This window comes from Cupriavidus sp. 86D6, assembly GCF_057815095.1.
The window spans coordinates 113137-170807 of the sequence record NZ_JBYPSB010000007.1; the positions used below are offsets into that span (position 1 = coordinate 113137).

The following is a 57671-nucleotide window of genomic DNA, read 5'->3' on the forward strand; positions in this document are numbered from 1 at the left end:
ACAGCAACGTGCGCGACAGCTGGCCCGAAAAGCCAGCATTGACCATCCACTCGAACAGCGATTCACGCAGCGGGTCGCCGGCTGCCACGCCGTTCGTACCTTGCGACAGCCCAGCGAACTGGCGTTCCAGCATCGACCGCATCGACGCCAGCTCACCGCGCAGGTCGCCCAGCATCGCCTGTTCCTGGCCGATGCCGGCGGGCAAGGCCGATGGTGCGGACGGTGCCGGGATCGCGCCCAGCGGCAGGAACGGCTCGGGGCTGGCCGGATGCAGGTCATGCAGCGACTGGAGCATCGGCAGCGGGGACGGCGACGACAGCGAAGGCGGCAGCGCCGGCGCGGACGGCTGGTACATCTGCGCGCCAGCACTCACAGCGCCCAGGTCCGCGTCGCGCATCGCCACGATTTCCACGCCGCCCTCGATGGAGCGGTTGGAGAGCACCACGGCGTCGGGCCCCATGGCCTCGCGCACCTTGCGCATCGCTTCGCGGCCGTTGGCCGCCACAAACTTTGCCACGCTCATTGTTCAGTCCTCACGCTGCGCCGCCGATCATGGCGGTGATGCGAATGTTGCGGTTGTCCGGTACTTCGGCGTGCGACAGCACCTTCAGCTGCGGCAGCGTGCGGCGCAGGAAGCGCGCCATCAGCGGCCGCATCGGGGGCGGCACCAGCAGCACCGGGTCCAGACCCAGCTGTTCCTGGCGTACCACGGCGCCCTGTGCCTGCTGCAGCAGCGCATCGGCCAGACCCGGCTCGATGCCGCCGCCATTGGCCAGCGCCTGCGTCAGCACACGCTCCAGGCCGGCGTCCAGGCCGATCACCTGCATGTCTGCGTTGTTGGGGAACAGCTGCTGCGTGATCGCGCGGCCCAGCGACACGCGCACCAGCGTGGTCAGCTCGGCCGGATCGTTGATCTTCGGGGCGTTGTCGGCCACCACATCCAGGATGGTGCGCATGTCGCGGATGGCCACACCTTCGTCCAGCAGGTTCTGCAGCACCTTCTGCAGGCCGGTCAGCGAGATGGTCTTCGGCACCAGATCCTCGGTCAGCTTCGGGGCTTCCTTGGTGATGCGGTCCAGCAGCGCCTGCACTTCCTGACGTCCCAGCAGTTCCGATGCATGCATCTGGATCAGGTGATTCAGGTGCGTGGCCACCACGGTGCTGGCATCCACCACCGTGTAGCCGTAGGCCTGCGCCTGTTCCTTGAGCGCGGCATCGATCCACACGGCCGGCAGGCCGAAGGCGGGGTCGCGCGTGGCGGCGCCCGGCAGCGTGCCGCTGACCTGGCCCGGGTTGATGGCCATCCACTGACCCGGATTGGCCTCGCCACTGCCGATCTCCACGCCCTTGAGCGTGATGCGGTATGCGTTCGGCTTCAGTTCGAGGTTGTCCCGGATATGCACCACCGGCACCAGGAAGCCGATGTCCTGCGCCATCTTCTTGCGGATGCTCTTGATGCGGCCCAGCAGTTCGCCGTTCTGCGCGCGATCCACCAGCGTGATCAGGCGGTAACCCACTTCCATGCCCAGCGGATCGACCATCGTCACGTCTTCCCACGTGGCTTCGGCCACTTCGGCCTGTACGGCCGGGCTGCGCTCTTCCTGGGCCTTGGTCTCGGTGGCCTTGACCGCGCGGCGCATCTGATAGCGGCCGAACCAGATCAGGCCGCCGGCGAGCAGCAGGAAGGCAAAGTGCGGCATGCCCGGGATCAGGCCCATCGTGCCGATGATGGCGGCGGTGATGAACATCACGCGCGGGTTCGAGAAAAGCTGGCCGGTCAGCTGCTGGCCGACGTCCTGCTCGTTCGACACGCGCGACACGATCACACCGGCAGCCGTGGAGATGACCAGCGCCGGGATCTGCGCCACCAGGCCGTCACCGATCGTCAGCAGCGTGTAGTTGTGAACGGCCGTGCCGAAGTCCAGGTCGTGCTGCACCATGCCCACGACCATGCCGGCCGCCACGTTGATGAACATGATCAGCAGGCCGGCGATGGCATCGCCACGCACGAACTTCGACGCACCGTCCATGGCACCGTAGAAGTCCGATTCCTGCGCCACTTCGGCGCGGCGCTTGCGGGCGCCTTCCTCGTTGATCAGGCCGGCGTTCAGGTCGGCGTCGATGGCCATCTGCTTGCCGGGCATGGCATCGAGCATGAAGCGCGCGCCAACTTCGGCGATACGGCCCGCACCCTTGGTGATCACCATGAAGTTGATCACGACCAGGATCGCGAACACCACGATACCGACCGCGAAGTTGCCCCCCACCAGGAAGTGGCCGAAGGCCTCGATCACCTTGCCGGCGGCATCGGGGCCGGTATGGCCTTCGAGCAGCACCACGCGGGTGGACGCCACGTTCAGCGACAGGCGCAGCAGCGTGGAGAACAGCAGCACGGCCGGGAAGGCGGCAAAGTCCAGCGGGCGCTGGGTATACATGCCCACCAGCAGCACCATGATCGACAGCGCGATGTTGAAGGTGAACAGCAGGTCCAGGATGAACGCCGGCAGCGGCAGGATCATCATGCCGAGGATCATGACGATCAGCAGCGGGCCAGCCAGCGCCTTCATCTGGGCGCCACCCCGCAGTGCGGGCATGTTGAAAAGGTTGGTCAGTGCGTTCATGCGCGGCTTTCCGGTACGGCAAGTTCATCCGGCACGAGCAGTTCGGTCGGCGAATCGGGCTGCGGACCGTAGCTGTAGTGCCAGTTCTTCAATTGATAAACCCAGGCCAGGACCTCGGCCACGGCGGTATACAGGCCCGCAGGGATTTCGTGGCCCAGTTCCACGTGACGGTGCAGCGCCCGCGCCAGCGGCGGGGCGGACAGCACCGGCACGCGATGCTCGTTGGCCAGCTCGCGAATGCGAGCAGCCACTTCGTCGGCGCCCTTTGCCACGACGCGCGGCGCGTTCCAGCGCGCGCCTTCGTCGTATTTCAGTGCCACGGCGAAGTGGGTGGGGTTGGTCACCACCACGTCGGCCTTGGGCACCTCGGACATCATCCGGCGCCGCGCAATGGCCCGCTGCTGCTGGCGGATACGGGCCTTGATGTGCGGATCGCCATCGGTTTCCTTCATCTCCTGCTTAACCTCTTCCTTGGTCATGCGGAGCTTCTTGTAAAACGTCCAGAGTTGCCACGGCGTGTCGAGCGCCGCCACCAGCAGCAGCGACCCGGCCACCATGCCGCACACGTACAGCACCATCTCTATCATGTGCAGGAGCGCCTCGTGGACCGGCGCATTCATCAGCGCGATGGCTTCGGGCAGCATGTGCCAGACCATCCATGCGCCCACGCAGCCCACCAGCAGCGACTTGGCGATGGCCTTGATCAGTTCCACGAGCGTGTGCGACGAGAACATGCGGCCCAGGCCCTGCAACGGCGACAGGCGCGAGAAATCGGGCGAGAACGACTTGGTCGAAAAGCTCCATCCCCCCAACGCCAGCGGAGCGATCAGGGCCGCCACGCCAAACATCAGCAGCAGCGGAAAAAACGCCAGCAGGCTGTCCCAGATCGCCATGCCGAACTGCGACAGCATGCGATTGGTGTCGAAGGCCGTGGCCGGCTCGAAGGCCAGCGTGGCTTGCATGACCGCATTCAGCTTGCGGCCCAGCGTGCCGCCCATGACGTACAGGCCCAGCACGCCCGTCATCAGCATCACGAACGTACCGAGCTCGCGCGAACGCACCACCTGCCCCTCCTCGCGCGCCTTTTCAAGGCGCCGGGGTGAGGCGGGTTCGGTTTTCTCGAGATCGCTTTCCTCGGACATGAATGCTCCAGTGCAAAGCGCGCGGGCGGCACTTCGTCACCGAGGATTATCAAATCCCGGGGGGCAAGGCATTGGGGGGAAAAGGCGGGGAAACAGGTGCCTGTTTCAGGAATGAGGGGGGCAGCGGAAATAACGGCCCGGGCGATGGCGATCTTTAGGGCCGGAACGCCAAATTGTGCCGATCTCGCCCGGTTCGGACGGGATCGGCCCCGATGATGTCACAGATCGCCCGTGTCATCCATGCCTGGCGGCGGCCGCCGACGGCCATGTGCCTGTATACATACAGCTGGCCGACCTTGTTGCCAGGAGTGGGCAGGCCGTCATTCCCAAACCTTCGGGAGGTGAAGTGCTCTAATAGCTACATATAGTGGCTAATTATCTGGAGAGATCAACGCAGCCTAGAAGGTCTCGGGCAAATACTCGGCATAGCGGTGTCGCAGCCAGGCCAATCCCTCGTCGCGCGGGACCGTATGGTTCAGTTTGGCGCGAAAAGCCTCAAGCCGAACCCGAGAGGCGTTCAGAATGCCCGCCCAGGTAGCCAGCCCGATTCGCAAGGTTGGATCTTCGTGAAAGCAGCCGAACGCGCCGGTCGGGTGTCGCAAGGTCCGCGCGGCGGCGGGAGTCAGTTCATTTGACACTGCCAGGAAAGTCCAGTGGGTATGCCGGGTGTCGAACCGCTCGTCGGATGCCACGGCCATGGCGTAGCTTTCGATCTGCGCTTTCGCCGCAAGATCGATGTTCTTCATCGGACGCTTGAGCTCGACAACCAGAAACTCGCGGCTCGCGCTTGCGTACGACGGTATTTCTCGGCCGAGCACGAAATCGATAAAGCCCTTCCGTCCATCGTCCCGGACCACGGTCTGTTGATACCAGCCCTTGCCCATGTCCAGCTTCTTGACATGCTTGCGCAGTACCGTGCTCAGGCTCTCGCCGTCACTCGTGAGCCGGAATTCTTCCCCGAACACCCAGGTTTCATTGGCCAGCATGCGATGAAGTTCGCCGCGCTCCTTGAAGCCGCGTTTGCTCCCGATATCGAATAACAGTTCCTCCAGCCCTGTGAGAAAGCGAAGACGCTCCGTCACCATCGTGCTGCATTCGATGACCGAAGACAGCGACGCCAGCTCAAGCAGCCCCTGCAGTTCCTCCGCCTTGTCCGCCGGCAGCCTCAGGACTTCCGTCAGCAGATACCGCAGGGTCGACGGGCTGTCTTCGAGCGTGGCCTTGAGCATGCCCAGGGTAAAGCGGCGGTCTTGCTGACTGCCCGAGCGAAAGACTTCCAGATGCTCGTGGATGCCCAGTGCGCAGATGTCGAACCGCTCGCGGCGCGCCACTTCGATGGCGTCCTCGGCAATGCCCTCGAACGGATAGACGCCCTCGCTCTTCCAGAGCTGGATCAGTGCGCCGGCATCTTCCGCCCGCTGGCGACGGTGCCGCGCCTGCAGCGATTCCCGCGCCGACCTGACCACACGCTGCAGGGCCGGGTCGATGCGTTCATCCAGCGCCTGCGCAGTGTCGATACCCGCGATCGGCATCCGGACAGTCGTGGAACCGAGATTCCGCATTTCCATCGTGACCTCCTTCGCTTGAACACGCGAAGAAGGCTAACACCGCATCACCCCCGGTGGCGCCTTTGGACACACGTTGTGACACCGTTTCAGATTCGTCTCAATCCAGTCTGCCGGGCTCGACTTCGATGCCGAGCTGGCCGGCCATTTCAACCACCAGCGCCTGCAGCCGTGACACCTTGTCTTCGAGCGCGCGATGGCTGATGCGCAGGGCCTCGAATTCCGATGGCGACGCCGTGGTTTCCGCGCCGGCGCGCGTCGACGCCGTGGCCGGCTCCGGCATGGCGACTTCACCGCAGAGCAGGTGCATCCAGCGGCTTTCGCGCTCGCCGGGCGCGCGGGGCAGCTTCACGACAAGCGCCGGCGAGCGTTCGACCAGTTCGTCCAGAAAGGCCTCTACCGAGGAAATGTCCGCGAAGGCATGCAGCCGTGCCGAATTCAGGCGCAGTTCGGCAGCCGTTTGCGGACCGCGCAGCATCAGCGTGGACAGCAGCGCAGCCGACTGGCTCGGCACGCCCAGCACCTTGCCCAGGTTCTGTTCGAAGCGCGGCACGCGGCTGCTGCTGCCCTCGAAGACCAGGCTCAACGACTTCAGGCCATCGATCGCGGTCAGGATCTCGGCCTCCGTCACGCTCATCACAGGCGAGCGCGCGGTCTTCTGGTTACAGCCAGATGCCAGCGCGTTCAGCGACAGCGGGTAAGTGTCGGGCACGGTGAACTGCTTTTCCAGCAATACGGCTACCACGCGCGCCTCGATCGGTGTGAGCGTGCGCAAGGCGGGACGCGAGGGAATGTCGGGGGTCTGGTCCATGGATGACATCGGCAGTTTGGGGGGCCCGAAGGGCCAAGGCGCCCATTGAAGCGCAAGGGCGGCGGCGATGCAACCTCCCAGGGGCAAGCTGTGCCGGCAAGTCCTCAGTGCGGCCCGCATGGGGTTTGACGGGCCGCAAGGCTGGCCGATCATCGCTGAATTCGTGGGCTGCCTGCCTGACATCCCGCCCTCCTGCGGAGCGCGCCGCCGCCGCGCAGAGCATAAGAAACCGCGAAATCATTCGTTGGTGCGCAACGGGGGCAGGCGTACGGTCTGGCTTTCCGCCACCCATTTCGTACGCACGCATGTCCAGCTCCCGCCGCCACTTCCTGCACGCCGCCAGCGCCGGCACCTTGTCCGCCCTGCTGCCCGCTGCCGCGCGGGCTCAATCCCGCCCGGTGTTGAAGGCCGGCGACCAGAAGGGCGGCCTGCGCGCGCTGCTGGAGTCGGCCGACGCGCTCAAGGGGCTGGCCTACGACATCCAGTGGACCGAATTCCCGGCTGCGGCGCCGCTGGCGGAGGCGCTCAATGCAGGCGCCGTGGACAGCGGGCCCATCGGCGATGCGCCCGCCATCTTCGCGCTGGCCGCCGGTACGCGCATCCGTCTGATTGGCGCCAACCGTTCCGACCCCTACGGCACCGCCGTACTGGTGCGGCCCGATTCGCCGCTGAAGAGCGCGGCCGACCTCAAGGGCAAGCGCATCGGCACCAATCGCGGATCGATTGGCCATTTCGTCGCGCTCAAGGCGCTGGCATCGGCCGGCCTGAAACCCGAGGATGCCGATTTCCGCTTCCTGCCGCCCGCAGACGCCAAGCTGGCCCTGACCAACGGCTCGGTCGATGCGTGGTCCACCTGGGAGCCCTATACGGCCATGGCCGAAACCAGCGGCCATGCGCGCGTGCTGGTGAGCGGACGGGGGCTGTGGTCGGGCCTGAGCTATCTTGCGGCAACCGACGCCGCGCTGGCCAGCAAGCGGGCCGTGCTGGCCGACTTCCTGCAGCGCGTGGTGCGCGCCCAGGTCTGGTCCTATCAGCACGTGGCCGAGTACTCGGCCACGCTGGCGCGCATCATCGGCATTCCGCCCGAAGCGGCGCGGCTGCAGTTCGAGCGCCGCCGCACCCAGTGGCAGCCCATCGACGCGGACCTGGTGGCCATCCAGCAGCAGACCGCCGACTTCTACCTGAAGGCGGGGCTGCTCAAGCAGCGGCTGGACGTGGCCACCACGTTCGATCGCGGTTTCGCGCTCAGCGCGTAGCCGCCGGCCTGGCTGGCCGCTTTGCCAGCAGCGGTTCGCCGACGCCATCCACCCCCACCAGACCCAGCACCGTGGTCAGGCCCCATTGCGCGCCTTCATGGGCATTGGTGGGGTCGAACCACTCGTCGCGCGAATGCGATCCACCCGACTTGCCGCCGCTGCCGATGATGATGGCCGGAATGCCCAGCGCCATCGGCACGTTGGCGTCGGTGCTGCCGCCGCGCAGCGACGGCGCTTCCTTGCCGTGCGCCTTGATCACGCGCACGGCCGACTGCACTATCACCGAGTCGGTAGGCGTGATGCCGGCGGGCCGGTCGCCGATCATGCGGGCCTGGTAGGTGATTTCCTGTCCCTTGGCCGGCTTCCAGCGCGCATTCTCGTCCGCCACGCCCGCGGCGATGGCTTCCATGATGTGCTTCTCGGTTTCCAGCAGCGACGGCGTGCCGTTCGAGCGGATATCGATCGCCATGCGCGCGTCGCCGGCAATCGCGTTCACCGACGTACCGCCGCCGACCGTGCCCACGGTGAACGTGGTCTTGGGGTCGGCGGGCGTTTGCACGTCGCCGATCTTGCCGATGGCGCGGCCCATCGCATGGATCGCGCTGGGCAGGCCGAAGGCCCCGAAGCTGTGGCCGCCCGGGCCCTTGAACGTCACTTCATAGCGATGGCTGCCGGTGCCCTGCGTCAGCACGCGTTCGCCGGTACCGGGCTCGATGCCGACCATGCCGTCGATATCGGGGTGATCGCGGAACACCGCCTTCATGCCGCGAAGATTGCCCAGTTCCTCTTCGCCGACGTTGCCGACGAACACCAGGTCGCCTACGGTACGCACCTTGTTCTCATTGAGCACCTTGAGCCATGACAGCAGGACGGCCAGCCCGCGCGTGTCGTCGCCGATGCCCGGCGCGTACAGCTTGCCGTCACGCGACTTCACCGTGACGTCGGTGCCTTCCGGAAAGACGGTATCGAGGTGGGCCGAAATCAGCAGCCGGGGGCCGTTGCCGGTGCCCTCGCGGATGCCGATGGCATTGCCTTCGGCATCGATATGCGCATCGGTCAGGCCCAGTGCCTTGAGCCGCGACACGAAATACTCGGCGCGCGCCTTTTCCTTGAAGGGCGGCGCCGGGATCTCGGTCATGGTCTTGAGTTCCGCCAGCGCCCGCGCGTCGTCGGCGCGCACGTCGGCCATCAGCTTCTGGTAAAGCGGCGTGGCTTCCAGCCGGGCATAGGCACTGTCAACGGTGGGGGAAACCTGCGGGACGGTCAGCGTCTGACCCTGGGCGATGCCGGCGAATGCGGAAACTGCGGCGGCAACGGAAACTGCAACGACGGTACGGCGAGCATGCATGGGGGCGATCCTCTGGCAGTAGGAAACCGTGGTTGCCCACGATTGTGCCAGCGAATGCGCCGCCATGTGACGAAAAACGCGCGTACGGCGCATCGTCGCGACAAGCCCGGGACGCGCCGGCGGGATGGCCGGCGCGTCCCGCTTACCGGGCTCAGAAGCCCAGGCTGGCCAGCAGGTCGTCCACCTGCGACTGGTCCGACACTACGTCGGTCTTGCCTTCGGGGTTGATCTGCGGACCGTTCATGAGCGTGGGGGGCGCTTCAACGCGCCGCTCGGCCGGCACGTTATCGATCAGCACCTGCAGCAGTTCCTGCTCCAGGGTGCGGATCATGTCCATCATCTTCTTGATCACCTGGCCGGTCAGGTCCTGGAAGTCCTGGGCCATCATGATTTCAAGCAGGTGGCTGCCGGTCGCCTTGGCCTTTTGCGGAACGTCGGTCAGGAATTCACGTGTGTCCAGCACCAGTGCGCGGGCGTCGCCCAGCTCCACGGGTTGCGCGAACCACTCGTCCCAACGCTTGTCCAGCGCGGTGGCCTTGCTTTCCAGATCTTCCTGCAGCGGCTGCGCCAGTTCGACGGCGGTGAGCGTGCGCTCGGCCGCCTGCTCGGTCATGGCGGCGATGTAGCTCAGGCGGTCGCGTGCATCGGGAATGGCCAGGGCGGCCTTCTCGATTTCCTTGTCGAGCCCCAGCTCCCGCATGTTGTCGCGCAGCATTCGCGTCAGGTTGCCGATGCGATGGATGATCTGCTCGGCCGATTCTTGGCTGAAAGTCGGAGTCGTCGACATGTCGCGTACCTCTTCTTATTGAGCCAGCTTCTCGAAGATCTTCGTGATCTTTTCGTCCAGCGTCGCGGCGGTGAACGGCTTGACCACATAACCATTGGCACCAGCCTGCGCGGCGGCAATGATGTTCTCCTTCTTGGCTTCGGCCGTCACCATCAGCACCGGCGTCTTGGCGATCTCGGGAATCGCACGGATCGACTGCAGCATGGTCAGCCCGTCCATGTTCGGCATGTTCCAGTCCGACACCACGAACTGGAAGCTGCCGTCCTTGACTTTTTCCAGCCCGGCGGCGCCATCTTCGGCTTCCTCGACGTTGGTGAACCCCAGCTCCTTGAGCAGGTTGCGAATGATCCGACGCATGGTCGGGAAGTCATCGACCACGAGGATCTTGATGTTCTTGTCCACTTTACGGCTCCAATACGGTTACGGATGACACGGCCATCCGGTTGTTGTTGCTAATCCGACCTCTCTCGCGCGCGATCCAGGACTACACGCGCTGCGCCCGTGCGCCAAACGTGGCCAGGTGCGCCATGACGCGCTGGCTCATCTGGTTCAGGGGCACGACTTCATGCACGCCGCCGGTGGCGATAGCCTCCTTCGGCATGCCAAACACGATGCAGGACTGTTCGTCCTGCGCCAGGTTGTACGATCCGGCCTCGCGCATGCGCAGCATGCCGCGGGCACCGTCCTTGCCCATGCCGGTCAGGATCACGCCCGTCACGTTCTTGCCGCCGTGGATGGCGGCGGAATCGAACAGCACGTCCACCGACGGACGATGCCGGTTCACCGGTGCGTCTTGCGACAGGTGCGCCACGTAGTTGGCACCGCTACGCGCCAGCAGCAGGTGGGAGTCTCCCGGCGCGATATACGCATAGCCGGGCAGCACGCGTTCGCCGTGCTCCGCTTCCTTGACCGTGATGCGGCACAGCCCGTTCAGGCGCTGCGCGAACGACTTGGTGAAGCCGGCCGGCATGTGCTGCACGATCATGACTGCCGGCGAATCGGGCGGCAGCGGCATCAGGAATTCCTTGATGGCCTCGGTGCCGCCGGTCGATGCGCCGACGATGATCAGTTTTTCGGTCGACAGCAGCGGCGCGCGCAGCATCGGCGCGGCAGGCGCGCTGCCCGCAGGCGCCTCGGACCGTGCCCGCACGCGTGCCCGCGACGCCGCGCGCAGCTTGTCGGCGATCGTGTCGGTGTATTCGATCAGACCCTCGCGGATACCAAGCTTGGGCTTGGTCACGAAATCGACCGCGCCCAGTTCCAGCGCGCGCATCGTGATTTCCGACCCCCGTTCGGTCAGCGAGGACACCATCAGCACCGGCATCGGGCGCAGGCGCATCAGGCGTTCCAGAAAGTCGAGCCCGTCCATCCGTGGCATTTCCACGTCCAGCGTCAGCACGTCCGGGTTCAGGCGCTTGATCATGTCACGCGCCACCAGCGGGTCGGGGGCGGTACCCACCACCTCCATGTCGGGCTGGCTGTTGATGATCTCCGTCATCAGGCTGCGAATCAGCGCGGAATCATCCACGCACAGCACCTTGATCTTCGCGGCGGTCATGTTCGTCTCTACGTCTTCAGTTTTCAGGTCGGCGACTTGGCCGATGCCTGCCGCGTAAACAAAGCCACGGCACCACGGGCGGGCGCCTTTGTGGATGTGGACAGCGCGCGTGCCAGGGCACGCTCGTCGCGCTCCACGCCAACGGTATCGTCCGAGCGGGTCAGCCGGCGCACCAGCGCCAGACCCGTTCCCGGAAAATAGCTGACGCGTCGCGCGTGCGGCCCGCGCAGGTCTTGCGCGGCCACCCGTATCTCTTCGGTGCGCAGGTACTTCAGTACGAAATCGGCATTCCGGTCCCCAATATTGAGGGTCGTCATGTTCGCCAGTACCGCGCCGCCGCCAAATACCTTGGCTTCCAGACGCTCGCGCCGGGCGCCCATCTTCAGCAGTTCATTGATCAGCACTTCCAGCGCGTAGCAGCCGTAGCGCATCGACGCCGACAGCATGCGGTCAGGGCCGGCGTTCTCGTCATCGGGCAGCATGAAATGGTTCATGCCGCCCACGCCGGCCACTTCGTCGCGGATGCATGCGGCCACGCACGATCCCAGCACCGTGGTCAGCACCACGTCATCGCCCGTCACGTAGTATTCGTTGGGCAGCAGCTTGATGGCCTGCTTGCCGAATTCGCGATCGAAGTACTTTCGCGTGGCAATGGCCTCGGGCATCTGTGGCGTGCCGCGCATCATGCGCCTCCGCCTTTGCCCGCCAGTTCATACACGGTCTGCCCGCGCAGCTGGAACGCGCGCGTGACATACGAGAAGTTCTCCGAATGGCCGGCAAACAGCAGGCCGTTCGGCTTGAGCAACGGCGCAAACCGCTCCAGGATGCGGCCCTGGGTCGGCTTGTCGAAATAGATCATCACGTTGCGGCAGAAGATCGCGTCGAACTTGTCGCGAATGCCCCAGTCCGGCGCCAGCAGGTTCAGCGGCTCGAACGCGATGGTCGATGCCAGCTCCGGCTTGACCTTGACCGAGCCCGCGCGTGCGCCCGTGCCCTTCAGGAAGAAGCGCTTGAGCTGCTCCTGCTGCAGCCGGGACACCTGCTCGGTCGTATAGACGCCGGCGCGGGCCTTGGCCAGCACCTGGGTGTCGATGTCGGTGGCCAGCACGGTCCCGGCGCGGTCGCCCAGCGCCTCGGCCAGCGTGATGGCGATCGAATACGGTTCCTCGCCGGTCGACGCCGCCGCGCACCAGACGCTGTAGGGCCGGCCAGTCTTCCTGGCGTGCTCGGCCAGCAGCGGGAAGTGGTGCGCCTCACGGAAGAACGACGTGAGGTTGGTCGTCAGCGCGTTGGTGAAGTACTCCCACTCGTCGGACCGGTCGTCCGACTCGAGCAGTTCCAGGTAAGTGCCGAAGTCGCTGAGCTGCAGCGAGCGCAGCCGCCGCGCCAGACGGCTGTACACCATCTCGCGCTTGTGGCTGCCCAGCGAGATGCCGGCGCGCTTGTGGATCAGCGCGCGCACCTTCTCGAAGTCGCGCTCGGTCAGCAGGAAGTCACGCATGTCGTCGCGCAGGGGCGCCAGCACCGGCGTCGCCGTGCTGGCGGCCGCGCCTGGCTTCCCGGTGGCGCTGGAGGAAGAACGGAGCGGCGTCATGAGTGTATGTCGTCAGGGTTGCCGATGATCGGCGGTACAGGCAGTTGGGGGCGATCCGGCGCGCGCTCAGGCGAACTCGGCTTCGATCAGTTCCATCTCGGCGCTGGTCATCATGCGTTCGATGTCGATCAGGATCAGCATCCGGCCTTCCACCGAACCGAGGCCGGTCAGGTGCTCGTTGGATACCGATACGCCGAATTCCGGCGCAGCCTTGATGTCGTCGCCGGTCAGCGTGAGCACGTCCGACACACCATCGACGACGATGCCGACCACACGCCCCGCCACGTTCAGGATGATCACCACGGTCTGGTGGTCATAACGCACGTTGGCGAGGTTGAACTTCAGGCGCAGGTCCACGATCGGCACGATCACGCCGCGCAGGTTCGTCACGCCCTTGATGAAGTCGGGTGCGTTGGCGATGCGGGTTACCGTCTCGTAGCTGCGGATTTCCTGCACCTTCAGGATGTCGATGCCATATTCCTCGGTGCCCAGCGTGAAGACCAGGTATTCCTGGCCAGAGGCTTCGCTGCCCTGGGTATCGATGTGTCCGATGCCGGCCATGTCCGTTCTCCTTGCTGTCGATTACAGTGCCACCGCCATGTCCTGGCGGCGCACGCCGGTGCGCTGCAGCGCGGCCACGTCCACGATCAGCGCGACGCTGCCGTCGCCCAGGATCGTCGCGGCCGAAATGCACGGCACCTTGCGGTAGTTGGTTTCGAGGTTCTTCAGTACCACCTGGTGCTGGCCGATCAGCTGGTCCACCAGCAGCGCGAAGCGCTTGCCTTCGGCGGCCAGGATCACGGCGATGCCCTGCGTGGGCTCCTGCACCGCATTGGCCACGTTGAAGACCTTGTGCAGTTCCAGCAGCGGCAGGTATTCGCCGCGCACGTTCATCACGCGCTCGCCGTTGGCGGCGGTGTGCACGTCGTCGGCCTTCGGCTGCAGCGACTCCATCACGCAGTTCAGCGGCAGGATGAACGTCTCTTCGCCGGTGCGCACCGACATGCCGTCCAGGATGGCCAGCGTCAGCGGCAGCACGATGCGGGTGGTGGTACCCAGGCCCTGGCGCGAGCTGATCTCGACATGCCCGCCCATTTCCTGGATGTTCCGCTTGACCACGTCCATGCCCACGCCACGTCCCGACACGTCGGTCACCACCTCGGCAGTGGAGAAGCCCGGCGCGAAGATCAGCTGCCAGACCTCATCGTCGGGCATGCTTTCGGACACGCCCGGCAGGTTGTTCTGCAGGGCCTTGGACAGGATGCGCTCCCGGTTCAGGCCACCACCGTCGTCGCTCACTTCGATGACGATGTTGCCGCCGGCGTGCTGTGCCGACAGGATCAGCTGGCCGGTCGGTTCCTTGCCGGCCGCCACGCGCTTCTCGGGCGTTTCGATACCGTGGTCGAGGCTGTTGCGCACCAGGTGGGTCAGCGGGTCGATGATCCGTTCGATCAGGCTCTTGTCCAGTTCGGTCGCCTTGCCGAACGTGACCAGGTCGATCTGCTTGTTCAGCTTGCTGGCCAGGTCGCGCACCAGACGCGGGAAGCGCGAGAACACGTAGTCCATCGGCATCATGCGGATCGACATCACCGCTTCCTGCAGGTCGCGCGCGTTGCGCTCCAGCTGGCCCATGCCCGAGAACAGGCGGTCGAACAGTACGGGGTCGAGCGACGACGCGGTCTGCGCCAGCATCGATTGCGTGATGACCAGTTCGCCCACCAGGTTGATGATCTGGTCGACCTTCTCGGTCGGCACGCGGATCGAACCCGAATCGGGGCCATGCGCGGCGGCGGCGGCCGCAGGCTTGGCCTTCTCCTTTTCCTTGTCCTTGGCTACCGGGGCGGCGGCCGGCGCAGCGGCCGCCGGGGCCGGCGCGGCGACGGGCGCAGGCGCCGGTGCGGGCGCGGCTGCGGCCGGGGCCTCGCCGGCTGCCACGGCTTCCACGACGATCTGCTTCTCGTCGATCACGAAGCAGCAGACCGCGATGATGTCGTCGGTGCCGCACTGGCTGTTCAGCCAGATGGTCAGGTCGCCATCGGCCTCTTCCTGGCCGGTGATCTCGCCCAGGTTGGCCAGTTCCTCGCGCAGCAGCGCCTGGTCCGCGGCCGATACCTTGATCAGGCGAACCTTCAGGTTGCCGCCGGCCGGTGCGGCGGCCGGGGCCGGGGCTGCCACGGGCGCGGGTGGGGGGGCCGGAGCGTGGGCCGCTTCGCCGCCGGCTTCCTGGGCCAGCTGCTGCAGGACGGCGCAGATGCGCTTGAACGTTTCCGGATCGGGTTCGGTGCCGTTGCGATAGGCATTGAGCTGGTCTTGCAACACGTCCTTGGTTTCCAGAAAGGTGTCGATGATGACCCGCGTGAGGGCCAGTTCCCGCCGACGCGTGCGGTCGAGCAGGTTCTCAAAGATGTGCGTGGTTTCGGTCAGGGCCGTGAAGCCGAACGTCGCGGCACCGCCCTTGATCGAATGCGCGGCACGAAAGATCGCGTTGAGCGCTTCGGCATCGGGGGACTCGATGTCCACCTCCAGCAGCAGCTGCTCCATTTCTACGAGCAGTTCCTCTGCCTCTTCGAAGAAGGTCTGGTAAAACTGCGTGATATCGATATCGACAGACATGATCGTCCTGGCTCGCTAGATTTCCTGGGAAGACACGCCACCCACCGCGGCGGCGCGCCCTCGTTCCTACTTGCCCTTGGGCGTGTTGGCGGGGCCCGCCGCGGGAGCCGGGGCGGCTTCCGCCTGCGCCGGCACCTGCGACTGAAGCTCTTCGGCCATGCGTCCCTTCTGGGCCTGCACCGAAACATCCGCCGCGCTGGCGTTTTCGGACTCGAACTGGGCCTGCGCGCGCTTGTTGAGCACCACAATGCTGATGCGACGGTTGGTCGGCGCCAGCGGTTCGTTCTTCTCCAGCGGCATGGTGTCGGCCAGGCCCAGCACCCGCAGCACCTTGCCTTCCTGCATGCCACCGGCGATCAGTTCCTGGCGCGACGCATTGGCGCGGTCTGCCGACAGTTCCCAGTTGCTGTATGCGCGCTCGCCCATCATGTAGGTGGCCGAGTCGGTATGGCCCGACAGGCTGACCTTGTTCGGCATCTCGTTGAGCACCGGGCCGATTTCGCGCAGGATGGCACGCATGTACGGCTCCACGGCGGCGCTGCCGGTACGGAACATCGGCCGGTTCTGTGTATCCAGGATCTGGATGCGCAGGCCCTCGCTGGTGATGTCCAGCAGCAGCTGCGGGCGGAACTGGCGCAGCGTGGGGTTGTTGTCGATGATCTGTTCCAGACGACCCTTGAGCGCGCGCAGGCGCTCGCTGTCCATCTGGTCGCGGCGGCGCTGGGCGTCGGCCGGATCGTTGGTCAGGGCCTTCATGACCTCGCCGTCCTTGGCCATCGGGTCCTTGCCGCCGCCGGGGATGACACTCTTCGACATGCTGCTCTTGTCGCCGCCGGCCACCGCCACTTTCAGCGGCGTCTTGAAGTATTCGGCCACGCCGACGAGCGTTTTCGGGGAAGACGAGCTCAGCAGCCACAGCACCAGGAACAGCGCCATCATGGCCGTCATGAAGTCGGCGTAGGCGATCTTCCAGCTGTGGTTGCCGTGCGGCTTGGCGTGCGACTTCGCCTTCTTGATGATGATCGGACGCAGGTCCTGGGCGCTGCTCATGGCTGCTCTCCCGTCAGGTCAGGCTCTTGACTTCACGCACGTGGTCGTCGAGCTCGAGGAACGACGGACGTACCGTGGAGTACAGCACCTTGCGGCCGAATTCCACCGCCACCAGCGGGGCATAGCCGTTCAGGGATGCCAGCAGCGTGACCTTGATGCACTCGTACATCTTGATGCTCTCGGACACCTGGTGCTCGACGCGCGATGCCAGCGGCGACACGAAGCCGTAGGCCAGCAGAATGCCCAGGAACGTACCGACCATGGCGTGGGCGATCAGGGCGCCCAGTTCCGCCGGCGGCAGATCGGCCGAGGCGAGTGCGTGCACCACGCCCATCACCGCGGCCACGATGCCGAAGGCGGGCAGGCCGTCGCCGACGCGCGACAGCGCATGGGCGGGAATCTCGGCTTCGTGGCGGAACGTTTCGATTTCGTGGTCCATGAGCGCCTCGATCTCAAAGGCGTTCATGTTGCCGTTGACCATCATGCGCAGGTAGTCGGTCAGGAACTCCATCATCTTGGCGTCGGCCAGGATGCGCGGGTACTGACTGAAGACGCTGCTCGATGCGGGATCGGCAATTTCCTTTTCGAGGAACAGGATGCCCTCGCGACGTGCCTTGGACAGCAGCACGTACAGCAGCGCCATCACGTCCAGGTACAGTTCCTTCTTGTACTTGGAGCCCTGCAGCAGCGAAGGCATGGCCTTCATCGTGGCCTTGATGGCCTTGCCGCTGTTGGAGCTGATGAATGCGCCGACGGCGGCACCGCCGATGATGATGAGCTCCGCCGGTTGATAAAGCGCGCCCATATGTCCGCCGGTGAGGGCGTAACCGCCCAACACCGCCACGACTACGACGACATAGCCAATAACTACTAGCACGATCGGATCCCCGTCTGAAAAACACGCGTCAGGCACGCACTGGGCATCCGGCGCGGACGAGCGGGGTCACCGCCCGCCGTTACCGGGGCCCACCTGCCACGCGGACGTCAGGCCCGGTGAGTCAGGCTGGCGTCTGCGCGGATGCGGCGTCCTTCGAGAGCTTCTTCACCTTTCCGGCGCGCGAAGGCGGGCGGCACAGGCTGCAGACGAAGTTCGCGTGCGGCTCATAGGCATGCGTCACGAACTGACCGCCGCAACAGGTGCACGAGGAAAGCTGCAGCATGTTGCTCTCGAAAAACCGTACTAACGTCCAGGCACGGGTGAAACTTAAGACGATTTCGCCACCGAGCAGCGAAACGTGCTCGAGGTACAGACGGTAAGCGGCCACTACGGCACGAATGCCCGACGTCTCGCCTTCCTGCACCATGAACTGGTAAGCGGAGAAGAACAGCGACGAATGGATATTCGGCAGCCAGGTGGTGAACCAGTCTGTCGAGAAGGGGAGCATGCCCTTGGGCGGCGACGCGCCCCGCAGCTCCTTGTAGAGGCGGATCAACCGGTCGCGCGAGAGCGTGGTCTCGGCTTCAAGCACCTGCAGGCGCGCACCCAGGCCGATCAGCTCGATGGCGAGCTGGGTCTGGTTGGCATCCTGCAGGACGCTCTTGCGGTTGGGGACGGGAGTGGCCGTGAAACTGCGGGCCGGCTGGGCCTGGAGGAGCGCGGTCAATTGAGCGACTCCACGGGTTGCCGGGCCAGCAGGATAGCAGCGTGGATCTGCTGCATATCATGGCTCTTGGCCGTGTGTGTCAGGGTGGACAGCAACGCGTGATCGTCAAAGCGGAACCGGCACAGCACCATGTTCGATGCAGCCAGCTTGACGAGTTGCGCCGAGGTCAGCTTGGCGAGGATCTCAGCAATTTCCTTGCTGACACCAAGCCTGAACATGGCTTCCACCTGGTTTTCGCGCACCAGTCGTTGCGCAAGCAGAAGATAGGCGAGGTTAACCTCCCTGATCTCCTGGAGAACTTCACTGCTTTCCAATTTTTCCCCGCTACCAAAAAACCCCTCGACCGCTTGTCCGGCGCTTACCAGCAAGGAAATCCTGCCGGCGACCAGATCGTTTGTTGCGTGTTCGAGTGGGTACGACGTACTACGAAAGAACTTCGCCCGGTTACACCTGAACTCTGAAACGTTACAGATGTTACAGAGTGTAAGTGAAACTGTTACGTTTATATCGGCATTCCGCCCACCATGCCAATCCCTACTTACGTTGGGGATTGGGGAATGTCGTAAGGAAAAGACATGGGCCCCGAAGTTTGTAACAACAAACGTGCCTGTCTTCTGATTTTCATCAAAGGTGTAACAGTTTGTGCACTGAACGGAAACGGATTTCCGACGGTGGACACGCCACGCACGAAAGGGGGTTGCTGGTTTCCACTATTGACGAACAAGCGCACCTTGGCTAAACACGCGACGCAGCCACGCCGCCAGCCGCGCAAACACGTCATCGGGTGCTTCCCGGAACAGGTGCGGACGCGCGCGCTCCACCTGCTCCAGCACGCGCGCGGCTTCCTCGGCGCTCACCGATCCATACTCCAGCGCCAGGCCCAGCAGCGCGCGCAACTCGCCCACCTTGCTGCGGCCAAGCGCCTCGCTTTGCTCGGTCTGCAGCGCGTACATGACGTCGTAAGCGCGCTGCCGCAGGCTGTCCGCAATGCGCCACGCAGGCGTGCGCATGCGCTCCTCGATCGTGCGCACATCGACAGCGGAGGCCGATATCTGGGCCGCCAGCGCCTCGGTGAACGCGGCATCGGCGCCCGCTTCGGACAGGATGTTCGCGGCCCACTCCCGCGCATGCTCCACGCGCTGCTGGGACGTCCAGTCGGGCTGCACGGCCAGCGCGAAGCCGAAACGCTGCGCGTCGCGCATGAGCGCCGCCAATGCGTTCGGCAGCTGCTTGTCGAAGACCTTGCGCGCCCATCCGTACTCGCCGCTGGCCAGCAGGCGCATGACGGCACGCTCGGTGAGCGGCCCATCCTGCTGGATCAGCCGCGCGCGCAGGAAATCGTCGAACGCGGGCGGAATGAACTGCGGGTCGAGTCCGGTGGAAACTTTTACAAACGCATCGAAGTCTGCGCGCAGCCGCGCTGCGGCTTCGGCCGACAGGGACAGACTGATGTCGGTGTTCATGGTGTTCTGCAGACGAGTGAACGCCCGGCGCAACAATTACAACGCTGCGCCGGGACGCTGCCGTCTTTTCAGACGACGATTATGTGGCGGTCCGAAGTTGTCCCGATGACGCTCAGAAGGCGCTCCAGTCGCCGTTGTCCGATGCCGGGCTGGCAGACGCAGCCGCCGTCAGCGCCGGGCGCTTCTTCTGTGTATCGGCATCCGCGCCGGCAACTTCAGCCATAGCCGGTGCGGCAGCCGCCAGCGCAGTGCCGGTCCTGGCCGGCTTGCCCCGCTTGCCGCCCTTGGCCACGCGGTTCACCGGGGCCTTGGCGGCGGGCCTGGCCACCGAGCGCACGGCGGGCGCCGCCGGGGCAGCGAGCATCGGCACCGATGCCGCCGCTGCATCGTCGTGCGACAGGCGGAAGCCCGACACCGATTCCAGCAGGCGCGAAGCCTGGTCCTGCAGCGAACCGGCTGCCGCCGCGGCCTGCTCCACCAGCGCCGCGTTCTGCTGCGTCACTTCGTCCATCTGGGCCACGGCCTGGTTGACCTGCTCGATGCCCGAGCTCTGCTCGGCCGATGCCGCGCTGATCTCTCCCATGATGTCGGTCACGCGCTTCACGGCCTGCACGATCTCGTCCATCGTCGTGCCGGCCTGGCTCACCAGCGCCGCGCCGGTATCCACCTGCGCCACCGAGTTGTCGATCAGCGTCTTGATTTCCTTGGCGGCATTGGCGCTGCGCTGCGCCAGGCTGCGCACCTCGCCGGCCACCACGGCAAAGCCGCGGCCCTGCTCGCCGGCACGCGCCGCTTCCACGGCGGCGTTCAGCGCCAGGATGTTGGTCTGGAAGGCAATGCCCTCGATCACGCCGATGATGTCGACGATCTTGCGCGATGCGTCGTTGATCTCGCCCATGGTGTCCACCACGCGGCCCACCACCTCGCCGCCGCGCACGGCCGTGTCCGACGCATTGGCCGCCAGGCCGCTGGCCTGACGGGCATTGTCCGCGTTCTGGCGCACGGTGCTGGTCAGCTGCTCCATGCTCGAAGCCGTTTCCTCCAGCGAGGCGGCCTGCTGTTCGGTGCGCTGCGACAGGTCGTTGTTGCCGGCCGCAATTTCGCGCGACGCCGTGCCGATCGACTCAGCCGACTCCTTGAAGTCGCGGACCATCGACGACAGCTGTTGCTGCATCTGCGCGATCGCGTGCAGCAGGCTGTGGTCGTCGCCACGGCGCAGTTCCACCTTGGCCGAGAAGTCGCCATCGGCAATCTGCGCGGCGATCGAAGCGGCATAGCCCGGTTCGCCACCGAGCTGGCGCGACAGCTGGCGGGCCAGGAACCAGCCCAGCAGCACCGAGATCACGACCCCGCCGAGCACCAGCAGCAGCATCAGCACGCGCGAGCTGTTGTAGACGCTGGTCGACTCGTCCATGTTCAACTTGGCGCGTTCGTCGCGGCGCTTGACCATCTTGAACAGCACGTCTTCCAGCGCGCGGCTTTCCTTGAGCAGGTCGGCACTTTCCGTGAACACCGTGCTTTCGAACTGCGACGTGTCCAGCGGCTGCTTGCTGACCAGTTCCACGTACTTCGTCATGCGGTCGCGGAACGGGGGCACCAGCGCTTCATACTGCTTGAACAGCGCCTGGCCCTCGGGCTGGCTGAACGAGCTCTTCGCAGTTTTTACCCGCGCCTCCATCGTCGCCAGCGATTTCTGGATCTCTTCCTTCTCGGTCGCGCGTTCGCCCATGGTCGATGCCGACAGCAGCGCGATCTGCGCGCGGCTGGCATAGACCAGGTTGATGTTGCCGTCCTGCACGGCCTTCAGCGCCTGCAGGTCGGTGGTGTAGATCTTGCCGGTCCATTCCGCCATGCGCCCCATGTTGACCACGCCCAGCAGGCCGATGACGGCGCCGATCACCGATACCACCAGGAAGCCTGCTATCAGCCTGGTCGTAACGCGTAGTTGATTGAACCACTGCATAGAACTATCCCCTTCTTCTGTCAGAAATGACCGGGATGGGCAATGCCACCCGGATTGTTGTCGCGGCCGCCTGCGTGGGCGGCTGCTCTACCCCGTTCCTGATGCCGCGTGTTTCGGCGCGGCCCTTTCTGGAATGGCCCCCGCCCTGCCGGGCGCGGACCGGCTCCCCACTTCAGCCCGCCACCTCCGCCATCGTCTCCATCTGGCGCGGGCGCGCAGGCCGGACTTCGGCCTGGGTGCTCACGCGGAATGTGGAGATCGACTCGCGCAGGCGGTCGGCCTGTTCTTCCAGCGCGCCGGCCGCCGCGGCGGCCTGCTCTACCAATGCTGCGTTCTGTTGCGTGCTTTCATCCATTTGCGCCACGGCCTCGTTGACCTGCTCGATGCCTGCGCTCTGCTCGGCCGATGCCGAACTGATGTCGCCCATGATGTCGGTCACGCGCTTCACGGCCTGGACGATCTCGTCCATCGTCGCGCCGGCCTCGCTGACCTGCGCCGCGCCGTTTTCCACGCGCGACACGGTGTTGCCGATCAGGCCCTTGATTTCCTTGGCCGCGTTGGCGCTGCGCTGCGCCAGGCTGCGCACCTCGCCAGCCACCACGGCGAAGCCGCGGCCCTGCTCGCCGGCACGCGCCGCTTCCACGGCGGCGTTCAGCGCCAGGATGTTGGTCTGAAAGGCAATGCCCTCGATCACGCCGATGATGTCGACGATCTTGCGCGATGCCTCGTTGATTTCGTTCATCGTCTGCACCACGCGCCCCACGGCCTCGCCACCGCGTACGGCCGTCTCCGACGCATTGGCGGCCAGCCCGGTGGCCTGGCGTGCGTTGTCGGCGTTCTGGCGGACCGTGCCGGTCAGCTGCTCCATGCTCGAAGCCGTTTCCTCCAGCGAGGCGGCCTGCTGTTCGGTGCGCTGCGACAGGTCGTTGTTGCCGGCGGCCACCTGGTGCGTGGCCGTCGAGATGCTGGTCATGCCTTCCTGGATGTCATGCACCACCGACAGCAGGCTGCGCTGCATCGTGCGCATGGCGCGCGCCAGCGCACCCACTTCGTCGCCGGCCTTGTGCTCGAACGTCGTGGTCAGGTCGCCGGCGCCCATGCGCAGCGCAAAGTCGAGCATCTCGCCGACCGGCTTTTCCACGCGGGAGATCAGCAGGGCGCCCGAAGCCATCGACGAGATCACGGCCAGCGCGAAAGCGCCCCAGAGCCACGGCCACAACTGGGCCGCAGCGTCGGCCGACATCCAGTGCACGCCAGCCAGCGCCACCAGGAACCATGCGAGCCCGGCCACCTGGGCCCAAAGAATGCGGCGGCGCAGGTTCAGGCGGGTCAGGCGGCCGAAGAAGCCGGCCACGCCGGTCCGCACCACGGCCCCGTCGCGGATCGCCAGCCCGGCGGCGCGCTGCTCGCGAAAGCGCTTGTAGGCAGCCTCGGCCGCGTCGATCTGCTCGCGCGACGCCATCGACCGCACCGACGTATAGCCGATGATGCGGCCGGCCACGCGCGTCGGCGTGACGGTTGCCTGCACCCAGTAGTGATCGCCGTCCTTGCGGCGGTTCTTGACGATGCCGACCCACGACTTGCCGGCCTGGATCGACGTCCAGAGATCGGCAAACGCTTCCGGCGGCATGTCCGGATGGCGCACCAGGTTGTGCGGCGCGCCCAGCAGCTCTGCCGACGAGAAGCCGCTGGTCTCCACGAACGCCCGGTTTGCGAACGTGATGCGACCCTTGAGGTCGGTTCGGGAGATCAGGTAATCGTCCGGCGAGAGCGGATGCTCGCGCTGCGTGACAGGCTGGTTGTTGCGCATGGGTGCTCGAACTGCGTTGAAGGCTCCGGCACCGGCGCCCCCGCATTCGCGCGGGCGCTACGGGCCGCTTGTTACGGGGTGGGTCAGGCGGTGCCGGCCGCGGCGTCAAGCGCCGCGAGGTCGTCGACGTCCATCAGCTTCTCGATATCGGTCAGGATCAGCATGCGCCCCTCCAGCGAGCCAAGCCCGCGGATATAGTCGGTGGCCACGCCGCCGGACAGCGTCGGCGCCGGCTTGATCTGCGACGGAGTCAGCGTGAGCACGTCGGATACGCCGTCAACCACGATGCCCGTCGTGCGTTCATGGATATCGACGATGATCACCACCGTGTACTGGTCGTAGCTGATCTCGGCCTGGTTGAACTTGATGCGCAGGTCGATGATCGGGACGATGGTGCCGCGCAGGTTGACCACGCCCTTCAGGTAGTCAGGCGCGTTGGCGATCTGCGTGACCGATTCGTAGCCACGGATTTCCTGGACCTTGAGGATGTCGATGCCGTATTCCTCGCGGCCAAGCCGGAAGGCCAGGAATTCTTCTCCCGCGCCGTCCGCCCGGTTGTTGCTGGTATTCATGTTGCCCCCGCTGGCAAGGTTGGTCGTGGCCGGGGATAGCGTGCCCCTGGCTGCTGGCGACCCGAGGCGGTCTGCCGGCCCGCGGCCCAATGGGCCGAGCCGGACCACCTGCTATGGCCCTCCAGTATTTACGGCACGATGCGGGGTGAATTAAGGACGACTTCGCGCCCGGCTTACCCCTCCGTGGGAGGGTCCAGCAGCGCGTGGACGGAGGCCAGCAGGTCTTCCGGATCGAAGGGCTTGGCCAGGAATCCCGACGCGCCGGCCTCGCGGGCCTGGTCCAGGATGCGGTCGTCGTGCTCGGTCGAGAGCATCAGGATCGGAATCGACGCATAGGCCGATGTGGCGCGCAGCGCGCGGATCAGCGACAGGCCGTCCATGACGGGCATCACCTGGTCGGTGACCAGCATGCCGAACTGCTCTTCCATGGCCACCTCGTGCGCCTCCTTGCCGTCGGCCGCCTCGGTCACCATGAATCCGCCCGCGCGCAGGCAGGCGCCTGTCATGCGGCGCAGGGATGGCGAATCGTCGACGACGAGGATGTGCGGAAGGGACATCGGGGACTCCGTGTGGGTTGGTCCGCCAGTGGCAAGGCAGCGCGGCCGGCGACGGACAGGCCAGCTGGCTCGGGCGAGCGACATCCGGCATGCGCCACTGCCCTGTCACCTTCATAACGACACGCCAGGCACGCGCTTTAGCGTTATCGACAATTTTTCACGTTTCGCCACCCGCGCTCAGGCGCGCAGCGGGTGGGCGCCCTGCAGCTGTTCGGCGAACGCCGGGGCGTCGAGCGGCATGGCCATCAGGTAGCCCTGCACCTCGTCGCAGCCCATGCCGTCCAGGATGTCCAGCTGCGATGCCGACTCCACCCCTTCGGCCACCACCTTCATGCGGAGTTCGTGCGCCAGCGCCACCATCGACCCGACGATTGCCTGGCCCTGCGGGTCGGCGTCCAGCCCGCCGATCAGCGTGCGGTCGATCTTGAGCGTGCCCACGCGCAGCCGCTTCAGGTAGCCCAGGCTGGAGTAGCCGCTGCCGAAGTCGTCCAGCGCCACGTGGATGCCCAGCGACTGCAGCTCGGCCAGCGTCTCCATCGACTTGCCGATGTCCTTCATGGCTGCCGTCTCGGTAATTTCGAGCGTGATGGCCGACGGCGGAATGTCGTGCTGGTGGATCTGTTCGAGCAGGTACTGCGGGAAGTTGCGGCTGGCAAAGCGCAGCCCCGACACGTTGATCGCCACCGGCACCGTCGCCAGCCCCGCGTCCTGCCAGGCGCGTACCTGCGCGCAGACCGTCGAGATGACCCAGTCGTCGAGCTTGTCGATCTGGCCCGACTGCTCGGCCACCATGATGAATTCGGCAGGATTGACCGGACCCAGCGTCGGATGCCGCCAGCGGCACAGCGCCTCGGCCCCCACCACGCCGCGCGACTTCACGTCGTATTTCGGCTGGTACATCAGCGACAGCGCGTCGTCCTGGATGGCCGGCCAGAGATCGCGGCGGATGACGCGCATGCGGCGCGCCCGTTCGCCGGCAGCGGAATTGAACACGCGCATCTGGTTCGACCCGCTTTCGCGCGCCTCCGACAGGCTGACGCGCGCCGCCTGCATCAGCGATTCGGATGTGGCCGCATCGCGCGGATAGATGGCGATGCCGATGTTCACGCCAATCTGCATCTGCAGGCCGCGCGCAGCCACGAACTCGGACAGCGACCCCAGCACGCGCGCGCCCAGTTCGTGCGCCCGGCTGTGCTGCACCAGTTCGGGCACGCCCACCGCGAATTCATCGCGCGCCAGCCGGGCCAGGAAATGATGCGGTTCCAGCGCGGCCTGGGCCAGCGCGCCGGCATCCTGGGCCAGGATGTCGTCGGCGCGGACTTCGAAGACTTCGTCGACTTCCCGGAAGTCGGCAATGTGGATCAGCAGCACGGCGCAGGCGGTTTCCGACAGGCGGGCGTGCGCGATGGTCTGGTCGAGCCAGCGCGCGAAGGCGGTGCGGTCGGGCAGGTCTTCGTTGCTGACGCTGTATTCGCCGACGGGCGGCTGGTCGCGGCCCGACGAGCGTACGGTCAGCCCGCCCATGCGACCGTGGCCGCGCCGCACCAGGCGCGGCTCGCCCGCACGCGCGGCAACCGGGAATTCGTCAGGGGCGTCGTCGGCGAGCGCCCCCTCGGCATAGGCTCCCGCCCACCGGCGCGACTGGAGGCGATGCATCGCATAGAGCGCGGAGCACAGCAGCGCCAGGCCGCCGGCCAGCCACGCCGACCCATGCGGGCCGGCCACGTCCAGACAGTCGCGCGGGGACATCGACAGGCCGCCGCAGGCCCGGCCCAGCCGTGCACCGGCCACCGCCACCATGCCGGCACCCGCCAGCATGGCCGTGACGATGGCAACCTGCCAGCCACGGCTGCCCTGGCGCATCCATTGCCAGGCAGGGGCAATCAGGTGCGACGCGGCCATGCTTGCCGCCATGGTCGCGGCGAAGGTTGCCGCCGCGTCGGCGCCGCGATTGGCGGCCGTCAGCGTGCCCGAAGCCACCGCCACCCAGAGCGGCATGCCCGTGGTGGCCTGCGACAGGAGCGCAGCCGACCATGCCAGCGACCGGACAGCCTTGCGCCCCGGCTCGCCTTCCGGCTTGGCAGCGCGCATGCCTCGCGCGGCAACGACGCCGAGCGCGGCTGCAAGCAGCAACAGGAGGGTATTCGTGGCAATCATTGGGGCTGCGCGAAGGGAAACGGCAAGGGCGCGGGGAACACCGGGATGCGGGGCAGACAAAACCCCGCATCATGGCATCTTGCGCGCTCCGTGTGAACCTCGTGGCACTCAGTCCTGTTTATATCGGGCTCGAATTAATCAGAAGGCGGCCCAGTTGTCGTCCGGGTTCGACGCGCCGGCCGGCTGGTTCAGCGCGGGGCGCAACAGCTTGGGCTCGCGGGTCTTGCGCACCACGGGCGGACGCTTGGCGGCGGGACGCACCGGCGCACGTTCCGCAGCGCCGGCGACGGCGGTGGCCGGTGCAGCCGGAGCAGCCAGGGGCTGGGCCGGCGCCAGCGCATGGGCCGGCCGTGACGGCGCTGCCAGCAGGCGCGACGCACCGCCGTCGGACGCCAGCGAGAACACCGACACCACGCTCTTGAGCTTCTGCGCCTGTTCTTCCAGCGCGCCCGCGGCGGCAGCGGCTTCCTCCACGAGTGCCGCGTTCTGCTGCGTGACCTGGTCCATCTGGGCCACGGCCTGGTTCACCTGCTCGATGCCGGTGGTCTGTTCCTGCGACGCGGCGCTGATCTCGTTCATGATGTCCGTGACGCGACGCACGGCCTGCACGATCTCGCCCATGGTGTTGCCGGCTTCGGCCACCAGCTTCGTGCCGCTTTCCACACGCTGGCCAGATTCGCTGATCAGCGATTCGATTTCCTTGGCGGCATTGGCGCTGCGCTGCGCCAGGCTGCGCACCTCGCCGGCTACCACGGCAAAGCCGCGGCCCTGTTCGCCGGCCCGGGCCGCTTCCACGGCGGCATTCAGCGCCAGGATATTGGTCTGGAAGGCGATGCCTTCGATCACGCCGATGATCTCGACCACCTTGCGCGATGCGCCGTTGATCTCGTTCATGGTGTCAACCACGCGGCCCACCACGTCGCCCCCCTTCATGGCGATCTGCGAGGCTTCGCCGGCCAGCACGCCAGCCTGGCGGGCGTTGTCGGCGTTCTGGCGTACCACCGTGGTCAGTTCTTCCATGCTGGCGGCGGTCTGCTCCAGCGAGGCCGCCTGCTCTTCGGTACGTTGCGACAGGTCGGTATTGCCGGCCGAAATCTGCTGGGTGGCCGAGGCGATCGAATCGGTGCCGGTACGCACTTCGGACACGATGCCCGACAGGCTGTCCTGCATCCGGGCCAGCGCCTGCATCATGCGGCCCACCTCGTTCTTCGACATGCTGCTGATGCGCGACGTCAGGTCGCCGGCGGCCATGCGTTCGAACACGGACAGCGCCTCTTCCACCGGGCGCACGATGGCGCGGTGGAGCATCATGGCGGCCACCACGGCAATGACCAGCCCGAAGACGATCAGCAGGATCGACATCGTGCGAATCACTTCAAAGCGCGACTGGGCGGCTTCGAAGTTCGCCTTGCCGGCGTCCATCTGGAATTTCTCGAGCTTTTCGTGCGCGGAGGACATGCTGCGCTGCAGTTCCGGCATGACCTCGCGCGCAATGCGCAGGGCTTCCTCCCGGTTTCCGGAGGTCAGCGCCTGCTGCCACTTCGCGACGCCCGCCTCGAAGAACTCCTGGCGCTTGGCTGCCAGCGCGGTGGCCAGCGCCTTTTCCTCGTCGTTCTGCGGCAGCGCCAAATAGCGTTTCCAGCCCTTGTCAGACGACTCGACAAAGACCTTCGAGCGTTCGACGTGCTTGTTCATGTCCTCGCCCTCGCTGCCGGGCATGACGGTACGGTCCAGCGCCAGGCGCAGGCGCGTGGTGCCGATCATGGCATCGGCCAGCGCCTGGGATGAAGCCAGCTGGTTGGCATAGGTCTCCTTCAGCGCATCATTGGACTGGGAAATGCCATGCAATCCCGCTCCGCCCACAACCAGCAGGATGGCCGCCAGCGCAGCCATGGCGCCCCGCAAGAGGGTCTTGATCTGAATATTCTGATGAAAGGACATGATGTGCTGATCATTAGGAAATCACCCGAAGCCACTTCCTTGCCTCGGTCCGGCAGTCCGACACCCCGTGCGGCCCGCTCAGGACTCGATAACGGCCGGCGTCCAGTCTTCCTTGAGTTGCGTGGCAAATGGTTTTCGGGTATGGCGACTGACGCACTTTCAATCGCCGGCGGTAAATGGCCTGTGCTGCACCGCGAGGAGTGAGTGAGCGCATGCCGGCAAATGAATATTGCCTGCGCGGCCGGAATGGAGCGTTCGCTGAATCCCGCTTGCGCCGGACTGCGACTCCTATTTCCGGCATTAAGTTTTGATTCATGTTTCCGCGGCGATGCGAGATGGCCCACGCACCGCGCTATCTACGGCGCCGGTGCATTCTGGCGCCGTCGCGGCAGCCAACGCTCGACTATCGCCCTTGTCATAAGTTCAGTAATTCTTCTTAATTGAGATTTTTCGTATTTTTTGGCGCGCAGCCGCAAAGCATTTGCAGCGTGGCCGACAGTGGTTATAATGCTTTTCGTCTATTCACGGACCCACCAGTAAATCGAGGGATACAAATGGCGACATATCAGGAAATCGTTCAGAAAATCAGCGAACTGCAGCGGGAGGCCGAAGAGATCAAGGCGCGCGAGCAAGCGACGGTGATCGCCGAGATTCGCGAGAAAATCGAACAATTTGGCCTGACCGCCGAAGATCTCGGATTTGGTGGCAAGGGCGTGGCTGGCAAGAAGGCCACTACCGCACGCAAGGTTCCGGTCCGTTATCGCGATAGCGCGGGCAATACCTGGACCGGCCGCGGCAAGCGTCCGGGTTGGCTGACCCAGGCATTGGCCAATGGCAAGTCGATGGAAGACTTCCTGATTCGCTAAGCCGCAACGCCACGCGCGCGCAAAGACGGCGCAAAGAAAAACCGGGCCATGGCCCGGTTTTTTATTGGCTTGCCCCGCTCACGCCGCAAACCCCTGGGGATTCATCGACTGCCAGCGCCAGGAATCCTCGCACATGCGGTCCAGATCATGGCGGGCCTCCCAGCCCAGCATCTGCTGCGCCAGCGCCGGATCGGCATAGCACGACGCAATGTCGCCCGGACGCCGGTCGACAATCTGGTAGGGCACCGCCCGCCCACTGGCACGTTCGTAGGCCTTCACTACCTCCAGGACGCTGTAACCACGGCCCGTGCCCAGATTGACGGTCATCCCGCGCGGATGCTGGCGAAGGTAGTTCAGCGCCGCCACGTGCCCATCGGCCAGGTCGCAGACGTGGATGTAGTCGCGCACACCCGTGCCGTCGACGGTCGGGTAATCGCCACCATAGACACTGAGCTTTTCGCGTCGTCCGCCAGCCACCTGGGCCACGTAAGGCATCAGGTTGTTCGGAATGCCGCCCGGATCTTCGCCAATGAGGCCGCTTTCATGGGCGCCGACTGGGTTGAAATACCGCAGAAAAGCGATGCGCCATTCCGGATCGGATTTTTCCAGATCGCGCAGGATCTGTTCGCCCATCAATTTGGTCTGCCCGTACGGATTGGTCGCCGATAGCGGGAAATCCTCGAGAATCGGCACCGTATGCGGATTGCCATAGACCGTGGCCGACGAACTGAACACCAGTTGCCGCACGCCAGCCGCCTGCATGGCGCTGCATAGCGTGATCATGCCTTCGAGGTTGTTTCCGTAATATTCGAGCGGCTTGCTGACCGATTCACCCACCGCCTTCAGCGCCGCAAAATGAATCGCCCCCGCAATCTCGTGCTCGGCAAACAGGCGGTCCAGCAACGCGCGGTCACGCACATCGCCTTCGACGAAATGGGGTGTGGTCCCGGTAATGCGGGCCAGCCGGTTGATCACCTCGCGGCTGCTGTTACACAGATTATCGAGTCCGATCACTTGATAGCCCGCCTCATGCAACGACACCCAGGTGTGCGAGGCGATATATCCGGTTGCACCGGTCAGCAGTAACGTTTCAGCCATGGAAATTGTCAGTTCGGTAAGTGTTTCAGGACGCTGGCCGAATCCCGGTCGGGATTCGCGGGTCGAATCGAGATCTTATCCCGCCTATTTTACGGCCGCCTCGTACATTCGAATGATTGTCACGATTCCCGGGCGCGCGCCGCCTGCGGTGTCATCAGCGGCAACCCCGTGCGTGCCTGCCACGCCTCGTAGGCGGCGTGCAGTCGCCAGCCCGATTCGAGATCTCGCATGCCCAGCAGCTGGGCCACGGCAGCGGGGGTGGTCCCGGCGTCGAAATGCATCGCACCACAGGTATTGCGCAGCGTCTGGGGCGACGCCCGCTCGCTGCGGCCAGCCAGCACCCCGGCCTCTTCCAGCAGGATTTCAATACGGCGATAGATCGACGCCGCATGCATCGGCCGTCCATTGGCCATGGCCGGGAATACCAGGTCGCCCAGCGATTCCGCCGCCCGGCGCACCGCCAGCCAGCGGCGCAGCGGCGCATGGGCGAAGCCGAACAGCGGCACCATATAAGTCCGTCCGTTATCGGGGCGCACCATGCGGATGGCCATGGCACCGTCGTCGATGCCGTCGATGGCTTCCAGGCGCAACGCGCGCACCTCGGCCACCTTCAGGCCGCCGCCCAGCAACACGGCAAGCAGCGCCACGTCCCGGGCGCGCTTCCAGGCCGTGGGCGACATCTCGCCCCTGGCTTCCTTGCCGGCCGGCAATTCGGGCTGCGGCGCGAGGATTCGGGCGACGAGCAGGTCGCGCTCACCCGGCAGCAAAAAGGCCGTGGGATCGTTCTCGCCGTCGGCCAGATGCGCCTTGACCGCCTGACTGGCCGGATTGTGCAAATTCTGTTGCAGTGTGGCCAGGTGATGGAAGATTCGCTCTATCAATCTCGCATATCGATAGCGATGGCGCTTGTGAAGATGCTGCGCATCGAGAAAGGCGCCGATCTGGCCGGCCGACCATTTCAGTGGCGGCAGCCCCTGCTCGGCGGACCAGCGCAACAGCTTGCCCCACATCGCGCGGTACACGATGGCCGTACCGGGGCGAAAGCCATGCCGGGCCAGCCAGCCGTCGAACGCACGTTCGGGCTGCCGATACCAGGCGGCAAGGTCGGCATCGAACAGGTCGTCTGACACCGGCTGCGCCCCGCCGGCCGGGCCGGCGTCGATCGCGGGGTGGGTCACCACTTCATCTCCTGCATGGCGCATAAGGCAATGGGGCCATTGTAGACAATGCGCCACTGGCCGCCGCCGCGGTGCCGCAAATAGTCGCTGCAACCCGTTGCATGGAGCCAGGCGGACGTGATACCTTGCGGTTCATCATGCAACTGGTTGCATAGCAAGTCCGATTGCCTGATCGCCTGCCTGCCTCGCCGCGTCGATGGCATGTGCCCCACGATTTGCCGCCCTCCTCCGAAGGAACCGTCATGGCCATTCCCGCCCTGCTGCAAAACCTGTCGCTGCCGGCCGTCTGCTCGCCGCTGTTCATCATTTCCAATCCCGACCTGGTCATCGCGCAATGCAAGGCCGGCGTGGTGGGCTCGTTCCCGGCGCTCAACGCGCGCCCGGCCGAGAAGCTGGAGGAATGGCTGGACCGCATCACGACCGAGCTGGCCGAGCACGACGCCAAGCACCCGGACCGTCCCGCCGCACCGTTCGCGGTCAACCAGATCGTGCACAAGTCCAACGACCGGCTCGAACACGACCTGGAAATGTGCGTGCGCTACAAGGTGCCCATCGTCATTACGTCGCTGGGCGCCCGCGCGGAAGTCAACGAGGCCGTGCATTCGTACGGCGGCATCGTGCTGCATGATGTGATCAACAATACCTTTGCCCGCAAGGCGATCGACAAGGGCGCCGACGGCCTGATCGCCGTGGCGGCCGGCGCGGGCGGCCATGCCGGCACGCTGTCGCCGTTTGCGCTGTTGCACGAGATCCGCGAATGGTTCGATGGCCCGCTGCTGCTGTCCGGCGCCATCGCCAGCGGAGACGCGGTGCTGGCCGCCCAGGCGGCGGGCGCAGACCTGGCCTATATCGGCTCGGCCTTCATTGCCACGCTGGAAGCCAATGCCCAGGACGCTTACAAGCAGATGATCGTCGACAGCAACGCCGACGACATCGTCTATTCGAACCTGTTCACGGGCGTGCACGGGAATTACCTGCGCGAAAGCATCGTGCGCTCGGGCCTGGACCCGGAAGCACTGCCGACGTCGGATGCCACGGCCATGAACTTCGGCTCGACCCGGGTCAAGCCGTGGAAGGACATCTGGGGCGCCGGTCAGGGCGTGGGCGCCATCAAGCGCGTGGTACCGGCAGCCGAACTGGTGCGCCGGTTCGTGGAAGAGTACGCACTGGCACGCCGCCGCCTGGGCCTGGCGCCAGCGGAAGCCGCCGCGCATGCGGCCAGCGTCGCCTGATTTGGCGTTTTTCTGATGTATTCCTGATGTGTCCCTTTCCCGCCCCGGTGCATGACCCGGCGGGAAAGGGCATTGGCAGCCGGCGCTCCGCCGTTAGCCTTCGCCGGGTATTTCCAGCAGCGGCATCAAGTCGCGCCCCCACTTCACCCAGTCCTCCTGGAACCGGATGCCTCGCCGCAGCAGCGCATACTGGATTTGCTGGCGCCGATCGAGCGTGCCGCCGAAATCCTTGCGCTCGATATCGCGGTAGAGCGCCAGGCGATCCTCGTGCAGGGCGATCAGGCGCCGCATTTCCTCGTCCAAGCCGAGCGGCCCGATTGCAGCATCTGCACGTAGCTTAACCAGAATTTCCTCACGCTGGTCCAGCCCCGCACCGGGCGACAGCACCCAACGCACCAGTTCGTCGCGGCCGGACGGCAGCACGTAGTACACCTTCTTGCGATTCTTTTTTTCCGCCGGCGCCCCGTGCGGTGCGCTGGCCGGAGTGGCGGGGGCCGCCTGATCCTTGCCGCCGTCCTCGGCCGCAATCCAGCCCATTTCGGCCATCCGCCCCAGTTCGCGGTAAATCTGCTGGTGCGTGGCGTGCCAGAAATAGCCGATGGACTTGTCGAAACGGCGCGCCAGGTCGTAACCCGACGACGGCTTTTCAATCAGGGAAATCAGGAGCGCGTGCTGGGTGGACATTCGCCGTGCAAGTGGTGGCCCGGGGTTGGCATGAAGGTTGCTGCCTTGAGCCGGGAATGTTCAGGGTGGCGCTATGGTAGCGCGCAAGTCAGGGCGCGTCATGCCGTTAACCCTTGCAACGCCTGTCGGGCGGCGTCGGCGCGGGACCACCATCCTGATATCGACAGCCCAACAGAATCCTAAATATGACAATTTAGGCAATTATCCAGAAACTGATGTAAAAAAATCGAAATGGCTTTTCGCGACCGCCTGCAATACATTCCAGACATTGCCACCCGCATGCGCGCGCCTTTTCCTTGCCGGCCCAACGTTCAGCGCCATGCGTCTCCTGGGAGTCGTCGATGAACGCAAGACCGGAAATCACCGAAGGCACGGCAGCGGGCGAGTCCTCGGTGTCCGTCAGCGCCGCGCGCGCACGTGCCGGAACGGCACCGATCTACTACCGGCTGCCCGATACCCCGGACGGCCACCATATCAAGGAATACGCCAGCGGCCTGCGCCAGCTGGTGCGCTTCGTCGGTGTCGAGGAACAGGTCGTCAAGTACAGCCTGACCTGATTGCCTGCCGGCGGCCAGGGTCCGCCCGGCCGCCCGCCGAAGCCGCAGCTTGTCTCCTCCTGTCCTCACGGACCTGGGATTTGCGCCCGCGCCAACCTCGCGGGCGTTTTCTTTGGCGCACGTCTTTTGGCGCGGGCAATAAAAAACCGGCCGCCGGGCAGGCGCCCGGAGCCGGTTCGAGTACTGCCGTACTGCTTGCCCGCGTGCTACCGACGCAGGCTCGGGCGATCAGTCCACCGTCGCGCCCGAAGCCTTCACCACCTTGGCCCACTTGGCGGTTTCGGACTTCATGAAGGCGGCCAGCTGGGCCGGCTTCTCCGGGTTCGGCTCGGCACCTTGCTCGGCCATCTGCTTCTTCACTTCCGGCATGGCCAGGATCTTGACCACTTCGGCATTCAGGCGATCGACGATCGGCTGCGGCGTGCCTCCGGTGGCGTACAGGGCGAACCACGACGTGGCTTCATAGCCCGGCACACCGGCTTCGGCCACGGTCGGCACGTCCGGCAGTGCCGGCGAACGCTTGCCCGAGGTCACGGCGATGGCGCGCAGCTTGCCGGCCTTCACGTGCGGGTACGACGAGGGCATGTTGTCGAACATCAGGCCGATCTGGTTGCCCAGCAGGTCGTTCACGGCCGGGGCGCTGCCCTTGTACGGAATGTGCTGGATATGCAGGCCGGTCATCGAGTTGAACAGCTCGCCCGACAGGTGCATCGACGAACCGCTACCCGACGAACCATACGACAGCTTGTCCGGGTTGGCCTTCACGTAGGCAATCAGTTCCTTGATGTTGTGGACGGGCACCTTCGGGTTCACTACGACGATGTTCGGCACCATGGCCACGCGCGTGATCGGCGCGAAATCCTTGACCGGGTCGTACGGCAGCTTCGAGTACAGCGACTGGTTGATCGCGTGCGTGCCGATCGTACCCATGAACAGCGTGTAGCCGTCGCCCGGGGCCTTGGCAGCCAGCGATGCGCCGATGTTGCCGCCCGCGCCCGGACGGTTGTCCACCACCACCGGCTGACCCAGCGCCTTGCCCAGTTGCAGGCTGACGATACGGGCCAGGATGTCGGTGGTGCCACCGGCCGAGAACGGCACGATCATCGTGATCGGCTTGGTCGGGTAGTTGCCCTGCGCCTGCGCGCCGGTCATGACGGCAAAGCCGGCGGCCATTGCGACGCCAGCGGCCAGCAGGCGTCTGCGCGCCTTCGAGGTTTGATTGGTGATGCTCATCTTGTGCTCCAGGAATTGATGCACACCGGCGGACGAACCTTGTGAGCGGCCGCAGGCGCAATGCTTGTGTATCGCTATTCCACCCCGTGCCTTGGGGCGGGCAACTTTCTTATACGGGTGCCACCCCCAGCGTGGTTCCGCCGCAGACGTACAGCACTTGTCCCGTCACGAAACCATTCTCGGGGGCGAGGAAGAACAGCGAGGCACGCGCCACGTCTTCCGGCGTTCCCATTCTCTTCACGGCGATGCTTGCCAGGATGCGCCGTGTCTGTTCGCTGCCCTCCGGATTGCTCTTTCGGAACAGCTCGGTGGCGATGGGACCCGGTGCCACGGCGTTGACGGTGATGCCGTCGCCGCCCAGCTCCATCGCCAGCGTTCGGGTCATGCCAACCAGCCCCGCCTTGGCCGCGGAATACACCACGCGCTCGGGCTTGCCCAGCGCCGCGCGCGAGGCCATGTTGACGATACGCCCAAAGCCGGCCGCTCGCATGGCGGGCAGGCAGGCCTGGGTCAGCAGCATCGTGGCCTGCAGCGTCAGGCCCACGACGTAATCGAGATCAGCGGCGGTGGCCGTATCGGCCGTGCCGGGACGCGTGGCGCCGGCGTTGTTGACCAGCCGGGTCACCGCGAACTGCGAGGTCACCGTTTCCGCCACCGCGCGCGTGGCGTCGGCGTTGGTCAGGTCGGCCTGGAAAAAGGTCAGGTTCGGATGCGACCACGTCGGCTCTGCATAGTCGACATTGATCACACGGGTCACGCCATCGGCGAGCAGCATTTCTGCAATCGCACGGCCAATGCCGGAACTGGCGCCGGTGACGAGCGTGGCAACGGGAAGGGACATCTCAGAACTCCGCACCGGCACACATGCGCCGGGTCAGTCAGAAAAAGATGCGGCAAGACCGGCGAGCCCGTCGGTCTGGCCGCAATGCTCTACCTCGTTGGGGAAGAGACACCACTGAAACTTCCCACCTGTATTAACGGCGGGAAAAGAGGGGAATTAAGCGTTCGGTGAATTCATGACGTCGCGGCACCGGGTTGCTCCCCTCTCCCGCACGGCGGGAGAGGGGTTGGGGGAGAGGGCGCGGCAGTTCGAATTACGACAAATCGCAATTCGAGCCCTTTTACCGTCTCCCCCACTCCTCTCCCATTGCATGGGAGAGGGGCGCGCATAACGACGGCACTCAGCCCTGAACCATCAAACCCGCTCGATCACCATGGCGATACCCTGGCCCACGCCGATGCACATCGTGCACAGCGCGAAACGGCCGCCGGTACGCTCCAGCTGGTACAGCGCCGTCGTCACCAGGCGCGCGCCGCTCATGCCCAGCGGGTGGCCCAGGGCGATCGCGCCGCCGTTCGGGTTCACGCGCTTGTCGTCGTCGGCGATGCCCAGCTGACGCAGCACGGCCAGGCCTTGCGCGGCAAACGCTTCGTTCAGTTCGATCACGTCGATCTGGTCCAGCGACATGCCCAGCTGCTTCATCAGCTTCTGGGTGGCCGGTGCCGGGCCAATACCCATCACGCGCGGCGCCACGCCGGCCGTTGCCATGCCGACGATGCGGGCACGCGGCTTCAGGTTGTGCTGCTTCAGGCCCGCTTCGCTGGCCAGCAGGATGGCGCAGGCGCCATCGTTCACGCCCGACGCATTACCGGCGGTCACGGTGCCGTCCGGGCGCACCACGCCGCGCAGCTTGGCCAGGGCTTCCATGCTGGTGGCACGCGGGTGCTCGTCGCGGTCGACCACGATCGGGTCGCCCTTCTTTTGCGGAATCGTGACGGCGGTGATTTCCTGGGCCAGCGTGCCGTCGGCCTGCGCGCGCGACGCCTTTTCCTGGCTGCGCAGCGCCATCAGATCCTGGTCTTCGCGGCTGATCTTGTAGTCCGTGGCCACGTTCTCGGCGGTCTCGGGCATCGAGTCCACGCCGTAGGCGGCACGCATCGCCGGGTTGATGAAGCGCCAGCCGATGGTGGTGTCGAAGATCTCGGCCTGGCGCGAGAATGCCGACGTGGCCTTGCCCATCACGAACGGGGCGCGGCTCATGCTTTCCACGCCGCCCGAGATCATCAGGTTGGTTTCGCCCGACTTGATGGCGCGCGCGGCAGTGCCGGTGGCGTCCATGCCCGAGCCGCACAGGCGGTTGATCGTCGAACCCGGCACGGCCTCCGGCAGACCGGCCAGCAGCGCCGACATGCGCGCCACGTTGCGGTTGTCTTCGCCCGCCTGGTTGGCGTTGCCGTAGATCACGTCGTCGATGGCCGACCAGTCCAGGCCGGCGTTGCGTGCCATCAGTGCCTTCAGGGGCACCGCACCCAGGTCGTCCGCGCGCACGCCGGACAGGCTGCCGCCGTAACGGCCGATGGGGGTACGGATGGCGTCAACGATAAATGCGTCGCTCATGTTCTGTCTCGCTCGGTTTTGGTGGTCTGGGTGGTGGATCAGGCGGCTTGGGCCTGCTTCAGGGGCACGCCGGTCAGACGTTGCAGTTCGTCAAACGACAGGCCTTCCGCGAGGTCGCGTGCAACCAGGCCGTCCGGCGTCACGTCGAGCGTGGCCAGATCCGTGTAGATGCGCGTCACGCAGCCGATGCCGGTCAGCGGATACGTGCATTCCGGCACGATCTTGCTCTCGCCCTGCTTGGTCAGGTGCTCCATCATCACGAATACCTGCTTGGCGCCGATGGCCAGGTCCATCGCACCGCCCACGGCGGGAATGGCGCCGGGGGCACCGGTATGCCAGTTAGCCAGGTCGCCCTTTTCGGACACCTGGAAGCCGCCCAGCACACAGTAGTCGAGATGGCCGCCGCGCATCATCGCGAACGAATCGGCGTGGTGGAAGTACGAACCACCGGCCTTGATCGTCACCGGCTGCTTGCCGGCGTTGATCAGGTCGCCGTCTTCTTCACCGGCAGCCGGGGCGGGGCCCATGCCCAGCAGGCCGTTTTCGCTGTGCAGCAGGATTTCCTTGTCGGCCGGCAGATGGTTGCCAACCAGGGTGGGCAGGCCGATGCCGAGGTTCACCACGGCACCGTCCGGAATGTCTTTGGCCACGCGGGCGGCCATCTGATCGCGGGTCAGGCGTTGCATGTTCTTTCTCCTTCTACGCTCAGGCGGCCTGGGCAGCCGAGCCGCCCACCTTGACCACACGCTTGACGAACAGGCCCGGCGTGACGATGTGCTCGGGGTTCATGTCGCCCAGTTCGACGACGTGGCTGACCTGCACGATCGCGCACTTGGCAGCCATGGCCATGATCGGGCCGAAGTTGCGTGCGGTCTTGCGGTAGGTCAGGTTGCCCCAGCGGTCTGCCGTGTCGGCCTTGATCAGCGCGAAGTCGGCGTGGATCGGCTTTTCGAACACATAACCCTGGCCGTCGATGATGCGCGTTTCCTTGCCTTCGGCCAGCGGCGTGCCGTAGGCCGTGCGCGTGAAGAAACCGCCGATGCCGGCACCGGCTGCGCGGATGCGCTCGGCCAGATTGCCCTGGGGCACCAGTTCCAGTTCGATCTCGCCCGCATGGAACAGCGAATCGAACACATACGAATCCACCTGCCGCGGGAACGAGCAAATGATCTTGCGCACGCGCTTGGTCTTCAGCAGTGCCGCCAGGCCCGTGTCGCCATTGCCGGCGTTGTTGTTGACGATGGTCAGGTCACGCGCCCCCTGGGCGATTACGGCGTCGATCAGTTCCGCCGGCATGCCAGCCAGGCCAAAGCCGCCGATCAGGATCGTGGCGCCGTCGTGGATGCCGGCCACTGCCGCTTCCACCGAGTCATATAGCTTGTTGATCACTTGCGTTCCAGTACGGAAGGGTCCGGCATCGCGCCGGGACCGGCCGCAAGAGGGGCGGCACGCAAAGATGTCTCCGGCAGACTGCTCGGACGGGCGTCCCATGCGCCGAGGCCGTGCTCGGCACGGCGACGACATCGGGACAGGGTCCACAATCTTGCAGTTGTCTTGATGAGCCGTCTTGCGGCGGCTTCGGTGATGGTCGGCGGATCGGGGGTGCAGCGACGTTCGCTATACGAACCCCAATTCGCAGAATGAACAAAGGTTACACCCGGCGTCAAAACAGGGTCAATAAGGGTCTGCGCGTGGCGGGCGATAATCGGTCACCGCCCGGCGCCCGCAGCGCACGCCGCGTGCACTCACGGCAAGCGCAGCACCGCCTGGCTGCCGTTCGCGCCGGGGCGTACCTCGAGCCGCACATCGATCCGCTCGCGCAACTCTGCCACGTGCGAGATGATGCCGACCAGCCGGCCGGCCTGCTGAAGATCGAGCAGCGTGCGGATGGCGAAGTCCAGGCTTTCCGGATCAAGCGTGCCGAACCCTTCGTCCACGAACAGCGTGTCGAGCTGGATGCCGCCGGCACGCGACTGCACCACGTCGGCCAGCCCCAGCGCCAAGGATAGCGACGCCAGAAAGCCCTCGCCACCCGAAAGCGTGCTGGCCGGCCGGGTGGTGCCGGTATCGTGGTCGAACACTTCCAGGTCCAGCCCGCCGGCCATGCGCTGGTCCCCCTGCTCGCGCACGCGCTGCAGCGCGTAGCGGCCGCGGCTCATGCGCAGCAAGCGCAGCGACGCCGCCTCCAGCACCTCGTCGAGCAGCGTGGCCAGGACAAAGCGTTGGAACGTCATGCGGCGCGGATTGTTGCCATTGGCCACTTCCGACAGGCGGCCCAGCACCGCATAGCGCGTTTCCACCTCGCGCCCTTCGGCGGCCAGCGATTCCACCTGACCCTTGCATTGCAGCAGCGTGTCGCGCGACGCGGCCACTTCGCTGCGCTCGCGGATGGCGGCTTCGAGCCTCACGGCCGCCTGGTCGCGCGTGGCCAGCAGCGCGGGCATGTCGGGGACCTGCAGCGCCTGGGCGATGGCGGCGGTGCGGGCATGCCATTCGGCTGCACGGGCCAGCTCGACATCGAACGCACGGATCGCATCGTCCAGCGCCGACATGTCGTCGGCGGACAGGCACGCGGCAGCGTAAGCGTCTTCATGGTCGAAGGCGGCCGCACGCATGGCGTCGGCCAGTGCCGCCTCGCGCTCGGTGACGCGGGCGTCTGCCTGGGTGACGTTGTCCCGCGCGGACGCCAGCGCCGCCGCCGTGGCGGCCTGCAGCGCGACGGCGTCGCGCTCGGCGCCCTGTGCGGCCTGCAATGCGGCTTCGAGCGCGCCGGCTTCGCGCCGGGCAGCCTCGAGCGCGGCCGTCATCGTATCGGGGTCGCGCGAATCCTCGGGCACCTGTTCGCAGGCGGCCTGCCATTCGCCATCCAGCCGCGCGTGTTCCTGCGCGGCGGTGCGGGCAGCCGTGTCGGCAGCCTGGGCCAACACTTCGGCGGCTTCGACGGCCTTGCGGGCCTGTGCTGCCTGCGCCGCCAGCGCCTCGGCGCGCTTGCCTGCCTGTTCGGCCTGGCGGGCAGCCTCGGCCAGCGCGGCGATCTCGGCATCGAGCGCGCTGGCGCCCGCCGCGGAAACATCGCCAGCGGCCTCGATCAGGTCCGCCAGCCGCGCCTGCCATTGCGCGGCGCTGGCGCCCGCCCGCTGGTGCGCGGTGCTGGCCTCGGCCAGCGCATCCTCGGCCTTCTGCAACACCAGCCGCGCGGCATCGAGATCGTCGTCGGTCACCAGCGCCAGCGTCTGTTGCGCCAGTGCCGGATGATCCTTGCCGCCGCACACCGGGCACGGCTCGCCGCGCCGGACGCTGGCGGCCAGGCGCGCGGCCTGCCCGTGGCGCCAGTCCACCTCGGCCTGGCGCATGGCCACGCGCGCCGCATCGCGGGCTTCGGTGGCTGCGCGCTGCTGCGCCTCGCTGGACGCCAGTGCCGCGCGCAGCGGCCCAAGCTCGGCCTCGATCTGGCGGCATTTCGCAATGCGGGCGGCCCGCTCGCGGGCCTGTTCGAGCCGCAGCTGCAGCGCCTGCTGCCCCGCCGCGCCCGCGCGCGCCTGTTCGGCATCGGCCTCCAGCGCCTTGAGCGCCCTGGCGGCGGCCTGAAAAGCGTCGATCTTCGCCGCGCACGCCGACTGCGCCATGGCCAGCGTGGTGCCGGCCTGTGCCACGGCATTGCGCTGCACCTCCAGCCTGCGAGCGTGCGGCAGCAGGTGTTCGAGCCGGGTCACCGTGCGTTGCGCGGCGGCCCGGGCCTCCTGGCGCGACAGTTCGGCGCGCAGCGCACGGGCGGCAGTTTCCGCCGCCTGCGCGGCCCGCGTGGCCGATGTCTCGGCTTGCGCCTGGGCCGCGCGCACCCTGGCCTGATCCTGCCGGGCTGCCTGCAGTTGCTGCACCGCCGGCGTGACCTGCGCGGCGCGGCGCGCCGCCTGCAGCCGCGCGCGATCGCCGTCCACGGCCGCCACCTTCGCATTCAGCATGGCATGCGCGCCCTCGGCTTCGCGCCAGGCCTTGATCTGGGTATGTTCAAGCTCGCCCTTGCGCAGCGACGCCTGCGCAGCCTCGCTGTCGGCGCGCGCGACGTCCTCGCGGCGCAGCAGTTCGGCCAGCGTGACCTGCAGCGCGTCGATGCGATCGGTCAGGGCGTCGATCGACGCCAGCGCGTGCTGGTCCAGCAACGTCTTGCGGCGCACGGCAATCTGCTCGGCCTCGCGCCGGATGCTGGCGGCCTGCTCCTTGAGCTGTTCTTCCACGCGGCGATACAGCTCGGTATGGAACAGCCGCTCCAGAATGCCCTGGCGCGCTCGCGAATCGGCGGTCAGCAGCTCGCGAAAGCGGCCCTGCGGCAGCACGATGACCTGGCGGAACTGCGCACTGTCGAAGCCCAGCAGATCGCGCACGGCGTCGCTGACGCGGCCCGGCTGGCTGGCGTGGCTCTTCCAGGCGCCGTCGAGCATCACGTCCAGCTGCGCCTTGGCGGCTTCCTTGACGAGACCGCCTGCCGCGCGCTGGCTGGGGCGGTCCTGCGTGGGCGAGCGCGACACGCGGTAGCGCATCGCCCCCAGGCCGAATTCCAGCGTGACTTCGGTGCGCAGCGCGGGGTCGGCATTGGCGCTGCGCATGTCCTGCGCGCTGCGCTCGCCGCCCGACGTATCGCCGTAGAGCGCAAAGCAGATGGCATCGAGCAGCGTGGTCTTGCCCGCGCCCGTGGGTCCGTGGATCAGGAAGAACGCCTGCTCGCCGAGCCGTGTGAAATCGATGGTCTCGGTGGCGGCAAACGGACCGAAAGCCTGCAACCTCAGGTACAGCGGTTTCATGCCGATTCCCTTTCCGAAGCCTCCATACCGGCCAGTAGATGGTCCAGCGCACGGCGTTGCTCGCCGTCCAGGTCCGCGTCGGCCACTTCGCGGAAGAAATTCGCAAACAGACTGCCGGTGTCCAGTTCGCGCATGCGCCGGCCCGCCTCGCCGGCCTGCCCGCTGCGTGCCAGGATGGCCCGCTCGATCGCCAGCGCGTTCGGATACGCCTCGCGCAGGCGCGCCATCGGGTCCAGCAGCGCGCCGGTATCGGTCAGCACCGCATAGACGTAGTCGTCCCGGCGCGCGTCCGCCAGGCCCGCCTCCACCAGCGCGGCCAGTTCGCCGGTCAGGATGCGCAGGTCGCGGCGCGGCTGCAAGGCGATGGGCTCGATGCGCACGGCGCCTTTATCGTCCAGTTCGACCAGCGACACGGTCTTGTGGTGATCGGCTTCCGACAGCGAATACTTGAGCAGCGACCCGGCGTAATGAATCCGCTCGCCGATGGTCTGCGGCCGGTGCAGGTGGCCCAGCGCCACGAAGTCGAAGCCGTGGAACAGGTCCGCCCCCACCGCCCCGCTGCCGCCCACCGACAGCGGCCGTTCCGATTCACTGACCGCACCGCCCACCACGAATGCGTGTCCCACCGCCACGGCGCGCACGCCGGCCGGATGGCTGGCCCGGATCGCGTCGAGTTGCGCCCCCAGCGCCGCCTCGTGCGATGACAGCCCGACACCGAGCGCGTCGCGCACCACCGCAGGCTCCGCATACGGCAGCGCGTAGATCCGCACCTCGCCATGGGCGTCGCGCAGCGACACGCAGGCGGCTTCCGGCCCCGTGCGGCCCGCCACATGCAGGCCGCGCGCGGCCAGCAGACGCGCGCCGAAATCCAGCCGCTGCGCGCTGTCGTGGTTGCCCGCGATCATCACCACCGGCACATCGGCTTCCACCACGATGCGCGCCAGCACGTCGTCCAGCAGCGCCACGGCCTCGGGCGGCGGCACCGCGCGATCGTAGACGTCGCCGGCAATCAGCACGGCATCGGGCCGCACCTCGCGCACCAGCGCCACTAACTGGTCGAGCACGTGCGCCTGGTCTTCCAACAGGCTGCGGGCATGGAAGAGCCGACCGAGATGCCAGTCGGCGGTGTGGAGAAAACGCAATTCGGGTCCTTCGGCGCGGTGGCGCGTAATGCACGGCCTTGCCGTGCGGTCCCGCATCATAACGTCCCGATGCCGGCAGCCGGCCTTCAGACCGGCTCCGCCTCGCTGTCGGCGATCTGGAACTTGCGCATCTTCTCCCACAGCACCTTGCGGCTGATGCCCAGGCAGGCAGCCGTATCCTGTCGCCGCCAGCCGTTGGCGTCGAGCGCGGCGATGATGCGGCGGCGCTCCTCGACATCGGCGCGCGGATCGCCCCGCTCGGAACCATCGAACGCACCCGGACGCAGCCCCCGGAACAGCGGCCGTATGCGGTCCTCGTCCCAGCCGCCATACTGCCGCGCGGTAATGCCCACGCGCTCGGCCAGGTTGCGCAGCTCGCGCACGTTACCGACGAAGAACGCCGTGCCCACGGCCCCCTTGAGCCAGTCGGGCATGGGCGGCAGCGCATCGTAGGCGGCCGCGCCCATCATGTGGCGCAGGAACGATTGCAGCAGGCCCACCTTGTCGCCGGGGCCGCGATCCTCCAGGCTCGGGATACGCAACTCGATTACCGCCAGCCGGAAATACAGGTCGGCGCGGAAGCGGCCCTCGCGCACCGCCTCGCGCAGGTCCTTGTTGGTGGCCGCCACGAGCCGGAAATCGAGCTTCACGGCCATGGTCGATCCCAGCCGCGTCAGCGCGTTTTCCTCCAGCACGCGCAGCAGCTTGACCTGCTGGAACAGGGGGAGGTCGCCGATCTCGTCCAGGAACAGCGTGCCGCCGGTGGCCTGTTCGAAAAACCCCCGGTGCGCGAACATGGCGCCGGTGAAGGCGCCCTTGGCATGGCCGAAGAACTGCGACTCGAACAGCCCGTCCGGAATCGCCCCGCAGTTCACGGCGACGAACGGCCCCTTGCCATACTGGCTGTTGCGCTCGTGGAACAGCCGTGCGATGCGCTCCTTGCCCGCGCCGGTCTCGCCGTACAGCATCACGTTGCTGTCGAAGTTGGCGAACGTCTCCACCTGTTCCAGCAACTCCTGCATGGCCGGCGATCCGGCCACCAGGTCGGCCACGTCGGGACGCGCCTCGCCGGCGGCCAGCAGCTGCGGCATCAGCTTGACGATCTGGTTGCGCAGGTCGCCGCCATTGAAGTCGTGCGGCAGGATGTACGCGTACTCGGGCGGAAAGCGGCCCGGATCGGTCTCGCGGTCCGGCGCGCCCACCCAGATCACCGGCATGCCGTGGGCGGCTTCCCAGTCCAGCGTGAACTTGGCCGAGCCGATCGCCGATGCGCTGATCACGGCAATGCACGGCTTCACGCGCGCCTCGTTCGGCAGCGCGTCCAGCGCCCCGGCACGAATCACCTCGGTCCCCAGCGGCGTCAGGAATCGCGCCACGCGGTCGGCAATGTCGTACTGGCCTTCCCACACATAGACTTCGAGGCTCTCGTAGGCCCAACGCTCTGCTTTCATGATGGCTCAGGATTCAATACACAAGTTCGGCGTTGTTGCAGTCCACGCTGTTCAGCCGGACGTTGGCGTTGGCGATATCGATGCCCAGCGTGGCCAGCAGCCAGCCTGCCACCCCGTCGATCAACGGCCCCAGCGGATCAATCAGCGGCGTGAGCAGATCCCCCGGGGCGATGCTCGGCACCTTGAGGCCCAGCACATCCAGGGAAAGAACAGGATTGAGATTCCGCAGGAGATCGCCGACGGTGCGACTCACCGGCGCGGCCGCCGACGTGGAGGCATTGGCGCCAGGGTGCAGCACCAGATCCGTGCCGGGGGCGGTCGATGCCGTTTGCAGGGTCGGGTGGGCGATCAGGTCTGCCTGGGCCAAGCTGCCCGGAATCAGCGGCAACGGCAGCGTCACGACACTGACGGTGCCCAGCCGCAGTTGGCTGGACGACGTGCATTGCAGCTTGTTTTCGGTCAGGCATGCCACCATCAGGCTTGGGTCTACCCTGATGGTGGCGGTCCGCTGGTCTGGCGTGGCGGCGCACTGCAAGGCGGTCAGGTCCGCCTTGGCCTGCGCAACCTTGAGCAGCAGCGGCAGGTCGACGCTGGCTGATACCAGCGGCGGCAAGCCAATATTGGCATGCACGGCCAGGTTGACGCCCAGCTGCGCGGTGGACGCCGTCGTCTTCCAGCTGCCGTCGGGCAGTTGCTTCGCCGGGCCCACCGCCACCTTGGGCGGATCGATAATGGTCAGCGATGCCGTGGCAGTGGCGCTGCCCACCGGTTGCAACGGCACGTTCAGATTCGGAATGTTGAGCGCCACCGCGCTGCTGCCGCGCGCCACATAGGCGGCGGTGGTCAGCAGCGATGCCACGTTCAGACCCACTTCGGCCGCCGACGACGCGGCGGGCGTGAGCACGCCGAGATCCAGCAACCGCGCCAGCGTCAGATTGGTGCCGAGCCCGTTCAGGCCGAGCTGCGTCTCGGGGCTGCCCAGCGCCGCACCCAGCAGCGCCTGCCGCCCGGCCGCATTGAGTACCAGCGCGTAGAACTCGCGGATCGACAGCGTGGTGTTCAGCAGCGCATCGACCGTTCCCACGCCAAGCTGGAGCCTCAGCTGCTCCAGCGTGACGTTGGCATTGACCAGTCCGTTCCAGTCGGCCACCGAAAGATTCACCGTATTGCCCAGCAGCAGGCCCAGCACGCCGCTTGCCGAGTTCAGGTTCAACAATCCGCTGCCCAGCGAAAACGACGCCACCGGCGGGCTGGCCGCCGCGATCGCCTCGGCATGCAGCTGGCGCGACGTGCCGCCGGGCAGCACGAACAGCAGCGGCACCGTCAGCGTGCCCTGCACCCGCACAGCATTGGGCGATAGCGCCGCCGCATCGTAGGCGGCGTTGAAGTGCCGCACGGTATCTCCGCTCACGGCATCGGCCGGGTCCCACACGCCCAGGCACGTGCGCATGCGGTCGGCAGCGTCGGCCGCCGCGCTGGCACAGTCCGCGCCCACCGCACCGCGATAGCCGTTCTGGCTGGCCGCTGCCGTCACGGACGCCATCACGTTGGCCGTGGTGGTCGGCAGGTCATCGGCACGCTTGAGCTGCTGGGCGCCCGACAGCGCCGCCAGGTCCACCGCCTTCTGCAACTGCCGCTGGCTGTAGAACACGAAGCCGACATCGATCGACACCAGGGCGCCGATGGCCACGGTGGCGATCAGGACGGCGGCCATCAGGCTGATGGCGCCGCGCTGTCGATAAAGACCGGCCCGATGCTGCATGGCGGTGTCGCTATTGCCCGTTCATCGGCTGGCTGCCCGCGCCGCCGCGCAGCGGGCTGCCGGTGGAAATCGTCGAGAAGAACTCGGGCAGCGGATGGGTGAAGCTGCGCATGTAGCGCGCGTACCCCAGCGCGGCCTGGTCGCCGGTCAACGGTTGCTGCGGACCGGCCTGCGATCCGCTGCGCTGGATATCGAGCAGGCTGCGCGTGGTGTCGCCCACCGCCGCGTCGTTGGGACGCAACTCGGCGGCCGCTGTCGGTTGCTGGGCCATGGCCGGCGCGGCGGCCACCAGCGCGGCGAGCGCCGCCATCCGGGCCAGGCGCGGTGCAAACGGGGAAAGGATCACGGTCTGGCTCCTGCGTTGAGCGCCACGGCCTGCGCGGCAGCCGGGTTCGCATTGGGGTCCGGCATGGGGTTCGCGGCGGCATTCGGATGGGCGTTGCCGCGTGGCGCCGCCTTGTCGCGCAACTGCGCGGCGCGGGTCACGCGGTCCGCTTCCTTGCGGATGGCGGCGCGCGTGGGGTCCGGCATCGCGGCACGCTGCATCATCGCGGTGGCCTCGCTGCGCTTGCCGGTGGCCAGCATCCACACCACGGCATTGCTGATGACCCGCGGATTGTTGGCGTCCAGTTCCAGCGCCTGCATCACCGGCACGCGCGCATCCTGCAGCGCGCCAGCACGCATCAGCGCATAGCCCAGGTCGTTGGCCACCTGCGCGTTGACCGGCTCGAGCACCGCCGCCTGGCGCAGTTCCACGGCGGCGCGCATGAAATCGCCCTGCCGGCCCAGCACCAGGCCGATGCCGTGGCGTGCGCGGGCGGCGCGATCGGTGTTCAGCAGGTCGCGATAGGCCTGCAGCGCTGCGTCGTCCTGGCCGGTCTCGCGCAGCGCATCGGCGCGCAGCACCTGCAGCGCGGTGCTGCTGCCGTACTTCTGCTGGTACGCGTCGATATGGGCCAGCGAGGCGTAGTACATGCCTTCCTGCTGCATCTTGCCGATCAGGCCCAGGTAGACGTTCTGGTCGTTGTACTCGGCGCGTGCGGCCTTGTCCTGCAGCCGGGCCAGTTCGATCTGCGCATCGGCCTGCCGTGCCATGGCCTCGGCGCTGTTGGGTGTGCTGGCGCAGCCGCCCAGCAACGCCGTGGCCACCGCTAACGAGCCTGCCAGCAGCGGGCGGGATAGTCTTGTCATCCATGTCCTCCGTTCATGCGGGCCAGCATCCGGATCACGCCCAGGAAGCCGGGGCCCGCCGTCAGGATCAGCAGCACCGGCAGCAGGCTGACCACCATCACGCCGGTCATCTTCACGGTCAGCCGGCCGATCTTGTCCTTCATGCGCGCCTTGCGGGCCACCTGCAGCCGCTCGCCAAACTGGCGCAGCGGCTCCTGCACCGCGCCGCCGTGCTTGTCCACCTGCGTCAACAGCGTGATCAGGCTCTTCAGGTCTTCGTCGTCGAACAGCTTGCCGATGCGCTGTAGCGTCTGATCCCGCGAGCGCCCCGACGCAAACTGCTGATTCGCACGCTGCAGCTCGGGCCCCAGCACGCGCAGCATCGCGCCGAATTCGGTGACGATGACCTGCAGGCTCTGGTCGATCGACAGGCCCACGCCCTGCAGCAGCCGCAGCATGTCGATCAGCACCGGCAGTTCCTCGGCCACTTCGCGCTGGCGGTTGCCCGCCCAGCGGCGCAATGCGAGCTTCGGCAGCAGGTACGCCGTCGCGAATGTGGCGAACGCCCAGGCCAATGCGTGCACCGTCGGCCCGTCGATCCGCCAGAGCAGGACGGCGCCCGCCAGCGCGGCAGGCACCAGCACCCGCAGGCCGCCGAATACGGCGCGCGGCTGCAGGCCATAAAAGCCGCACTGCTCCAGCAGCAACTGTTCCTCGGCGGCGACCACCGCACGGCCCAGGCGCGATTCGAGCCACGACTGGTTGAAACGGTCGCCGAACGCCGCGCCGAGCCTTGCGCCAAGCGTGGCGGGCGCCGGTCTGGCTGCCGCGGCTGGCCGCGCAGACGCTTGCCCCAGCGCGGCGGCGGCCGCTGCCGCGCGCGCCGACATCTGCGGCGCGGCGGAAGCTGCAGCGGCCGATGTGGGGGCCATCGCCTGTGCGGCAGCCCCGGCTGCCTGCGCCTGGCCCGGTGCGGCCTCGCCCTGCGCGGCGGCTACACCGTGCGTGGCCTGCCGCTGCAGCGCGGCGTCGATGGTCCGTGCGGCCTCGCGCCGCTGCCGCCATTGCCGCAGCAGCGGCCAGGCCAGTACCAGGAGCGCCATCGCGGCCGCAGCCAGGCTCGCGGAGATCAGGGTGGTGGTGTCGATCTGCATGGCCAACGGCTCCTAGATCGACTTTGCCAGCCGGTACAGCATCAGGATGCCGGCCACTTCGAGCCCGGCGGCGCCGAGCAGCATGATGCGGCCGGTGGGGTCCTTCCACATCATCATGATGTAGCCGGCGTTCATCATGAACAGCCCGCCCGCCACCACCAGCGGCAACAGGCCCAGCACCCAGGCGGACAGGCGCGTCTCGGCCGACAGCGCCATCAGCTCGCGCTGCGCTTCCTCGCGGTCGCGCATGAAGGTGGCGGTACGCTCCATCACCACGTCGGCACGCCCGCCATATCGCTGCGACAGCCGCAGTACCGACGACACGATGACCAGCTCGTCCAGGTCATAGGCGCGGCCCATCTGCATCACGGCCTGGTCCAGTTCCTTGCCGGCCCGCTGCAGGTGGATGGCCTGCACCAGGCATTGGCGCAGCGGCGGTTCGGTATTGGCCACCGAATTCTGGAACGCGGCCGGCACGCTGCTGCCGATCGTCATCAGGCGCACCACGCCATCGAGGAAGCCCGGCAGCTGGCGCAGCATCTTGCCCTTGAGCCGGCTGATGCGCAGCCACAGCACGAAGGCCGCCGTCGCCACGGCAACCACCAGCATCGCCACCAGGCCGATGGCACCGCCGGCCGACGCGCCCGCCACGACCAGGCTCAGCATGGGCACGCCCCAGCGCAGGTATGTGCCGCGCGTCGGCGCCATGTCGGCGCGGCGCAGCAGGTCGGCCCAGCGCCGGCGCAGGTCGCGCACCGCGCCGTGCGGCTCCGGTTCCGTGGCCGAGGCGTAGCGGGCACGCACCTGTTCGGTCTGCGCGGCCAGGTGGGCGCGAGCGCGCTCGGCGTTGGCCCGGCCCCGGGCCGTTGCCAGCATCAGCAGGCCCAGCCCCAGCAGCACCAGGGCAAACGTGGCGATGAACAGGCTGGCGCTAGAGATCAAAGCGGTCGTCCAGGGCAAAGCTGGCCGGACGCATGCGCGCCAGCTTGGGCGAATGGGGCAGGATGCCAAGCGAATGCCAGCGGTCGGTCTCGGTGCCGTCGGCGTTGATCACGGGCTCGTGGCGGTACAGCTCCTGCGTGGAAATGATGTTGTCGCCCAGCCCGGTGACCTCGGTGACCGACAGGATGCGCCGGCGTCCGCTGGACAGCCGCCCGATCTGCACGATGAAGTCGACGGCATTGGCAATCTGGCGGCGCAGGCTCACCTCGCTGCCCTGGAAGCCGGCAAAGCCGGCCAGCATTTCGAGCCGGTACAGGCATTCGCGCGGGCTGCTGGCGTGGATGGTGCCCATCGACCCGTCATGGCCGGTACTCATGGCCTGCAGCATTTCCAGCACCTCGCCGCCACGCACTTCGCCCACGATGATGCGGTCGGGGCGCATGCGCAGGCTGTTGCGCAGCAGGTCGCGGATGGTGACTGTGCCCGTTCCCTCGAAGCCGCCGGGACGGCTTTCCAGCCGTACCACGTGCGGATGGTTCAGCGCCAGTTCGGCGGTGTCCTCGATCGTGATCACGCGCTCGCCCGCCGGCATGAACGTGGCCAGCGCATTGAGCAGCGACGTCTTGCCCGAACTTGTGCCGCCGCTCACCAGGATGTTGCAGCGCGCCCGCACCGCCGCTTCCAGCAGCTCCGTGATCTCGGGGCTCATGGTGCCCAGCGCCTGCAGGTCAGCCGGCGTCAGCGGGTCCTTGCGGAATTTGCGGATCGATACCACGGGGCCCGCCAGCGCCAGCGGCGGGATGATGACGTTGATGCGGCCCCCGTCCGGCAGGCGGGCGTCGACCATCGGGTTCGATTCGTCCAGGCGCCGGCCGATCGGCGCCAGGATGCGTCGCACGATGCGCAGCAGGTGGCCGTTGTCGGCAAAGCGCACGGGTATCCGCTCCAGGACGCCGTGCCGCGACACGTAGACGTCGAGATGCCCGTTCACGAGGATGTCTTCCACGGCCACGTCGTGCAGCAGGTCCTCGATCGGGCCAAAGCCGGCCAGTTCCTTGGTCAGCGCCTCGGAAATCTGATGCAGCTCGGCCTCGTTGATCGGAATGCGGCGCAGGCGCGTGAAGCTTTCCAGCTCCAGATCGACAAACCGCTGGATGGCGGTGCGCGTCCAGCGGCCAAACTCCGCCCCGAGTTCCTCGATCCGCGTCAGCAGATGCTCGTGCGCGGCTTCCTTGATCTTGTGGAATTCCTGGGAAACAGGAAACGGGGCGGCGGCGTTGTCCGAGAATTCGATGGCTTCGGTCATGTCAGTTCCCCGCCCGTGCGACGCGCGCAACACGCAACGCCTCGGGCAGCTTCTCCTTGATCCGGGCCAGGATGCCGCGCTCGGAAGCCTGTTCCGTGCGGTAGCCCAGCCGTTCCATGAGCGCACCCACGGCGCGCACGTAGGGGTCGGCCGGTGCGGCCTCGGCCAGCACCGCGCCGCGATTGGCGGCCTGCACCAGCGCCGCGCGCCGGTCGGGCAGCGTATCGACCGTTGCCACGCCGATGCGCTCGGCGATCTGCGCCGCATCCACGCCCAGTTCGGGATCGAAGCGCGACACCATCAGATGCAGGTCGGGGCGGTCGATCTCGCGCTTCTTCAGCTCGTGCAGCAGTTCCGCGGCCGAGACGATGGCACCCACGCTCTGCTCGGCCACCATCACCACGGCATCGGCGGCCTTGACGATCTGCGACATGAACTCGGCATTCGAAAATCCGCCCAGATCGATCACCTGGAGGTCGAAAAACGCACGCAGGCGGTCCAGCAGCGCCAGCGCCTCGGAAAACGACACATCGCGCAGTTCGGCCAGCGCGGCCGGCAGCGGCAGCACCGACACCCCGCTGACATGCCGTGCCAGCGCGGTATCGACGAACACCTGGTCAAAGCGGCGCAGGTTGCGCACGGCCTCGACGAAATGGAATTCGGGCGCGATGTTCATGTAGAGCGCGCCGTCGCGCACGGGCAGCCCCAGGTCCAGCAGCAGCACCTCGGCCGGCGGGCCAGCCCCTTCGCGGTGGCGCACGCTCGCGGCCAGGTTCACGGCCAGCGTGCTCACGCCGACACCGGGCCTGGCCCCCAGCAGCGCCACGATCTTGCCGTGCCGGTGCGTGGGCGTCACGGGCCGCACCTGGGCGCGGGGCACCATCAGCCGCCGCACGGCGTCGGTGGCCTGTGCCGGCGCACCGCGCAGGTCGATGAAGTCGCGCACGCCGGCGCGCAGTGCGGCCAGCATCGCTTCCGGTTCGCCGGCATTGCCGATGGCCACCAGCGGCAGTTGCGGAAACAGCCGCGCCACCTGTTCGGCCAGCCGGGCCGAGGCCTCGGCATGCGGCGCGCCGAAGTCAAGGAAGACCAGCCCGGGACGCACGGCGCCGACCTGCTCGATGATGGCTTCCTGTGCCCCGTCTTCGGCCACCAGCGTGCCGGCGCCGCCCAGCGCCTGGTCCAGCCACTGGCGCAGGGTCTCGCGCCGGGTGTTCAGCAGGAAGGCATCCATCCTCGTCACTCGCTCCATCTGCCGCCGCTACCGCGAAAAACCCGGCAGGGTCGGATCTGCGTACTCGCCCAGCACGAAGCGCCCCCAGACATTGGGGCTGGCGCTCGTGCGGCCGTCATTGGCCACGTTCGCCGCGGCCTGGGAATCCCGCGCTAGCGGTTTCACCAGGCGCGGCGTGACCACGATCATCAGTTCGCGGTCCTCCTGGTGGAAGTTCAGGTTCTTGAAGAAGCTGCCGATGATCGGCAGGTCCCCCAGGAACGGCACCTTGCTCACGTTGCTGACCGTGTTGCGGCTGACCAGCCCGCCAATCACGAAGCTTTCGCCGTCGCCCAGTTCCACCGTGGTATCGGCGCGCCGCGTGACAATGGCCGGCACCGACGCCCCATTGATGCTGATGCCGCGCGACGGATCGAGATCGCTGGCCTCGGGCGCCACCTTCAGCGCGATGCGCGACTTCGACATCACCGTCGGCGACACCGTCAGGCCGATACCGAATGGCTTGAACTGGATCGTCGTGGTGCCCAGCGCCTGCGGCACCGGGATGGGGATCTCGCCGCCCGCCAGGAAGCTCGCGCTCTGGCCCGACAGCGTCACCAGGCTTGGCTCGGCCAGCACCCTGACCAGGCCATTGCTTTCCAGCAGGCTCAGGTTGGCGAAGATGCCCTCCTTGGCCCAGGCCGCCACCAGGTTGAACGCGCTGCTCATCGGCAACGCGCTTTCGAAAGACGGCGACGGGCCGATCGTGGCCTTTGTCAGCGACGTCGGGCTGAACTGCCCGAACGTGAAGCCGCCGCTGCTCTTGACGAAATTGAGCCCGACCTCCTTCAGCACGGTCTTGCTGATCTCCACCACCTTCACATCGACTTGCACCGTGTTCGACACCGGCACCACCGAGCGGTCGATCACCACGCCGCCCTTGCCGTCCGCCCCGCCGACCGCCGCCCGCGCCGCCTGCTGCGTGCGCGCGGCGGTGGCGGCGTCGTGCGATTCGCCCCGGATGGTGGCGCCAGCGGCGGACAGGTCCACCTGAGCGCCGTCGGCATCCGGGGCCACCGCGTCCACCTGCACGCTGTAGGTCACCGGCGCCGCGTTCCGGCTCCAGACCATCATGTCGGTCACGCCCGGCTGTTTCGCCACCACCAGCACGGTGGGCGCGCCATGGCGCTGCTTGAGCAGCAGTGCATCGGCCACGGCGGGGTTGCCCACGGCCACGCGCTCCAGCGCCTGTCCCGGCCTGATCTCCTGCTGGGCGCCGGCCATCAGGCGCAACGTGCGCGCGGCGGGCGGCGGTCCGGCGTCCTGCGCCATGGCCGGATGCATCGCCCCGGCCAGCACGGCCGCCATCGAGACGGCGGCCGTCATCATCGCGGCCCATCCGCGGTGGATACGATCGGCGTCGATCTGGCGCGCGCGCGCCCGTTCACGGTCTGTCGTCAATGTGGGCATGCCGTGTCGTCCGCTATTCGATCGCTCGCTTGCCGGCGCGGATCACTTCCACGCCGTTGTTGTTGTCGGGGGTTTCGCGTCGTGGCGCCGAGGCTGTCAGTGATGCCATCGGCTGCGCGGTTGCGCGCATGGACGGTGCGGGGGCCAGCGTGCGCGGCGCGGTGTTGCCCGCATGCGCCTGGCCGACCAGTCCGGCCAGGCTCATGCCGGCCGCGGCCTTGTCCACGGGCGCGCGTTCGGCTTCCGGCGGCACGCCGGCGCGGGCCTGCAGCACGGTGGGCGGTTCGGCGAACATGCCGTCGCTGGGCATCGATGCATCCGACGGATTGCGCAGCGCCAGCACCAGCCGGCCGGCCTGTTGCGCCATGGCCAGCTTGCCGACCTGATCCACCGGCACGGATAGCACGGCCGTCTTCGCGCCGTCGCGGCGGGCCATCATCTGTTCGCCCTGCACCTGGCGTGAATCGTTGACACTGCCATTGCCGTACGCCAGCACGCGCAGGCGCGACAGCAGCAGGCGCGTCTGGCTTTCGGCAATCTCCTGGTTGTCGCGGCGCAGGATCACGAACACATCGACAAAGTCGCCGGGCTGCACCTGATGGCCCACGCCGACCGCCTCGTCCACCGACACGGCCAGCGCACGGTCGCCCTCCGGAATCTGCCGCGCCAGCCCGGACAGCAGTTGTCCTTCCAGCACCGGCACGTTGCTGCCCAGGTTCACCACCGGCACCTGCCCGACCACGCGGGCCGCGTCCTGGTAGGCGCCGGCCGGCTCGATTGGCAGCTGCATGACCGCGAGCGCGTCGGCGGTCAGGGGCTTGCCGGCTTCCACGGCTCGCGTGGTGACCACCACGGCATGGGTCGGGGCGGTGCGCGCAGCAGGGATCGGCACCGCCTGCTGGCGTGCCACCTGCCACGCCAGCAGCGCGAGCAGTCCGGCCAGTATCAGCAGGACGGTGGCCAGGATTCGAATCTGTTTGCTGCTCATGTGTCCTCAGGTATCGGGAGAGAGCTGGACCACCGCGACGCCGGTCAGCGATGCGGGCACTGGCACGAACGGCACCACCGGGAGGAACGTTTGCGTGGGGAGATCGAGCGTGACCTGCACGCACTGGGTGCCGGGCGGCGCGCTGCAGGCCACGGCCTGGGCCAGGGAGCCTGCCGCGAATCGGTTGGCGATATTGGGGGGCAGCGTGCTGCGCGCGGCCAGGTCGGCGGCGATGACCCGCTGGGCGAGCGTGGTCGCCAGCGTGCCGCCGTTCGCGGTGAGCGGATAACGCAAGGCAGCCCGCGCACCTTCCTCGGCGGCGAGCGTCAGGACTTGCTGCAGGGCCAGCACCATGCCGTAGTAGACGATGCCAAGCACTACCGCAAACAGCAGCGGAAACACTATCGCGAACTCGATTGCGGCCACTCCGCCTGCGCGGCGCCGGTTCGCGTTCCCCCGTAATGCCATGCTTCACCCGGTTTTTTTTCAACTTGCCTGCATTGGCGACACACGACACCGCGCGGCGGGCACCGGCATGGCTGCGCGGTGCCCGCTGCGGCGTGCCCGACCGGGCTGTGCCGTACTACGTTACGCGACTTGGAACCACTCTTACCGTTCTAGCCCGGCCGTCCATATGCCTACCTGCGGCCAGTGCCTACCGCTACCACTTGTGCCACTGCGTTGCCGACGGGCGTGCAGACGCCCGCCGCGGCTGGCATGGCTGCCAGCACGGTGCTCTGGTAAATGGTGTGGAGACGTCAGGTCAGCACGAAAGACGCCATGCGGGATGCACGGACGCCGCTTATGCTTTCCGGATGGTCAGGCGGATGTGTCGGCAGGTCAGGTGCCGTTGTTCTTCGCGAACATGGTGGTGACCCGGGTGGCAAGGCCGCTGAAGCCGTCGCTGATCCCTGTGCCGAGGGCCTGTGCGCCCACGACGATGCCTAAAGCAATCAGGCCCACGATCAGGCCATATTCGATGGCAGTGGCGCCGCGTTGGGTCTTGCGATGACGCGCCAGATTCTTTTGCATGATGTTCACTCCCGAAAGTGCGTAACCCCTGCATGGATCCCCAGCAATACGCTCCTGACCCCGATCCGACTGCCATCTGTATGAACTGCGACTGTGGCTTTATTGTGCTTTTTGCGCTGGTGGATACATTTATAAGACAGGCTTTGTTTCAACCATACCCCCCATTCGGGCTAATGGTTGTCCCAGCTTAAAGTGGGACAGACGTTTGAAACAATGCGGCCGCCTTCCTCCATCGGGAGGAAATCATTCGAATTGTTAAAGAGCGCGCAACAAATGAAGCGTGCCGTGCGGCGCCCTGCACGCAGTCATGCAGGGCGGCCTCACGGCACGAAATAAAAGGATGCGCCGCGCGGGGTAAGGACGACAGCGCACCGTAAATTAGCCGGGGCGGTTGACAGGGAAAATCCCGACGTCTTCCGCGTTGTATTTCAGATCAATGGTGCGTCAGCCCGCCAAGCAGGCCGGTGACGGGTGCCAGCGGACTGCTGCCGCTGGACGAGCCGGCGCCGCTGGCCGCGCTGGTCAGTCCGCCGGTGACCGTGCCCAGCAGTCCGGTGACCGGCGCCAGCGGATTGCTGCCGCCCGAGCCCCCACCTGCCGCGCCACCTGCCGCACCCCCCACCGTGCCGAGCAGGCCGGTCACGGGCGCCAGGGGATTGGTGCCCGATGTGCCGCCGGCAGCCGCGTTCAGGGGCAGGTTGTTCAGCAGGCCACCCAGCGGATTGCCGCCGGCGCTGCCATTGCCGTTGAGCAGCACGCCTGCCACCGCCACGGTCTTGCCCGCTTCGTTGACGACGCCGCCGAGCGGCGACACCACCGGCGTGTTGGTGTTGGCGATCATGCTGCCCGCCGTGGCCACCGTGTTGCCGACCTGGGTCAGCAGGTTATCGACCGGCACACCCAGCCCCGTGGCCGCGCCTACGGTCTGCGTGGCGTTGGTCAACTGCGTGGTCAGCGGCACGATGGCCTTGCTGGTGCTGTCCGTCAGTTGCGCGACCGGCCCGGTTGACAGCGCGTCGCCCAGCTTGCCGCCGAGGCTCATCACCCCTGCCCCCACGGTCTGCACCACGCCGCCGGCGGGATTGGTCACGGGCGCCAGCGGCGACAACTGGTCGCTACCCAGCGCCTTGACGAGGCTGCCCGTGCTGACCACCGTGGCGCCGGCCTGCGTCACGACATTGCCGGTGTTGGCAACGGTCACGCCCACCGGGTTGTCCACCGCGCCAATCTGGCCCAGGCCATCGCGCACCCCCGCGCCGAGCGTGGCAACGGTCTCGCCGGTCTGGATCACCACATCGCCGGTCGCGTTCTTCGCCGTAGCGGGTACCAGCGGCACGCTGGTGTCCTTGATCTGCTGGCCGATCTGGCTCACCGCGTTGCCGGTGGATACCACGGTGTTGCCCGCGCCTTCCACCACCTTGCCCGTGGGCGTGGTTTCGGCGGTGGGCTGCGGATTCGTCGTTCCCGGATTGGTCGGCGGGGACGGCGTGCGCGGATTGGCACCGCCGCTGGAACCGCCCGAGGCGCAGCCGGCCAGCAACGTCACCGCTGCGGCACAGGCAATCGCCATCACGTTGAGAGGGC

51 protein-coding genes (2 of these 51 only partly in view) are annotated in these 57671 nt (G+C 66.8%); 4 read left to right on the forward strand and 47 right to left on the reverse strand.

What is annotated here, in order from left to right; translation table 11 throughout:
* From flhF to AC3G88_RS18240, 5 genes are all read right to left on the reverse strand, one after another.
* A protein-coding gene (gene flhF, locus AC3G88_RS18220; RefSeq protein WP_488772289.1) for a flagellar biosynthesis GTPase FlhF crosses the window boundary here: on the reverse strand, positions 1-523 show its beginning. Its footprint begins 2051 nt before the window's first position; 523 of the gene's 2574 nt are visible here — the first part of the coding sequence; it begins with the start codon at positions 521-523; the stop codon falls past the left edge of the window.
* 10 nt (positions 524-533) lie between these two features.
* The gene (flhA, locus tag AC3G88_RS18225; RefSeq protein WP_153950071.1) at positions 534-2621 is read right to left on the reverse strand and encodes a flagellar biosynthesis protein FlhA; all 2088 of its coding nucleotides are present in this window, start codon (positions 2619-2621) and stop codon (positions 534-536) included.
* Positions 2618-3763: a flagellar biosynthesis protein FlhB gene (flhB, locus tag AC3G88_RS18230; protein WP_488772290.1), complete on the reverse strand. Its 1146-nt coding sequence runs from the start codon at positions 3761-3763 to the stop codon at positions 2618-2620. The genes flhA and flhB overlap by 4 nt, the downstream gene beginning before the upstream one ends.
* 398 nt (positions 3764-4161) lie before the next feature.
* Positions 4162-5331 carry a hypothetical protein gene (locus tag AC3G88_RS18235; RefSeq protein ID WP_488772291.1) on the reverse strand — a complete coding sequence of 390 codons (1170 nt, stop codon included), beginning with the start codon at positions 5329-5331 and terminating at the stop codon, positions 4162-4164.
* A 97-nt stretch (positions 5332-5428) separates the two neighbouring features.
* Positions 5429-6139, reverse strand: coding sequence for a YceH family protein (locus AC3G88_RS18240; RefSeq protein WP_488772292.1), 711 nt, complete (start codon positions 6137-6139; stop codon positions 5429-5431).
* 305 nt (positions 6140-6444) lie between these two features.
* Between AC3G88_RS18240 and AC3G88_RS18245 the strand changes: the two genes are divergently transcribed.
* Entirely contained in the window at positions 6445-7395 is a 951-nt protein-coding gene (locus AC3G88_RS18245; RefSeq protein WP_488772294.1) for an ABC transporter substrate-binding protein, read from the forward strand.
* On the opposite strand, the gene AC3G88_RS18250 is transcribed toward AC3G88_RS18245, so the two are convergent.
* The 19 genes from AC3G88_RS18250 to AC3G88_RS18340 form a co-directional block, all read right to left on the reverse strand.
* Positions 7385-8743 carry a M20/M25/M40 family metallo-hydrolase gene (locus tag AC3G88_RS18250; RefSeq protein WP_488772295.1) on the reverse strand — a complete coding sequence of 453 codons (1359 nt, stop codon included), beginning with the start codon at positions 8741-8743 and terminating at the stop codon, positions 7385-7387. The two genes, AC3G88_RS18245 and AC3G88_RS18250, sit on opposite strands and share 11 nt — an antisense overlap.
* A gap of 151 nt (positions 8744-8894) precedes the next feature.
* Positions 8895-9530, reverse strand: coding sequence for a protein phosphatase CheZ (gene cheZ, locus AC3G88_RS18255; protein WP_029051668.1), 636 nt, complete (start codon positions 9528-9530; stop codon positions 8895-8897).
* A 15-nt stretch (positions 9531-9545) separates the two neighbouring features.
* The gene (gene cheY, locus AC3G88_RS18260) at positions 9546-9932 is read right to left on the reverse strand and encodes a chemotaxis response regulator CheY (RefSeq protein WP_029051667.1); all 387 of its coding nucleotides are present in this window, start codon (positions 9930-9932) and stop codon (positions 9546-9548) included.
* Positions 9933-10014: 82 nt separating this feature from the next.
* Positions 10015-11088, reverse strand: coding sequence for a protein-glutamate methylesterase/protein-glutamine glutaminase (locus AC3G88_RS18265; RefSeq protein ID WP_488772298.1), 1074 nt, complete (start codon positions 11086-11088; stop codon positions 10015-10017).
* Between the two features lie 23 nt (positions 11089-11111).
* Positions 11112-11774: a chemoreceptor glutamine deamidase CheD gene (gene cheD / locus AC3G88_RS18270; RefSeq protein WP_400393362.1), complete on the reverse strand. Its 663-nt coding sequence runs from the start codon at positions 11772-11774 to the stop codon at positions 11112-11114.
* On the reverse strand, positions 11771-12682 hold the full coding sequence (locus AC3G88_RS18275) for a CheR family methyltransferase (RefSeq protein ID WP_488772300.1): 912 nt from the start codon (positions 12680-12682) through the stop codon (positions 11771-11773). The genes cheD and AC3G88_RS18275 overlap by 4 nt, the downstream gene beginning before the upstream one ends.
* Positions 12683-12748: 66 nt before the next feature.
* Positions 12749-13243 carry a chemotaxis protein CheW gene (locus tag AC3G88_RS18280; RefSeq protein ID WP_029051730.1) on the reverse strand — a complete coding sequence of 165 codons (495 nt, stop codon included), beginning with the start codon at positions 13241-13243 and terminating at the stop codon, positions 12749-12751.
* Positions 13244-13264: 21 nt separating this feature from the next.
* Positions 13265-15295, reverse strand: coding sequence for a chemotaxis protein CheA (gene cheA, locus AC3G88_RS18285; RefSeq protein WP_488772302.1), 2031 nt, complete (start codon positions 15293-15295; stop codon positions 13265-13267).
* 66 nt (positions 15296-15361) lie between these two features.
* Positions 15362-16345 (reverse strand): flagellar motor protein MotB, encoded by a 984-nt coding sequence (gene motB, locus AC3G88_RS18290; RefSeq protein ID WP_488772304.1) that lies wholly within the window; start codon positions 16343-16345, stop codon positions 15362-15364.
* A 13-nt stretch (positions 16346-16358) separates the two neighbouring features.
* A complete protein-coding gene (gene motA / locus AC3G88_RS18295) occupies positions 16359-17222 on the reverse strand; it encodes a flagellar motor stator protein MotA (protein ID WP_049815961.1) in 864 nt (287 codons plus the stop codon).
* 121 nt (positions 17223-17343) lie between these two features.
* Positions 17344-17949 (reverse strand): flagellar transcriptional regulator FlhC, encoded by a 606-nt coding sequence (gene flhC / locus AC3G88_RS18300; RefSeq protein WP_153949796.1) that lies wholly within the window; start codon positions 17947-17949, stop codon positions 17344-17346.
* The gene (gene flhD / locus AC3G88_RS18305) at positions 17946-18263 is read right to left on the reverse strand and encodes a flagellar transcriptional regulator FlhD (RefSeq protein ID WP_008647543.1); all 318 of its coding nucleotides are present in this window, start codon (positions 18261-18263) and stop codon (positions 17946-17948) included. The genes flhC and flhD overlap by 4 nt, the downstream gene beginning before the upstream one ends.
* 396 nt (positions 18264-18659) lie before the next feature.
* Complete coding sequence (locus AC3G88_RS18310; protein WP_400393371.1) at positions 18660-19412, reverse strand: DUF4088 family protein; 753 nt, start codon at positions 19410-19412, stop codon at positions 18660-18662.
* Between the two features lie 112 nt (positions 19413-19524).
* Complete coding sequence (locus tag AC3G88_RS18315; protein ID WP_488893757.1) at positions 19525-21375, reverse strand: methyl-accepting chemotaxis protein; 1851 nt, start codon at positions 21373-21375, stop codon at positions 19525-19527.
* A 172-nt stretch (positions 21376-21547) separates the two neighbouring features.
* Complete coding sequence (locus AC3G88_RS18320) at positions 21548-23185, reverse strand: methyl-accepting chemotaxis protein (RefSeq protein ID WP_488772309.1); 1638 nt, start codon at positions 23183-23185, stop codon at positions 21548-21550.
* A gap of 83 nt (positions 23186-23268) precedes the next feature.
* On the reverse strand, positions 23269-23757 hold the full coding sequence (locus AC3G88_RS18325; RefSeq protein WP_153949800.1) for a chemotaxis protein CheW: 489 nt from the start codon (positions 23755-23757) through the stop codon (positions 23269-23271).
* Between the two features lie 173 nt (positions 23758-23930).
* The gene (locus tag AC3G88_RS18330) at positions 23931-24314 is read right to left on the reverse strand and encodes a response regulator (RefSeq protein WP_488772312.1); all 384 of its coding nucleotides are present in this window, start codon (positions 24312-24314) and stop codon (positions 23931-23933) included.
* A gap of 177 nt (positions 24315-24491) precedes the next feature.
* Positions 24492-26471: a putative bifunctional diguanylate cyclase/phosphodiesterase gene (locus tag AC3G88_RS18335; RefSeq protein ID WP_488772314.1), complete on the reverse strand. Its 1980-nt coding sequence runs from the start codon at positions 26469-26471 to the stop codon at positions 24492-24494.
* A 138-nt stretch (positions 26472-26609) separates the two neighbouring features.
* Positions 26610-28412 (reverse strand): methyl-accepting chemotaxis protein, encoded by a 1803-nt coding sequence (locus AC3G88_RS18340; protein WP_488772316.1) that lies wholly within the window; start codon positions 28410-28412, stop codon positions 26610-26612.
* A 554-nt stretch (positions 28413-28966) separates the two neighbouring features.
* Here AC3G88_RS18340 and AC3G88_RS18345 point away from each other — a divergent pair.
* Complete coding sequence (locus AC3G88_RS18345) at positions 28967-29278, forward strand: H-NS histone family protein (protein WP_400393012.1); 312 nt, start codon at positions 28967-28969, stop codon at positions 29276-29278.
* Between the two features lie 78 nt (positions 29279-29356).
* Here AC3G88_RS18345 and galE read toward each other — a convergent pair whose 3' ends face one another.
* Together galE and AC3G88_RS18355 are read right to left on the reverse strand one after the other, a co-directional pair.
* On the reverse strand, positions 29357-30376 hold the full coding sequence (galE, locus tag AC3G88_RS18350; RefSeq protein WP_488772318.1) for a UDP-glucose 4-epimerase GalE: 1020 nt from the start codon (positions 30374-30376) through the stop codon (positions 29357-29359).
* A gap of 119 nt (positions 30377-30495) precedes the next feature.
* Complete coding sequence (locus AC3G88_RS18355) at positions 30496-31554, reverse strand: tyrosine-type recombinase/integrase (protein WP_488772319.1); 1059 nt, start codon at positions 31552-31554, stop codon at positions 30496-30498.
* A 242-nt stretch (positions 31555-31796) separates the two neighbouring features.
* Here AC3G88_RS18355 and AC3G88_RS18360 point away from each other — a divergent pair, with 242 nt between their 5' ends.
* Positions 31797-32786 (forward strand): NAD(P)H-dependent flavin oxidoreductase, encoded by a 990-nt coding sequence (locus tag AC3G88_RS18360; RefSeq protein ID WP_153949806.1) that lies wholly within the window; start codon positions 31797-31799, stop codon positions 32784-32786.
* A gap of 93 nt (positions 32787-32879) precedes the next feature.
* Here the strand turns inward: AC3G88_RS18360 and AC3G88_RS18365 are convergent, their stop codons facing one another.
* Positions 32880-33470, reverse strand: coding sequence for a PadR family transcriptional regulator (locus AC3G88_RS18365; RefSeq protein WP_400393000.1), 591 nt, complete (start codon positions 33468-33470; stop codon positions 32880-32882).
* 341 nt (positions 33471-33811) lie between these two features.
* Between AC3G88_RS18365 and AC3G88_RS18370 the strand changes: the two genes are divergently transcribed.
* On the forward strand, positions 33812-34027 hold the full coding sequence (locus AC3G88_RS18370; protein ID WP_153949808.1) for a hypothetical protein: 216 nt from the start codon (positions 33812-33814) through the stop codon (positions 34025-34027).
* Positions 34028-34255: 228 nt separating this feature from the next.
* Here the strand turns inward: AC3G88_RS18370 and AC3G88_RS18375 are convergent, their stop codons facing one another.
* The 20 genes from AC3G88_RS18375 to AC3G88_RS18470 all read right to left on the reverse strand — a co-directional run.
* Entirely contained in the window at positions 34256-35260 is a 1005-nt protein-coding gene (locus AC3G88_RS18375; RefSeq protein WP_029051535.1) for a Bug family tripartite tricarboxylate transporter substrate binding protein, read from the reverse strand.
* 109 nt (positions 35261-35369) lie between these two features.
* A complete protein-coding gene (locus AC3G88_RS18380; RefSeq protein WP_488772320.1) occupies positions 35370-36101 on the reverse strand; it encodes an SDR family NAD(P)-dependent oxidoreductase in 732 nt (243 codons plus the stop codon).
* A gap of 354 nt (positions 36102-36455) precedes the next feature.
* Positions 36456-37658: a 3-oxoadipyl-CoA thiolase gene (gene pcaF, locus AC3G88_RS18385; RefSeq protein ID WP_101681470.1), complete on the reverse strand. Its 1203-nt coding sequence runs from the start codon at positions 37656-37658 to the stop codon at positions 36456-36458.
* A 38-nt stretch (positions 37659-37696) separates the two neighbouring features.
* Positions 37697-38344, reverse strand: a complete 648-nt coding sequence (locus tag AC3G88_RS18390; protein ID WP_400393007.1) for a CoA transferase subunit B — start codon at positions 38342-38344, stop codon at positions 37697-37699.
* A gap of 19 nt (positions 38345-38363) precedes the next feature.
* Positions 38364-39047 carry a 3-oxoacid CoA-transferase subunit A gene (locus AC3G88_RS18395; RefSeq protein WP_249640962.1) on the reverse strand — a complete coding sequence of 228 codons (684 nt, stop codon included), beginning with the start codon at positions 39045-39047 and terminating at the stop codon, positions 38364-38366.
* A gap of 356 nt (positions 39048-39403) precedes the next feature.
* The gene (locus AC3G88_RS18400; RefSeq protein WP_488772321.1) at positions 39404-42457 is read right to left on the reverse strand and encodes an AAA family ATPase; all 3054 of its coding nucleotides are present in this window, start codon (positions 42455-42457) and stop codon (positions 39404-39406) included.
* Entirely contained in the window at positions 42454-43599 is a 1146-nt protein-coding gene (locus AC3G88_RS18405; protein WP_488772322.1) for an exonuclease SbcCD subunit D, read from the reverse strand. The genes AC3G88_RS18400 and AC3G88_RS18405 overlap by 4 nt, the downstream gene beginning before the upstream one ends.
* Before the next feature lie 86 nt (positions 43600-43685).
* Complete coding sequence (locus tag AC3G88_RS18410; protein WP_488772323.1) at positions 43686-45050, reverse strand: sigma 54-interacting transcriptional regulator; 1365 nt, start codon at positions 45048-45050, stop codon at positions 43686-43688.
* Between the two features lie 13 nt (positions 45051-45063).
* Complete coding sequence (locus AC3G88_RS18415; protein ID WP_488772325.1) at positions 45064-46812, reverse strand: TadG family pilus assembly protein; 1749 nt, start codon at positions 46810-46812, stop codon at positions 45064-45066.
* 10 nt (positions 46813-46822) lie between these two features.
* Complete coding sequence (locus AC3G88_RS18420) at positions 46823-47158, reverse strand: DUF3613 domain-containing protein (protein WP_488772326.1); 336 nt, start codon at positions 47156-47158, stop codon at positions 46823-46825.
* Positions 47155-48003, reverse strand: coding sequence for a tetratricopeptide repeat protein (locus AC3G88_RS18425; protein WP_488772327.1), 849 nt, complete (start codon positions 48001-48003; stop codon positions 47155-47157). Before AC3G88_RS18425 ends, AC3G88_RS18420 begins: the two co-directional genes overlap by 4 nt.
* Positions 48000-49130: a type II secretion system F family protein gene (locus tag AC3G88_RS18430; protein ID WP_488772386.1), complete on the reverse strand. Its 1131-nt coding sequence runs from the start codon at positions 49128-49130 to the stop codon at positions 48000-48002. The genes AC3G88_RS18425 and AC3G88_RS18430 overlap by 4 nt, the downstream gene beginning before the upstream one ends.
* Positions 49131-49148: 18 nt before the next feature.
* On the reverse strand, positions 49149-50075 hold the full coding sequence (locus tag AC3G88_RS18435) for a type II secretion system F family protein (RefSeq protein ID WP_488772387.1): 927 nt from the start codon (positions 50073-50075) through the stop codon (positions 49149-49151).
* The gene (locus AC3G88_RS18440) at positions 50068-51384 is read right to left on the reverse strand and encodes a TadA family conjugal transfer-associated ATPase (RefSeq protein WP_488772328.1); all 1317 of its coding nucleotides are present in this window, start codon (positions 51382-51384) and stop codon (positions 50068-50070) included. Before AC3G88_RS18440 ends, AC3G88_RS18435 begins: the two co-directional genes overlap by 8 nt.
* Before the next feature lies 1 nt (position 51385).
* Positions 51386-52618 (reverse strand): pilus assembly protein, encoded by a 1233-nt coding sequence (locus AC3G88_RS18445; RefSeq protein ID WP_488893758.1) that lies wholly within the window; start codon positions 52616-52618, stop codon positions 51386-51388.
* Positions 52619-52645: 27 nt separating this feature from the next.
* A complete protein-coding gene (locus AC3G88_RS18450) occupies positions 52646-53986 on the reverse strand; it encodes a type II and III secretion system protein family protein (protein ID WP_488772388.1) in 1341 nt (446 codons plus the stop codon).
* Between the two features lie 94 nt (positions 53987-54080).
* Entirely contained in the window at positions 54081-55055 is a 975-nt protein-coding gene (gene cpaB, locus AC3G88_RS18455; protein WP_488772330.1) for a Flp pilus assembly protein CpaB, read from the reverse strand.
* 6 nt (positions 55056-55061) lie between these two features.
* Complete coding sequence (locus AC3G88_RS18460) at positions 55062-55523, reverse strand: TadE/TadG family type IV pilus assembly protein (protein WP_487522479.1); 462 nt, start codon at positions 55521-55523, stop codon at positions 55062-55064.
* Positions 55524-55895: 372 nt separating this feature from the next.
* Positions 55896-56087 (reverse strand): Flp family type IVb pilin, encoded by a 192-nt coding sequence (locus AC3G88_RS18465; protein ID WP_488772331.1) that lies wholly within the window; start codon positions 56085-56087, stop codon positions 55896-55898.
* A gap of 433 nt (positions 56088-56520) precedes the next feature.
* Positions 56521-57671 carry the 3' portion of a collagen-like triple helix repeat-containing protein gene (locus AC3G88_RS18470; protein ID WP_488772332.1) on the reverse strand. The gene runs 22 nt beyond the window's last position, so only the last 1151 of its 1173 coding nucleotides appear in the window; its start codon lies off the right edge, out of view; it ends in the stop codon at positions 56521-56523.

What these genes read in the sequence shown, in the direction of transcription:
- flhA (WP_153950071.1), bottom strand. Translation starts at nt 2,621, where the DNA reads ATGAACGCACTGACCAACCTTTTCAACATGCCCGCACTGCGGGGTGGC.
- flhB (WP_488772290.1), bottom strand. Translation starts at nt 3,763, where the DNA reads ATGTCCGAGGAAAGCGATCTCGAGAAAACCGAACCCGCCTCACCCCGG.
- AC3G88_RS18235 (WP_488772291.1), bottom strand. Translation starts at nt 5,331, where the DNA reads ATGGAAATGCGGAATCTCGGTTCCACGACTGTCCGGATGCCGATCGCG.
- AC3G88_RS18240 (WP_488772292.1), bottom strand. Translation starts at nt 6,139, where the DNA reads ATGGACCAGACCCCCGACATTCCCTCGCGTCCCGCCTTGCGCACGCTC.
- AC3G88_RS18245 (WP_488772294.1), top strand. Translation starts at nt 6,445, where the DNA reads ATGTCCAGCTCCCGCCGCCACTTCCTGCACGCCGCCAGCGCCGGCACC.
- AC3G88_RS18250 (WP_488772295.1), bottom strand. Translation starts at nt 8,743, where the DNA reads ATGCATGCTCGCCGTACCGTCGTTGCAGTTTCCGTTGCCGCCGCAGTT.
- cheZ (WP_029051668.1), bottom strand. Translation starts at nt 9,530, where the DNA reads ATGTCGACGACTCCGACTTTCAGCCAAGAATCGGCCGAGCAGATCATC.
- AC3G88_RS18265 (WP_488772298.1), bottom strand. Translation starts at nt 11,088, where the DNA reads ATGACCGCCGCGAAGATCAAGGTGCTGTGCGTGGATGATTCCGCGCTG.
- cheD (WP_400393362.1), bottom strand. Translation starts at nt 11,774, where the DNA reads ATGATGCGCGGCACGCCACAGATGCCCGAGGCCATTGCCACGCGAAAG.
- AC3G88_RS18275 (WP_488772300.1), bottom strand. Translation starts at nt 12,682, where the DNA reads ATGACGCCGCTCCGTTCTTCCTCCAGCGCCACCGGGAAGCCAGGCGCG.
- AC3G88_RS18280 (WP_029051730.1), bottom strand. Translation starts at nt 13,243, where the DNA reads ATGGCCGGCATCGGACACATCGATACCCAGGGCAGCGAAGCCTCTGGC.
- cheA (WP_488772302.1), bottom strand. Translation starts at nt 15,295, where the DNA reads ATGTCTGTCGATATCGATATCACGCAGTTTTACCAGACCTTCTTCGAA.
- motB (WP_488772304.1), bottom strand. Translation starts at nt 16,345, where the DNA reads ATGAGCAGCGCCCAGGACCTGCGTCCGATCATCATCAAGAAGGCGAAG.
- AC3G88_RS18310 (WP_400393371.1), bottom strand. Translation starts at nt 19,412, where the DNA reads ATGAACACCGACATCAGTCTGTCCCTGTCGGCCGAAGCCGCAGCGCGG.
- AC3G88_RS18315 (WP_488893757.1), bottom strand. Translation starts at nt 21,375, where the DNA reads ATGCAGTGGTTCAATCAACTACGCGTTACGACCAGGCTGATAGCAGGC.
- AC3G88_RS18320 (WP_488772309.1), bottom strand. Translation starts at nt 23,185, where the DNA reads ATGCGCAACAACCAGCCTGTCACGCAGCGCGAGCATCCGCTCTCGCCG.
- AC3G88_RS18325 (WP_153949800.1), bottom strand. Translation starts at nt 23,757, where the DNA reads ATGAATACCAGCAACAACCGGGCGGACGGCGCGGGAGAAGAATTCCTG.
- AC3G88_RS18330 (WP_488772312.1), bottom strand. Translation starts at nt 24,314, where the DNA reads ATGTCCCTTCCGCACATCCTCGTCGTCGACGATTCGCCATCCCTGCGC.
- AC3G88_RS18335 (WP_488772314.1), bottom strand. Translation starts at nt 26,471, where the DNA reads ATGATTGCCACGAATACCCTCCTGTTGCTGCTTGCAGCCGCGCTCGGC.
- AC3G88_RS18340 (WP_488772316.1), bottom strand. Translation starts at nt 28,412, where the DNA reads ATGTCCTTTCATCAGAATATTCAGATCAAGACCCTCTTGCGGGGCGCC.
- AC3G88_RS18345 (WP_400393012.1), top strand. Translation starts at nt 28,967, where the DNA reads ATGGCGACATATCAGGAAATCGTTCAGAAAATCAGCGAACTGCAGCGG.
- galE (WP_488772318.1), bottom strand. Translation starts at nt 30,376, where the DNA reads ATGGCTGAAACGTTACTGCTGACCGGTGCAACCGGATATATCGCCTCG.
- AC3G88_RS18360 (WP_153949806.1), top strand. Translation starts at nt 31,797, where the DNA reads ATGGCCATTCCCGCCCTGCTGCAAAACCTGTCGCTGCCGGCCGTCTGC.
- AC3G88_RS18365 (WP_400393000.1), bottom strand. Translation starts at nt 33,470, where the DNA reads ATGTCCACCCAGCACGCGCTCCTGATTTCCCTGATTGAAAAGCCGTCG.
- AC3G88_RS18370 (WP_153949808.1), top strand. Translation starts at nt 33,812, where the DNA reads ATGAACGCAAGACCGGAAATCACCGAAGGCACGGCAGCGGGCGAGTCC.
- AC3G88_RS18375 (WP_029051535.1), bottom strand. Translation starts at nt 35,260, where the DNA reads ATGAGCATCACCAATCAAACCTCGAAGGCGCGCAGACGCCTGCTGGCC.
- AC3G88_RS18380 (WP_488772320.1), bottom strand. Translation starts at nt 36,101, where the DNA reads ATGTCCCTTCCCGTTGCCACGCTCGTCACCGGCGCCAGTTCCGGCATT.
- pcaF (WP_101681470.1), bottom strand. Translation starts at nt 37,658, where the DNA reads ATGAGCGACGCATTTATCGTTGACGCCATCCGTACCCCCATCGGCCGT.
- AC3G88_RS18390 (WP_400393007.1), bottom strand. Translation starts at nt 38,344, where the DNA reads ATGCAACGCCTGACCCGCGATCAGATGGCCGCCCGCGTGGCCAAAGAC.
- AC3G88_RS18400 (WP_488772321.1), bottom strand. Translation starts at nt 42,457, where the DNA reads ATGAAACCGCTGTACCTGAGGTTGCAGGCTTTCGGTCCGTTTGCCGCC.
- AC3G88_RS18410 (WP_488772323.1), bottom strand. Translation starts at nt 45,050, where the DNA reads ATGAAAGCAGAGCGTTGGGCCTACGAGAGCCTCGAAGTCTATGTGTGG.
- AC3G88_RS18415 (WP_488772325.1), bottom strand. Translation starts at nt 46,812, where the DNA reads ATGCAGCATCGGGCCGGTCTTTATCGACAGCGCGGCGCCATCAGCCTG.
- AC3G88_RS18425 (WP_488772327.1), bottom strand. Translation starts at nt 48,003, where the DNA reads ATGACAAGACTATCCCGCCCGCTGCTGGCAGGCTCGTTAGCGGTGGCC.
- AC3G88_RS18440 (WP_488772328.1), bottom strand. Translation starts at nt 51,384, where the DNA reads ATGACCGAAGCCATCGAATTCTCGGACAACGCCGCCGCCCCGTTTCCT.
- AC3G88_RS18445 (WP_488893758.1), bottom strand. Translation starts at nt 52,618, where the DNA reads ATGGATGCCTTCCTGCTGAACACCCGGCGCGAGACCCTGCGCCAGTGG.
- AC3G88_RS18450 (WP_488772388.1), bottom strand. Translation starts at nt 53,986, where the DNA reads ATGATGACGGCCGCCGTCTCGATGGCGGCCGTGCTGGCCGGGGCGATG.
- cpaB (WP_488772330.1), bottom strand. Translation starts at nt 55,055, where the DNA reads ATGAGCAGCAAACAGATTCGAATCCTGGCCACCGTCCTGCTGATACTG.
- AC3G88_RS18460 (WP_487522479.1), bottom strand. Translation starts at nt 55,523, where the DNA reads ATGGCATTACGGGGGAACGCGAACCGGCGCCGCGCAGGCGGAGTGGCC.
- AC3G88_RS18465 (WP_488772331.1), bottom strand. Translation starts at nt 56,087, where the DNA reads ATGCAAAAGAATCTGGCGCGTCATCGCAAGACCCAACGCGGCGCCACT.